51 protein-coding genes (1 of these 51 only partly in view) are annotated in these 50,899 nt (G+C 34.9%); 44 read left to right on the top strand and 7 right to left on the bottom strand.

Annotated elements, in window-relative coordinates:
* From OCL94_RS02830 to OCL94_RS02755, 16 genes are all read left to right on the top strand, one after another.
* The coding region (locus tag OCL94_RS02830) for a hypothetical protein (RefSeq protein WP_262994351.1) at positions 1 to 181 on the top strand (181 nt) is incomplete at its 5' end.
* Between the two features lie 204 nt (positions 182 to 385).
* Complete coding sequence (locus OCL94_RS02825) at positions 386 to 586, top strand: hypothetical protein (protein WP_262994348.1); 201 nt, start codon at positions 386 to 388, stop codon at positions 584 to 586.
* A gap of 203 nt (positions 587 to 789) precedes the next feature.
* The gene (locus OCL94_RS02820; RefSeq protein WP_262994346.1) at positions 790 to 1,413 is read left to right on the top strand and encodes a hypothetical protein; all 624 of its coding nucleotides are present in this window, start codon (positions 790 to 792) and stop codon (positions 1,411 to 1,413) included.
* 158 nt (positions 1,414 to 1,571) lie between these two features.
* The gene (locus OCL94_RS02815; protein ID WP_262994343.1) at positions 1,572 to 2,645 is read left to right on the top strand and encodes a hypothetical protein; all 1,074 of its coding nucleotides are present in this window, start codon (positions 1,572 to 1,574) and stop codon (positions 2,643 to 2,645) included.
* A 15-nt stretch (positions 2,646 to 2,660) separates the two neighbouring features.
* Positions 2,661 to 3,449, top strand: a complete 789-nt coding sequence (locus tag OCL94_RS02810) for a hypothetical protein (protein WP_262994340.1) — start codon at positions 2,661 to 2,663, stop codon at positions 3,447 to 3,449.
* A 282-nt stretch (positions 3,450 to 3,731) separates the two neighbouring features.
* Positions 3,732 to 4,082, top strand: a complete 351-nt coding sequence (locus OCL94_RS02805; protein ID WP_262994338.1) for a hypothetical protein — start codon at positions 3,732 to 3,734, stop codon at positions 4,080 to 4,082.
* A gap of 20 nt (positions 4,083 to 4,102) precedes the next feature.
* Positions 4,103 to 5,071: a type II TA system antitoxin MqsA family protein gene (locus tag OCL94_RS02800; protein WP_262994335.1), complete on the top strand. Its 969-nt coding sequence runs from the start codon at positions 4,103 to 4,105 to the stop codon at positions 5,069 to 5,071.
* Between the two features lie 67 nt (positions 5,072 to 5,138).
* Positions 5,139 to 5,279 carry a hypothetical protein gene (locus OCL94_RS02795; RefSeq protein WP_262994332.1) on the top strand — a complete coding sequence of 47 codons (141 nt, stop codon included), beginning with the start codon at positions 5,139 to 5,141 and terminating at the stop codon, positions 5,277 to 5,279.
* Positions 5,280 to 5,506: 227 nt separating this feature from the next.
* Complete coding sequence (gene def / locus OCL94_RS02790; protein WP_262994330.1) at positions 5,507 to 5,995, top strand: peptide deformylase; 489 nt, start codon at positions 5,507 to 5,509, stop codon at positions 5,993 to 5,995.
* Entirely contained in the window at positions 5,982 to 6,920 is a 939-nt protein-coding gene (gene fmt, locus OCL94_RS02785; protein ID WP_262994374.1) for a methionyl-tRNA formyltransferase, read from the top strand. Before def ends, fmt begins: the two co-directional genes overlap by 14 nt.
* Positions 6,910 to 8,220 carry a 16S rRNA (cytosine(967)-C(5))-methyltransferase RsmB gene (rsmB, locus tag OCL94_RS02780; RefSeq protein WP_262994328.1) on the top strand — a complete coding sequence of 437 codons (1,311 nt, stop codon included), beginning with the start codon at positions 6,910 to 6,912 and terminating at the stop codon, positions 8,218 to 8,220. The genes fmt and rsmB overlap by 11 nt, the downstream gene beginning before the upstream one ends.
* 2 nt (positions 8,221 to 8,222) lie before the next feature.
* Positions 8,223 to 9,314, top strand: a complete 1,092-nt coding sequence (rlmN, locus tag OCL94_RS02775) for a dual-specificity RNA methyltransferase RlmN (protein WP_262994325.1) — start codon at positions 8,223 to 8,225, stop codon at positions 9,312 to 9,314.
* A gap of 4 nt (positions 9,315 to 9,318) precedes the next feature.
* Positions 9,319 to 10,056, top strand: a complete 738-nt coding sequence (locus tag OCL94_RS02770) for a Stp1/IreP family PP2C-type Ser/Thr phosphatase (protein WP_262994322.1) — start codon at positions 9,319 to 9,321, stop codon at positions 10,054 to 10,056.
* Entirely contained in the window at positions 10,057 to 12,090 is a 2,034-nt protein-coding gene (pknB, locus tag OCL94_RS02765; RefSeq protein ID WP_262994320.1) for a Stk1 family PASTA domain-containing Ser/Thr kinase, read from the top strand.
* A 112-nt stretch (positions 12,091 to 12,202) separates the two neighbouring features.
* Complete coding sequence (locus OCL94_RS02760; protein ID WP_262994318.1) at positions 12,203 to 13,069, top strand: hypothetical protein; 867 nt, start codon at positions 12,203 to 12,205, stop codon at positions 13,067 to 13,069.
* A 51-nt stretch (positions 13,070 to 13,120) separates the two neighbouring features.
* Positions 13,121 to 14,395 (top strand): cytochrome P450, encoded by a 1,275-nt coding sequence (locus OCL94_RS02755; protein ID WP_262994316.1) that lies wholly within the window; start codon positions 13,121 to 13,123, stop codon positions 14,393 to 14,395.
* 123 nt (positions 14,396 to 14,518) lie between these two features.
* Here the strand turns inward: OCL94_RS02755 and OCL94_RS02750 are convergent, their stop codons facing one another.
* Complete coding sequence (locus OCL94_RS02750) at positions 14,519 to 14,827, bottom strand: rhodanese-like domain-containing protein (protein ID WP_262994314.1); 309 nt, start codon at positions 14,825 to 14,827, stop codon at positions 14,519 to 14,521.
* A gap of 78 nt (positions 14,828 to 14,905) precedes the next feature.
* On the opposite strand from OCL94_RS02750, the gene OCL94_RS02745 reads away from it, so the two are divergent.
* From OCL94_RS02745 to OCL94_RS02720, 6 genes are all read left to right on the top strand, one after another.
* The gene (locus tag OCL94_RS02745) at positions 14,906 to 15,202 is read left to right on the top strand and encodes a hypothetical protein (RefSeq protein ID WP_262994312.1); all 297 of its coding nucleotides are present in this window, start codon (positions 14,906 to 14,908) and stop codon (positions 15,200 to 15,202) included.
* 109 nt (positions 15,203 to 15,311) lie between these two features.
* The gene (locus OCL94_RS02740; RefSeq protein WP_262994309.1) at positions 15,312 to 17,294 is read left to right on the top strand and encodes a KUP/HAK/KT family potassium transporter; all 1,983 of its coding nucleotides are present in this window, start codon (positions 15,312 to 15,314) and stop codon (positions 17,292 to 17,294) included.
* A gap of 333 nt (positions 17,295 to 17,627) precedes the next feature.
* Positions 17,628 to 18,461 (top strand): formate/nitrite transporter family protein, encoded by an 834-nt coding sequence (locus OCL94_RS02735; RefSeq protein WP_262994307.1) that lies wholly within the window; start codon positions 17,628 to 17,630, stop codon positions 18,459 to 18,461.
* Between the two features lie 8 nt (positions 18,462 to 18,469).
* Positions 18,470 to 19,351 (top strand): ribosome small subunit-dependent GTPase A, encoded by an 882-nt coding sequence (rsgA, locus tag OCL94_RS02730; protein WP_262994305.1) that lies wholly within the window; start codon positions 18,470 to 18,472, stop codon positions 19,349 to 19,351.
* Positions 19,351 to 19,995 carry a ribulose-phosphate 3-epimerase gene (rpe, locus tag OCL94_RS02725; RefSeq protein WP_262994302.1) on the top strand — a complete coding sequence of 215 codons (645 nt, stop codon included), beginning with the start codon at positions 19,351 to 19,353 and terminating at the stop codon, positions 19,993 to 19,995. Before rsgA ends, rpe begins: the two co-directional genes overlap by 1 nt.
* 1 nt (position 19,996) lies before the next feature.
* Positions 19,997 to 20,638, top strand: a complete 642-nt coding sequence (locus tag OCL94_RS02720) for a thiamine diphosphokinase (protein WP_262994300.1) — start codon at positions 19,997 to 19,999, stop codon at positions 20,636 to 20,638.
* Positions 20,639 to 20,700: 62 nt separating this feature from the next.
* Here OCL94_RS02720 and rpmB read toward each other — a convergent pair whose 3' ends face one another.
* Positions 20,701 to 20,889: a 50S ribosomal protein L28 gene (rpmB, locus tag OCL94_RS02715; protein ID WP_096076757.1), complete on the bottom strand. Its 189-nt coding sequence runs from the start codon at positions 20,887 to 20,889 to the stop codon at positions 20,701 to 20,703.
* Between the two features lie 310 nt (positions 20,890 to 21,199).
* On the opposite strand from rpmB, the gene OCL94_RS02710 reads away from it, so the two are divergent.
* The 19 genes from OCL94_RS02710 (at position 21,200) to rplS (ending at position 39,561) form a co-directional block, all read left to right on the top strand.
* Positions 21,200 to 21,574 carry an Asp23/Gls24 family envelope stress response protein gene (locus OCL94_RS02710; RefSeq protein WP_262994298.1) on the top strand — a complete coding sequence of 125 codons (375 nt, stop codon included), beginning with the start codon at positions 21,200 to 21,202 and terminating at the stop codon, positions 21,572 to 21,574.
* A 14-nt stretch (positions 21,575 to 21,588) separates the two neighbouring features.
* Positions 21,589 to 23,229 (top strand): DAK2 domain-containing protein, encoded by a 1,641-nt coding sequence (locus tag OCL94_RS02705; protein WP_262994296.1) that lies wholly within the window; start codon positions 21,589 to 21,591, stop codon positions 23,227 to 23,229.
* 141 nt (positions 23,230 to 23,370) lie between these two features.
* Complete coding sequence (gene recG, locus OCL94_RS02700) at positions 23,371 to 25,389, top strand: ATP-dependent DNA helicase RecG (RefSeq protein WP_262994372.1); 2,019 nt, start codon at positions 23,371 to 23,373, stop codon at positions 25,387 to 25,389.
* Positions 25,390 to 25,399: 10 nt separating this feature from the next.
* A complete protein-coding gene (locus tag OCL94_RS02695) occupies positions 25,400 to 26,071 on the top strand; it encodes a class A sortase (protein ID WP_262994294.1) in 672 nt (223 codons plus the stop codon).
* Between the two features lie 155 nt (positions 26,072 to 26,226).
* Positions 26,227 to 26,799, top strand: coding sequence for a transcription factor FapR (gene fapR, locus OCL94_RS02690; RefSeq protein ID WP_262994291.1), 573 nt, complete (start codon positions 26,227 to 26,229; stop codon positions 26,797 to 26,799).
* A complete protein-coding gene (gene plsX, locus OCL94_RS02685) occupies positions 26,792 to 27,775 on the top strand; it encodes a phosphate acyltransferase PlsX (RefSeq protein WP_262994289.1) in 984 nt (327 codons plus the stop codon). Before fapR ends, plsX begins: the two co-directional genes overlap by 8 nt.
* A 7-nt stretch (positions 27,776 to 27,782) precedes the next feature.
* Positions 27,783 to 28,679 (top strand): ACP S-malonyltransferase, encoded by an 897-nt coding sequence (gene fabD, locus OCL94_RS02680; RefSeq protein ID WP_411268466.1) that lies wholly within the window; start codon positions 27,783 to 27,785, stop codon positions 28,677 to 28,679.
* On the top strand, positions 28,670 to 29,404 hold the full coding sequence (fabG, locus tag OCL94_RS02675) for a 3-oxoacyl-[acyl-carrier-protein] reductase (protein ID WP_262994285.1): 735 nt from the start codon (positions 28,670 to 28,672) through the stop codon (positions 29,402 to 29,404). The genes fabD and fabG overlap by 10 nt, the downstream gene beginning before the upstream one ends.
* Before the next feature lie 40 nt (positions 29,405 to 29,444).
* Entirely contained in the window at positions 29,445 to 29,678 is a 234-nt protein-coding gene (locus OCL94_RS02670; RefSeq protein WP_262994283.1) for an acyl carrier protein, read from the top strand.
* 137 nt (positions 29,679 to 29,815) lie between these two features.
* Positions 29,816 to 30,541, top strand: a complete 726-nt coding sequence (rnc, locus tag OCL94_RS02665) for a ribonuclease III (protein ID WP_262994281.1) — start codon at positions 29,816 to 29,818, stop codon at positions 30,539 to 30,541.
* A 1-nt stretch (position 30,542) separates the two neighbouring features.
* On the top strand, positions 30,543 to 34,130 hold the full coding sequence (gene smc / locus OCL94_RS02660) for a chromosome segregation protein SMC (protein WP_262994278.1): 3,588 nt from the start codon (positions 30,543 to 30,545) through the stop codon (positions 34,128 to 34,130).
* The gene (gene ftsY, locus OCL94_RS02655) at positions 34,130 to 35,395 is read left to right on the top strand and encodes a signal recognition particle-docking protein FtsY (protein WP_262994276.1); all 1,266 of its coding nucleotides are present in this window, start codon (positions 34,130 to 34,132) and stop codon (positions 35,393 to 35,395) included. Before smc ends, ftsY begins: the two co-directional genes overlap by 1 nt.
* Positions 35,388 to 35,729, top strand: coding sequence for a putative DNA-binding protein (locus OCL94_RS02650; RefSeq protein ID WP_262994275.1), 342 nt, complete (start codon positions 35,388 to 35,390; stop codon positions 35,727 to 35,729). Before ftsY ends, OCL94_RS02650 begins: the two co-directional genes overlap by 8 nt.
* Before the next feature lie 22 nt (positions 35,730 to 35,751).
* Positions 35,752 to 37,104 (top strand): signal recognition particle protein, encoded by a 1,353-nt coding sequence (ffh, locus tag OCL94_RS02645; RefSeq protein ID WP_262994272.1) that lies wholly within the window; start codon positions 35,752 to 35,754, stop codon positions 37,102 to 37,104.
* 210 nt (positions 37,105 to 37,314) lie between these two features.
* A complete protein-coding gene (gene rpsP / locus OCL94_RS02640; protein WP_233680993.1) occupies positions 37,315 to 37,590 on the top strand; it encodes a 30S ribosomal protein S16 in 276 nt (91 codons plus the stop codon).
* 5 nt (positions 37,591 to 37,595) lie between these two features.
* Positions 37,596 to 37,823 carry a KH domain-containing protein gene (locus OCL94_RS02635; RefSeq protein ID WP_262994268.1) on the top strand — a complete coding sequence of 76 codons (228 nt, stop codon included), beginning with the start codon at positions 37,596 to 37,598 and terminating at the stop codon, positions 37,821 to 37,823.
* 47 nt (positions 37,824 to 37,870) lie between these two features.
* A complete protein-coding gene (gene rimM, locus OCL94_RS02630) occupies positions 37,871 to 38,371 on the top strand; it encodes a ribosome maturation factor RimM (protein WP_262994266.1) in 501 nt (166 codons plus the stop codon).
* Positions 38,368 to 39,093: a tRNA (guanosine(37)-N1)-methyltransferase TrmD gene (gene trmD / locus OCL94_RS02625; protein WP_262994264.1), complete on the top strand. Its 726-nt coding sequence runs from the start codon at positions 38,368 to 38,370 to the stop codon at positions 39,091 to 39,093. Before rimM ends, trmD begins: the two co-directional genes overlap by 4 nt.
* 117 nt (positions 39,094 to 39,210) lie before the next feature.
* Positions 39,211 to 39,561, top strand: a complete 351-nt coding sequence (gene rplS / locus OCL94_RS02620) for a 50S ribosomal protein L19 (RefSeq protein ID WP_096076732.1) — start codon at positions 39,211 to 39,213, stop codon at positions 39,559 to 39,561.
* 115 nt (positions 39,562 to 39,676) lie between these two features.
* Here rplS and OCL94_RS02615 read toward each other — a convergent pair whose 3' ends face one another.
* The 5 genes from OCL94_RS02615 to OCL94_RS02595 are packed head-to-tail and all read right to left on the bottom strand — an operon-like array spanning position 39,677 to position 48,305.
* Entirely contained in the window at positions 39,677 to 41,689 is a 2,013-nt protein-coding gene (locus OCL94_RS02615; RefSeq protein WP_262994261.1) for a DUF2079 domain-containing protein, read from the bottom strand.
* A gap of 22 nt (positions 41,690 to 41,711) precedes the next feature.
* Positions 41,712 to 44,375, bottom strand: coding sequence for a YfhO family protein (locus OCL94_RS02610; RefSeq protein WP_262994259.1), 2,664 nt, complete (start codon positions 44,373 to 44,375; stop codon positions 41,712 to 41,714).
* Positions 44,368 to 46,980: a YfhO family protein gene (locus OCL94_RS02605; protein ID WP_262994257.1), complete on the bottom strand. Its 2,613-nt coding sequence runs from the start codon at positions 46,978 to 46,980 to the stop codon at positions 44,368 to 44,370. Before OCL94_RS02605 ends, OCL94_RS02610 begins: the two co-directional genes overlap by 8 nt.
* Position 46,981: 1 nt before the next feature.
* The gene (locus OCL94_RS02600) at positions 46,982 to 47,368 is read right to left on the bottom strand and encodes a GtrA family protein (protein ID WP_262994255.1); all 387 of its coding nucleotides are present in this window, start codon (positions 47,366 to 47,368) and stop codon (positions 46,982 to 46,984) included.
* Positions 47,361 to 48,305: a glycosyltransferase family 2 protein gene (locus OCL94_RS02595; RefSeq protein ID WP_262994253.1), complete on the bottom strand. Its 945-nt coding sequence runs from the start codon at positions 48,303 to 48,305 to the stop codon at positions 47,361 to 47,363. Before OCL94_RS02595 ends, OCL94_RS02600 begins: the two co-directional genes overlap by 8 nt.
* Before the next feature lie 114 nt (positions 48,306 to 48,419).
* Here OCL94_RS02595 and ylqF point away from each other — a divergent pair, with 114 nt between their 5' ends.
* From ylqF to sucC, 3 genes are all read left to right on the top strand, one after another.
* Positions 48,420 to 49,292, top strand: coding sequence for a ribosome biogenesis GTPase YlqF (ylqF, locus tag OCL94_RS02590; RefSeq protein ID WP_262994251.1), 873 nt, complete (start codon positions 48,420 to 48,422; stop codon positions 49,290 to 49,292).
* Positions 49,282 to 50,046 carry a ribonuclease HII gene (locus OCL94_RS02585; RefSeq protein ID WP_262994249.1) on the top strand — a complete coding sequence of 255 codons (765 nt, stop codon included), beginning with the start codon at positions 49,282 to 49,284 and terminating at the stop codon, positions 50,044 to 50,046. The genes ylqF and OCL94_RS02585 overlap by 11 nt, the downstream gene beginning before the upstream one ends.
* Before the next feature lie 154 nt (positions 50,047 to 50,200).
* Positions 50,201 to 50,899: the 5' portion of an ADP-forming succinate--CoA ligase subunit beta gene (sucC, locus tag OCL94_RS02580; RefSeq protein WP_262994247.1), read on the top strand. Its footprint extends 471 nt past the window's final position; only the first 699 of its 1,170 coding nucleotides appear in the window; it begins with the start codon at positions 50,201 to 50,203; its stop codon lies beyond the right edge, outside the window.

The following is a 50,899-nucleotide window of genomic DNA, read 5'->3' as shown; positions in this document are numbered from 1 at the left end:
GGTAGCTACTGTAAGAGAAGAGGCTATATTCCTTTGTTTCTTGCAGGGTAAGGATATTGAAGAAATTAAGCGAATATTTATGCTAGGTGAGGCAATGCTTAATAAACATCTTGATAGAGTGATTGATAAAGTATTAGCACAAATCATAGAAGAGAATAAAGGAACAGTTAAAAAGAAATAAATTATAAAGGATAGCCATTAAGTTGGTTATCCTCTTTTTAATGGTGATAAATGTTGATTTGGGTAATAATCAGATAGCCAAAGATCCCAGTAAAATAGTGGTTTACAGTGTGATAAGTCATTTCATATTCACTATTATGATTTGCCAATCATTTTCCATTCCGTTAAGATTATAGTAATAAATGGATTCATTGGAGGGCTTATAGTGAATAATGTATTTTTCAAATCTAAACTACTTATATCATTAGCAATAATCGGGACATTATTTGGTATTCTCGGTGTCATTCTAGCAATTAATAAAAGTGAGTATGCTATGATTCCAACTTTAATATGTGCATTAATACCTATACTTTTTGTACATTACTATGATAGTGAAGAAAAAAAGTATTATGAAAGTCATAAATAACCACATTGTATAAATAGCAATGTGGTTTTCTTATGCCATTTTAAGCGACTTTACGCACATTGACCCAGCGAAAACATTTTCGAGTGCTTAAAATCGGAATGTCAGAGTAGTGAAACCTTAAATTTACCTTAAACATCAGTTAAAATTAATAAATAACTCTTATATTAAGATATAATCAACAAAAGATTAAGGAGAGATATAGTATGAATAACAACAAACATATGAATCATAACAAAACAGTAGTCCCTAATAAAATTGAAGAAAAGAAAAATATTAAAAAACTAATACCTTATTCATTACAAGCAACATTAGTGTTTCTACTAAGTTTATTTTTAGCAAAGCCGATTAGTAATATTTTAGATGGAATAAATTCAATGGTAAATGACACTTTAAATGCAAGTGATCTAAAAATGTTCTTGTTATATGGGATTTGTTTGATATTGTCATCAATTTGTTGTATGAATTATCTTTCAAAGTTAGATGCAAAAGATAAATCTGTTAATTTTGCATTAGGAGTTTTGTTATTTGCATTAACCTTTTTCTATATAAATAATAAAGATGAATTATTTGATATTGTTTCATATATATTTATAGTAGTTTTATTCTCATATTTTACAGTTAATTTTTTTCTAGCTTTATTTTTATTAATTAAAGATTCAAGTGAAAAATTATATACCTGGATAAAACACGAAGGTGAGTTAACTAAGGCGGACTTAATTAAAACAAAATTTGCAATTATTTCAGCTGTTTTTATATCAATATTAGCTATCCCGTATTCTTTAGCAAAAACATTAGAAGTAATAAGTAATATCAGCTGGTTTAAATAATATTAAATATACATATTTATGATATAATTATATATGTGTAGTAGCCCTGTACGTCATTCCCCGATGTGCAGGGCGTTTTTTTTGCAGTAAATACGAGTATTCAATTTTACACTTATTAGGTATAATAAATTAACTACACAGAGAAAAGGGGAAAATGTATGGAATTCAGTTCTATGTTAGTTTCTAATGATTTAATGAAATTCAGTAAAGAAGATCTACAGAAAATAGCTACTCAATTAAATATTACTGTTGCTTCAACGAAGATTGAAATGGCATCAGAAATTTATACAGAAATAAATAAATCTCCAATTACAGATGAAACAATTAAAAGTATAGTAGATCAAAATTTATTGGCTGGTAAAGTATCAGTTAAGTGGTACAAAGTTATTGAAGATTGGTCTGCTGAAGACGTAAAACAAAAATTGATTTCTACTAAAGATATCTTTAGGCACAAAAGAATACCATCCCGAGAGAACTTAGATATAAAACCAATAATATTTACTGGTTTTATATCAGATAATAAAGAAAAAATATATTTACGATTTATATACAAAGCAAGTGTGAAAAACGAGATGTACGGCGATGAAATAAATACTGTACCAACTCCAGGCTATTCAACAGTATTAATTGATTTTAAAAATAAAGTGTTAGAGTATAGAGGAGACAGTAAAAAAGCTAAAGATGTCATACTTCAACTTTTAAAAATATTTAATGGTGAACCATCAAATGAAATGTTGAAAGAAATTTTTCCTGAAAGCTTAGATGATGTTTTAAAGAAATTAGATGGGGAATTATTAGATACCTTGGCATCAACAGATAAAAAAATGGATTTGTCAAAGGAACAATTAGAAGGAATTTCAAAAGTACTCAACGGCTTAGATGAATATTTCAGAAATCAAGAACTCAAGGAATTAGAAGCAATATTAATTGAAACTAATGATTTATTCGAAAATAACTTGAGTAACGAATTAATGCCGTTTTCATCTACTATATTATCAGGATTAGAAACTATATCATTAGGTAGTGGTAAGGATATACGAAAAAATCCGATGTTTAAGTATCTAGACCCAAATTTGAATCATAATGCTGGTTATATTAAAATTAAACATGTAGAAGATGGAATTGAAAACAGTTATACTTTAAGAGCAAGTATCTCATCTAAAAGTTTGTATTTTAACTCACCTGTTAATGAGTCTATACTATCTTATGTTAGGAGAAAAATTGTAATATAAAATGAGGTGATTTTAATGGTTATTGATTTTCAGATACGTGAGAAACTTAATATTTTTTTAGTTGAAATGTCCAAATTGCCTATTAGTAAATTTTCTCCAAGCGTATTTTCAAAATATGCAAACGTATCGATAGATGATTCTTTTAATTTACTTTTAGAATATGTTAAAACTAAAGAATTAATACTAACTTGGGAATTGAGATGTCCAAATTGCAATAGAGTTTTAGATATCAGTAAAAGTATTAACGACGAACAGTGTTTATACTGTGAAGAAGAATTAGATATAACACAAAATGATTTATTTCCTGTATTCAATATTAGTGAGGATTATAAGGAGTTTTTAAAAAGAAAAAAGTTTGAAAGAGTAATAACACTACCAACAAATAATAACGAAATAATACCTTTGTCTGCTTTAACAATATATGAAGAAAACATTGAGTTGGTAAAAGGTTCGATTCCTAGTGTTATTACTCCATTTATTAATATCGATGAGGTGAAAGTTGTGAATAATAATTTTAATGCTACTAACCAGCAAAATAATATAGGTGATAATAACACTAATATTATGAACAATAGTAATGATGTAAATATTAATGAAATTAAAGACTTGTTAGGTGATTTAAAAAAGGATTTAATAGAATCTAATCAGGAAACAATTATTCCTTTAATTGAACAAGTTGAAGCAGAAGTAAATAAAGAAAACTTCTCAGGTGCAAAATCATTGCTTACTGGTGTTGAGAAAATAATTGGAACAAGTGAAGCGTTGGCTAGTTTATTAAGTATTTTTGGTATCATTCCAAGTTAATTTAAATAAAACTACAAAAAAACGACAACAAAACTACAATAGATAACATCTAATGAAATATAAAACTACAGATAGGGGAGTCTAAACCCTTGATAATACTGTATTTTGTATTTTATCGGATGTTATTTTTTCGCTATACGTGATACTTATATGATGATGTAAGTACATGAAGTATGCGATAAATATCGCATGCTTCTTTTTTGTATAACATTATATTTGCATATAAATATTGGATGTGATAAATTGGTATCAAATGATACCGTATTTTGAGGTGAAATAAGTTTGTCAGATGTAATTAATACTTCTATTGCTGAGATAAATGCATTTTTAATTCGTTTTAAATTTCAGTTAGTCAATGGAATTGAATTTGTACCAAGAACTTACGACGGAATAACGATGTTAGGTTTAGATATTACATTAGCAAAAGCAGAATTATTTGATTTGACATATTTAGATTATGATAGAGGACCTACTTTAGATCACAATGGTGATGGTACAGATATTTGGGAATTTGGAAAAGAAATAGACGGTCAAATGGCATATATTAAAATAAAATTAACGAATGATAATAAGTGTAAAGTTCTTTCATTTAAACCTTCAACTGGTCCATTCATGTTACCTTATCAAAAATAATTATGTAAAGAGGTGGAATCATGAATACTTATATTAAACGTGATAAAGAAACTTTTAAAGTAAGAGACGAAGATATTCAAATTGAATCAGAATTTAGATTTTCATTAGATACGAATGAAAAAGTATTTGACGAACAATTAGATAATATCGCGATTAATAAGGCTTTTAATGTTTATAGAGCTAAAAATGATTTGTTAGGCAATATAGAAATAAGAGAAATACGCGAAAAATATCAATTGTCTCAAAGAGATTTTGCGCAAATAACTGGACTAGGTAAGGCTACAATTTCGCGTTATGAAAAAGGTGCGTTACCTTCTAAAGTAAATAACAATTTATATAAAAATATTGATAGCAACGTTGAAGAAATGAAGTTGCTGTTTGAACGTAATAAAAATAAAGTTGACGAAAAAGTGCAAATTAAACTTCAACAAAGATTATATGAATTGGAATCCGGAAATTCAGTTAATGAATTGTCTAGTATTGAAAATTACTTTATTGATAATGATTTAAATCTTAATAATGGATATCATAAATTTGATATAAGAAAATTTGAGGATGTCATATCATTTTTTTATAAGCACATCCCTATGATCTCGAAAACGAAATTAAATAAATTATTATTTTACTCGGATTTTATTTATTTTAATCAATATGTAAGATCAATAACTGGTACAACATATATAAAAAATCATTATGGTCCAGTTCCATATCGTTCAGAATTGTTATATGGATTGTTAGCTGAGGAGGAAATAATTCAGTGGAAACCATTTATTAATGGAACAGGAGAGTACTTAGTGAGTAATAAAGCATTGTCGATTGAAAATTTTACCGAAGAAGAAATAAATGTGTTAAACCATGTTGTTGCGTTGTTTAAACATGATACTGCCACAGAAATAAGTGAAAAGTCACATGAAGAATTGGGTTGGCAAGAAACGAATATTAAAGATGTTATTCCATATCATTATGCGATTCAATTAAAGTATAAGTGATATAGGATGTAATCAGACAGAATCAAAAAGCGATAAAAAAATAATACTTGATGGAGAACTGGAATCCATGGAGGAATTTTTTGTTGAATTAGAAGAAATTAGTCGTAAAATTAAAGAAGATAAAAAGAAAATATTGATGATGAGACTTGTATTATATTTATTCCTTTATCTTATTGGCTTTGCAATTTTTGCAATTTCTAAGAACTGATATTAACGGTAGTATTCCAAAAATACAATCGCATCTGCAAACTCGCCAATGCAACCACCCGAGTACACTCCTAACCCTTTGAATCTCATCTCAAAATATAGTAAAATAACACTAATCCACTCTCTTTAGCAAAAGTTAAAGAGAGTTTTATCGTTTAAACGAATATATCGCATTTTAGCCCAAAATAAAGTAAAATAGAATGATTGAATAAAAAAGGAGAAATTCCATTGATTAAACCATTAATTGATAAAAACGATGCATTAATGCATAGAGAAGTAAAAGATGTCACAGCTTTTGACGATAGTTTAAAAGCATTAATTCAAGATTTAGAAGATAGTTTGTTCCATTATAATGGTGTTGGTATCGCAGCACCTCAAATTGGTGTCGATTTAAAAGTCGCACTTGTGGATATGGAACAAGACGGTATTCTGCAATTGGTTAACCCGGTCATCACACATTACTCAGAAGAAAAAGAGAGCGATGTAGAAGGGTGTTTATCAGTACCTGATGTCTTCGGGCTTGTTGATCGCTCAACTGAAATTACGATTAAAGCAAATGATCTAGACGGTAATGTAATCGAAATGACAGCATATGATGATATTGCACGTATTATTCAACATGAGGTAGATCATTTATACGGCGTAATGTTTACTGAGAAAGTAACACGATACGTTACTGAAGAAGAACTGGAGGCGATGTATGATGAAGAAGCCTAATATCATTTTTATGGGAACACCTGATTTCTCAGCGCCAATTTTAAAAGCGGTACACGAAGCCTATGGTGTGACACATGTCATCACGCAACCTGATAAACCGGTTGGTCGTAAACGTGTTCTTACTGCACCACCTGTAAAAGCACAAGCGGTTGAACTTGGCATTGAAGTATATCAACCTGAAAAAATGACAAGTGATGAAGCGTTTGAATATGTTCAAAACTTAAATCCAGATCTTATTATTACGGCGGCTTATGGCCAATTGTTACCTGAACGTATACTGAATATTCCACGATTAGGCTGTATAAACGTTCATGCATCCCTATTACCTAAATATCGTGGCGGCGCTCCGATTCATAAAGCGATTATTAACGGTGAAAAAGAATCCGGCGTAACCATTATGTATATGGCGAAAAAGTTAGACGCAGGTGACATGATTTCGCAAATCGTTGTCCCAATCGAACAAAATGATACAGTCGGTACATTACACGATAAATTAAGTGGTGCGGGTATAGACTTATTACTTGAAACATTACCAAGTATATTAGATGAAACAAACGAACGTACACCACAAAATCATGATGCTGCAACATTTGCATCTAACGTGAGTCGTGAAGAAGAATATGTAACGTTTGATCGTACGAGTCAGGCCGTCCATGATCACATTCGTGGTTTAAGTCCTTGGCCGGTTGGTTTTGCTAAGCTTGATGGTCAGAACGTTAAACTTTGGATGTCTGAGATTATAGAAGGTCATGGTCAACCTGGTGAAATTTTAACAGCTGATAAACACGGTATTAAAGTTGCGACAAACGACGGTGCAGTACTATTAACTGAAATTCAACCTGCAGGGAAGAAACGTATGAAAGCAAGTGACTACGTCGCAGGATTAAAACAAACGATTGTGGGGCAAACATTTAATGGAGCATAAGCGTAGTGTAAGATATATTGCCTTAGAAATTTTAGACCAGGTATTAACAGATGGGGGCTACAGTAACTTACTGATTAATGAAGCCATTAAAGAAGGTTACGTTGAACCTGTTGATCGCGCATTGCTTACTGAGCTTGTATATGGTACGTTACAACATAAACTAACCCTAGAGTTTTACATCGAACCGTTTATTAAAGCGAATATAAAAGGCTGGATGCGTCGCTTACTATTGATGAGTGTGTATCAAGCGATATATTTAGATAAAGTACCAGATCACGCCATAATTAATGAAGCAGTTGAAATCACGAAGCAACGTGGATCTATTAGTGGTGCAAACACAATGAATGCCATTTTACGTAACTTCCAACGTAGTGCATTACGTGACTTTGCTGAAATTAAGGATGACCTAAAGCGTTTAAGCGTTGAAACGAGTACGCCTTTATGGTTAATCAAACATTGGAATACGCATTTTGGATTTGATAAGACGCGTGATATGGCTGAAGAATTCTTAACATATCCAGAAACGACTGTACGTGTGAACACAACAAAGATTACGATAGAAGAAGCAATCAAACGTCTACAGGACGAAGGGTACGACGTCGAGCAATCAGAAATTATCCCTGAATGTTTAGCGATAGACGGTCCACCGATTGTACAAAATCCACTATTCAAACATGGATTCTTAAGCGTGCAGGATGCTTCAAGTATGTTAGTCGCTAACGTATTAGACCCACAAGAGGGCGAAAAGATTCTTGATACATGTAGTGCACCAGGTGGTAAAGCGTGTCATATCGCCGAGAAGATGAACCGTACAGGTCGTGTTGTCAGCCATGATGTTTACCCGCACAAAATTGATTTAATCAAGTACAATATCAATCGTTTAAGTTTACGTAATATTGAACCTTCAGTCCACGATGCACTTGAACCGTTTGAAGGGGAGTACGACCGCGTACTCGTTGATGCACCTTGTTCAGGATTTGGCGTCATTAAACGTAAACCGGAAATTAAATATGAAAAGACGCCAAAAGATATCGAAACACTTTGGCCGATGCAGTTAGAAATACTTACAAATGCCAGCAAAGTTGTAAAACCAGGTGGTCTGTTAGTATACTCTACATGTACAATAGAACAAATGGAAAATGACAATGTCGTGTATTCGTTTATTAAACAAAATCCAGATTTCGAAATCGAACCGATTACTTTACCCGTACTAGGAGAACATAAACTATTGCAAATTTTACCTCAGGACTTAAAGTCTGACGGATTCTTTATTGCAAAGTTAAGAAGGAAGAGTGAATAATAATGGCTTTATTAGAAAAGAAAAATAAAAAGTTCATGCCGAACTTTGAGAAACCGTCAATCTACTCGTTACAATTAGATGAATTAAAAGAGTGGTTAGCTGATCACAAACAACAAAGTTTCCGTGCGAAACAAATCTTTGACTGGTTATACGTTAAACGTGTCACTAGTTTCGAAGAGATGACAAACCTTTCAAAAGAACTTCGCGAAGTATTAGAAGCAAACTTTACAATGACCACTTTAAAAACAGTTGTCAAGCAGGAGAGTAAAGATGGTACGATTAAATTCTTATTTGAATTACAAGATGGTTATACGATTGAAACTGTATTAATGCGTCATGACTACGGGAATTCAGTATGTGTAACAACACAAGTAGGGTGCCGTATCGGTTGTACATTCTGTGCGTCAACATTAGGTGGATTAAAGCGAAACTTAGAAGCGGGTGAAATCGTAGCACAAGTACTAGCGGTTCAACAAACACTAGATTTAACTGAAGAACGTGTGAGTCACGTTGTCATTATGGGTATCGGTGAACCATTTGAGAACTACGAAGAAATGATGGACTTCTTAAAGATTATTAACCATAATGATGGATTAAATATCGGTGCGCGACATATTACAGTATCGACATCTGGTATTATTCCAAGAATTTATGACTTTGCAGATGAGGAACTTCAAATCAACTTCGCATTAAGTTTACACGGTCCAAACAATGAAATCCGTAGTCGTTTAATGCCGATTAACCGTGCATATGATTTAGATAAATTAATGGAATCAATTGAATACTATGTCAATAAAACGGGGCGTCGTATTACGTTTGAATACGGTTTATTTGGTGGCATGAATGACCAGGTACATCATGCGAAAGCACTGGCTAAACTCATCAAACATTTAAACTGTCACGTGAACTTAATACCAGTAAACCACGTTCCTGAACGTGATTATGTCCGTACACCAAAAGAAGATATCTTTAAGTTCGAAAAAGAATTAAAAAGAAATGGAATCAATGCTACAATAAGACGTGAACATGGTGCGGATATTGATGCGGCATGCGGTCAATTACGCGCGAAAGAAAGAGAAGAAGAAACGAGGTAGTCATATGCACGCACGTTTTTTTACTGATATGGGGCCGGTCAGAGCACGTAATGAAGATGCCGGTGGTGTATATTATAATCATACGGGCCAGATGCTTGTCGTTATTTGTGATGGCATGGGTGGTCATAATGCAGGTGATGTCGCAAGTAAATTTGTTAATGAATTAATCGGCGTACGCTTTGCAGATGAAAATTATATCGAACGAGAAAATGCTGAAAGTTGGCTCAAAAGTAATATTTCAGATATAAATCGTCAACTTTATCAGCAAAGTCATCTGGAAAATGAAAATCAAGGAATGGGTACGACGCTTGTTTGTGCATTATTATTTGACCATCAAGTGATTGTTGCAAATGTTGGTGATTCACGTGCTTATTTGATAAACGAACGTGAAATGCGACAAATCACACATGATCATACATTTGTGAATCATTTACTGATGGCTGGTGGTTTAACGAAAGAAGAAGCGCGTAATCATCCGCAACGCAATGTGATTACGAAAGTGATGGGTTCAGATAAGCGCGTCCATCCAGATTTATTTGAATATGATTTCGATCGCTACCAATACTTATTACTTTCTTCGGACGGTTTAACCGATTATCTTGAAGAGTCAGTCATTCATGAAATTATTTTTGCACATGATACAGTTAAATCAGCGGGTGATGCGTTGATTCAAGCGAGTGTTAATGCTGGTGCACGAGATAATATTTCATTGGTGCTAGTCCCATTAAAAGGGGGCGAGTAAATGATTGGTACAGTCATTAGTGACCGTTATAAGTTAATAAAATATATCGGTGGCGGTGGGATGAGTAGTGTATATCTTGCCCACGATATTATTTTAGATGCCCAGGTGGCTGTGAAGATCATTAATGTACCACCTGTAGATATCGACAGAGCGGTTAAACGATTTGAACGAGAAGTACAAAATGCTACGACGTTATCGCATCCAAACATTGTAAAAGTATTAGATGTTGATGAAGATGAGCGCCATTACTATATGATTATGGAATTTATTGATGGACCTACACTTCACGAATATATAAGGGAACGTGGTCCGCTTGATGTGAAAGAAGCGGTATTTTTTACGAAACAAATATTACGTGGGATTGAACATGCGCATCAAAATCGCATTATTCATCGTGATATTAAACCGCAAAATATATTAATGACACAAAATAAAGAACTTAAAATATCAGATTTTGGTATTGCACGCGCATTAAGTGAAACGGCGATGACGCATACGAATCATATTATGGGTAGCGTGCATTATTTGTCTCCTGAACAAGCAAAAGGGAAACAAACCGATGAAGCGAGTGATATTTATTCAATCGGTATCGTCTTGTTTGAAATGTTAACGGGACATCCGCCGCATGAAGGTGAATCTGCTGTAGGCGTTGCAATTAAACATATACAAGAGCAACTCCCATCAGTTATTGAAGAGAATCCAAATGTGCCTCAAGCGTTAGAAAATATTATTCTAAAAGCAACAATGAAGGAAAAGTATCAGCGCTATCGTACGACGCAGGAAATGTATGATGATTTAAGCACATGTTTAGATGAAGAACGTGCGGAAGAACCGAAAATGAAGATAGCAGATGAAGCGACGATGATGATACCTGTTGTCAATACGGATGATACGATTGAAATGCAGCCAGTCAATACAACACCGGTGCATCAAAATACTCCTCCATCTCAATATGATGAAGAACATAAGCCGACACCTCAAAAGAAAAAGCGCAAATGGTGGCTGTGGCTCATTCCGTTATTCTTAATTTTAGGATTAGGTAGTGCTATAGCTTATATGACGTTTGCACCGAAATATAGTACTGTTCCAGACCTGAATGGTAAGTCGCTTGCTGAAGCAACGCGTTTACTTGAACAACATAATTTAAGAAAAGGGATTGTCAACACTGTTTATTCTGATGAATATGATGAAGGGATCGTTATTGCATCGGACCCTGAATACAGTAAAAAGGTGAAGGAATTGACATCGATTAATTTGACTGTATCGAAAGGGACGAAAAAGTTTAAGTTTGAAGATTATGTTGGTATGGATATTAATAAAGTAAAAAAACAGTTAGAGGCTGAAGGGTTTGAAAAAATTAATATCAAACAGGAGTACCATTATGAGAAGTCTGGTACAATCATTAAGCAAAACATAAAAGAAAATAAAGAAGTTAACCCTAAAGATACAACGGTTGAATTTACTGTATCGAAAGGTGTTGAACAAATATTTGTTCAAGACTATACCGGCCTGTCATTTGAAAAAGCGAAAGCAGAATTAGAACAATTAGGATTTGTCGTTAATGTTATGCAGGTTATCTATTCTGATGATGTGCCGAAAGGTAATGTAATTTCACAAAATGTACGTAATATTAAATATCCTTACGGCTCAACAATTAATTTTGAAGTTTCGAAAGGGAAAGAAAAGAAAGTTACGAAAAAAGAAGAGACGACTACCGAAGCACCGCAATTAGAAGATAAAAAATATATCGGTGTCGTACGCATTCCATATAAAGCAAAACAAGATATTCCGACATCTGAAAAATCATCAAACGAAAATAGTACAAAAGAAAAAGTGCCACAATTAGTTGAGATATTTATTAAAGATAAAAATAATGATATTTCAACAGTGTATGAATCTTATGAAACGACAAAAGACAGTGAAAAGAGATTAGTGTTAACGATAGAGCCGGATACACAAGGTGCTTACATCATTAAAATTGATGGTAAAGTATACTTGCAGGAACAAGTCGATTATGATGAAATCGAGGCTTAACGAAAGCGATCAATCTCTTATTAAAGCCACCTCAAGACTGAGGTGGTCTTTTTATTTGTAAAATTTCGAATTAAACCCTATATTTTATATATATACATAAGGGGGAACACGGATGGGATATCATTATCATGAAATATTTAAACATGTCGCAACAAAAGTCCATGCATTAATTGGGTTTCAAGATGATGAGACCGATGCATTATATTTAAATATGATCAAAAATCTTTCGCCAGGTAACGACTATACTTTCCAGCAAATGATGATGGAATATTTAACTGAATTTCAAGTGAAGCGTTTCTTTTTTTATCATCGTTATTTATGGTGTCATAACGGTTTTCACGCGAAGAAGTCAGGTGATTCATTAATTGTCACTGAAGTCAATGCAGACACTAGATTAGTAGTAGGTGATAGCATTATGAAGATGAGTCAGGATGACATTAAAGTATTAAATACGAGATACGCAAAGTTATTATATTATGATGATGATTTGTCTCAAGACTGGTCTCATATTATCGAGAAACAATCACAAATGACTGTGTTACGTGGTGACCAAACTTATGAATTTGACGTACAACAATTTATGCAGTTACCGGACAATTCAGTAAAACAATATAATGGATATATAGTAGTCACGATTTATAATTTCGATGAACATGTAGCATATGATCACAACTGTCCCGTTATATTAGACTTAAGATATGCGCGTGGCATTACTCCACAAACGTATCATGCAGATGTGATCTTAATATCAGCTCAAACGAAGGGGAGTGCTGAATTTTTTATTCAGCATAGTGGTATAAAGACGGTTGGTGAACGTAGTTTCGGTGCAGCCAATCGATTCGAAACTTTAACATTTGATAATTTTGTATTTGTTTATGGTCTGGATAAAGAAGGTGAAGTTATACCTGATGAATGGATAAATGATGAGGCAGAACACGACTTCATATTAGACCGTGCAAAATCAATTGTTTTAAGTTAATTTAAACGCAAGTTGGGTATAGAATATTAAAATGAATTAGGGGGAATTGTCATGGCAAAACGTATGCCAAAAGATAGAGGGCTCGATAACACACTTTCAATTATGAAAGAAGGTTATGAATATATTCAAAATCGCACGAATAAATTTAATTCAAACATATTTGAAACGCGTGTATTAGGTGGTAAACAAGCGGTTGTTATCAGTGGTAAAGCTGCAGCTGAATTGTTTTACGATAATGATAAGATTGAACGTTCAGGGACTTTACCACCACGTGTCGTAAAAACGTTATTTGGTAAAGGTGCGATTCATACGACGACAGGGAAAAAGCACATTGATCGTAAAGCTTTATTTATGTCATTAATGACGGATGAGAATTTAACGTATTTACGTAAATTAACGCGCAATTACTGGTTCCAGAATACTGAACGTATGCAGCTTATGGATGAAGTTAATGTATATAAGGAGTCGATTATATTATTAACGAAGATTGGTTTTAGATGGGCTGGTATAATTGAAACGCCTGAGAATATTGATCAGTATGCAATGGATATGGATAAAATGATTGATTCATTCGGTTCAATTGGTTCACCTTATAAAGGGTATCGCGAGGCACGAAAAGCACGAAAACGTGTAGAAGATTTCCTAGAAGATCAAATTATTAAAACGCGTAAAGGTAAACTGAATCCAGCACCGGGGAGTGCATTATATGAATTTAGTCATTGGGAAGATATGAATAGCAAACCGATGGATTCACGTCTATGTGCGATTGATTTAATGAACGTGATTCGACCATTAGTTGCGATTAACCGATTTGTAGCATATGGTGTATTAGCAATGCATGAATTCCCGGGAGAAAGAACGCGTGTTGCACGTGATGATAATGATTACGCCTACAAATTTGTACAGGAAGTGCGTCGTTATTATCCATTCGTACCATTTTTACCAGGGAAAGCTGCGAAAAATATAGAATTTGAAGGCTATAAAATTAAAAAAGAGACGATGATTGTGTTAGATGTTTACGGAACACTTCACAATGAAGCAGTATTCACAGAACCAGAACGATTCAATCCATATCGCTTTGACCAATGGGATGGAAGCCCATTTGATTTAATTCCTCAAGGTGGTGGTGATTATTACACGAATCACCGTTGTGCAGGTGAATGGATGACAATTATTATTATGGAAGAAACGATGCGTTATTTCGCGCAGGAAATTGAATATGACGTACCACCTCAAGATTTTAAAGTGGACCGCACAAAATTACCAGGGCGCATTCAATCGGGTATGATTATTAATAATGTGCGATTAAATCTTGAAAGAAGATAATAAAGTTGATTAAGACCATGCCTGTTTGAGGTATGGTCTTTACAATGAATTATGAAAATATAAAAATATGCCATAAAATATAAACTGAAACATACAAAAAAGACAGCACATGCTGTCTTATAATTATGATTCTATTTTTACTTCACCCGTCCAGTCATCCATGCCTTGTTCAGCAACGGTTACATTAAAACCAAGTTGATCAAGATACTCACCTGCACGTTGTGCACGACCACCTTTTTTACAAATGATAATGTATTCGTTGTCTTTGTTTAATTGTGTTGCTTGTGTTTCAATTTGAGATAACGGTAAAAGTTGTGCTTGTGGAATATGACCTGCATCAAATTCATCTTGTTCACGCACATCTAAAAGGATTGCATCTGTACCAGTGTTTAATGTATCCATCAATGCATCCAGTGTGATTATTTTCATCATTAATTTCACTCCTATCGTCGTTTATAGTATTATCATACATATATTCAGTAGGATTGAAAAATAATATGGAGGGCTTCAATGATATTTTTCACACAACCCATAAAAGATATAGAAGATTTTATCGTCACTAAACAAAACCAATTTCAAACAATGTTTGATCATTTACAACTTCTTATTATGATTGGTTTTGGAGGATTACTCCTTATCATGCTGTCGATACTGTATTTTAATTATAAGATTTATCGACAAATGAGTCAGCAACACATAGACAGAATAAAATTAGAAGTAGAAAAAGAACTGTTAAAAAAGTATGAACTTGACCTAAAACAGGAATACAAGGAAAATTTGCCGAAGCATCAATCTATCGATAGGTAAGTCATAATGTATTAATCATACTATTTCTGATAAACATATTGTAATCTTGTGCTAAAGGGAGTACAATGCAATCTGTCGGTCAAAATAATATTAAATAGAGGTGCGTAATATGCATATCAATCAAAATAAAAAAGTATCGGTAGGAATGCTTCTCATTGCTTTAGGAATCGTATATGGTGATATCGGAACTTCACCTTTATACGTAATGAAAGCGATCGTATCGGTTGGCGGAGGACTATCAGAAATGTCCCGTGATTATATAATAGGATGTTTATCACTCGTCATCTGGACTTTAACAATGTTGACGACGATAAAGTATGTCATGATTTGTATGCGTGCTGATAACCATGGTGAAGGGGGGATATTTAGTTTATATACCCTTGTGCGTAAGCAAAAGAAATGGCTACTTGTACCTGCGATGATTGGTGGTGCAGCATTGCTTGCAGATGGGATATTGACACCTGCTGTTACAGTAACATCAGCAATTGAAGGGTTACAGGAAATTCCGTACTTCTATAATAGCTTTGCTTCAAATCAGAATAATATTATCATTATTGTTATCGCGATCATAACTTGTATTTTCTTTGCTCAACGTTTTGGTACAGGAAGTATCGGTAAAATATTTGGACCTGTTATGTTTTTATGGTTTACAATGATGGGTGTATTCGGAACGTTGCAACTTGTTCAGGATTTGTCGGTATTACAAGCATTTAATCCGGTTTACGGGATAAAAATCTTATTTAGTCCGGATAATAAAATGGGACTTTTAATATTAGGTACTGTCTTCTTATGTGCGACAGGGGCAGAAGCATTGTATTCAGATATGGGGCATGTTGGGAAGAAATCAATTTACTTCACATGGCCGTTTGTGAAAATTATGTTAATATTAAGCTATTTGGGACAAGGTGCATGGACGATTGCACATTTAGGGGATAAGACGCAATTAGATGAAATTAATCCGTTCTTCCAGATCATGCCGGATTCATTCATTATTTATGGCGTATTTATGGCAACATTCGCAGCTATCATTGCATCTCAAGCGTTAATTACAGGTGCTTATACGTTAGTTTCTGAAGCAATTCACTTAAAGTTCATGCCGAAACTGGATATTAAATATCCATCTACTGTGAAAGGTCAAATGTATATCCCTACGGTTACTGGTGTGATCTGGTTCTTATGTGTACTTGTCGTTTTATACTTTAAAACTTCAGTCAATATGGAAGCGGCATATGGCTTAAGTATTACAGTGACGATGATGATGACTACGATTTTACTTTCAAACTATTTAAAGCAAAAGCAAGTCAATCAAATATTAGTGATGTTGATGATTGGATTTTTCTTATTGCTTGAATTTGCGTTCTTTATTTCAAGTCTAGCGAAGTTCACGCATGGTGGTTACGTTGCAGTGTTAATTTCATGTTTAATTATCTTTGTAATGATTATTTGGTATGATGGTTATTTAATTAAAGATAAACAATCGCATGATATTGCAATTGACGATTATTTAGGGCAACTGAAATCATTGAAATTAGATAGAAGTGTACCGAAATTTGCGACGAACTTAGTGTATTTAACGACGAATGAAGAAGACCGTATGATAGAAAAACAAGTGATTAAATCAATACTGGATGGTCGACCGAAACGTGCAGACGTGTACTGGTTTGTAAATGTTAAAGTGAGTGATGAACCATTCCAGGTTAATTACCGTATTGAGAACTTTAATACGGATCATATCTTTAAAGTGCAGTTAATTTTAGGATTCCGTATGCACCAGAATGTGAACTATTATGTTAAGAATATTGCACGATCATTAGTGAAAAGTAAACAAATGAAAGAGCAGTTTAGACCATATGGTACTAATAATTTACGTGTTATAAGTGACTTTAAATTTGTGGTGTTACAAGATGAAGTGTTATTAGACGGGGATTTATTATGGTATGAACGTTTGATTCTGCAATGGAAAATTGCGATTAAGCGATTTACAGCATCACCAGTGAAATGGTTTGAATTACCATCTAACGAAGTGATGTATGAAACAATACCATTAACGACACCATTAATTAAGGCTATCCCGATGAAAAGAATAGATTAACGAGAAGGCTGTCGACAAAGCGTTAAGGCGCTGAAAAACTGGAGAAAACTAATCAGAAATCGCTCTTTGATTTCAGATATGTTTTCGAAGTTTTCGAAGCGACTGCTTTGGAGACGCCGTTTAAGAGAGGCTGTCGACAAAGCGTTAAGGCGCTGAAAAACTGGAGAAAACGCATCAGACTGGAAAAGAAGTACATAAACTTCAATTCCAGTCTTTTTTATTATTTATATATTTCGTATTAATGAATCCATTCAAAAATAAATCTTGTATAAATCTAAAATATGTTTTACAATACATTGTGTGAAAAAAATCACAAATCGGAGGCGTCATTAAATGAATAAAGCACAAGAATCGTCTACTACATACAATTTTCCTGAAACAGAAAAATTCTTCTACGGTCGAAAATTAATGGATGGTATTCAAGACACAGTATTAACAAAAGAAAGTTTAGTTAAAGATTTTTTTATCAGGTATATATTTAGAGCTGTTATGGCAGGGTTTATCATCGCCTTACTCACAGTCTTCACCTGGAAAGCACGTGTTGATTTTGCACCACTTGTCGGAGACAATCTAGCAAGTTTAGTTGGTGGTATCACGTTTAGTTTTGCCCTCATCTTCATCATCTTTACGTATTCAGAATTACTTACGAGCAATTTCATGTATTTTACAGTTGGTATTTTTTATAAATCGGTAACGATTCGACGTGCATTACTTGTCTTCTTATTATGCTTCATCGGCAATATGTTAGGTGGCATATTGTTGTTTAGTTTGCTAAAATTTAGTACATTAATATCAAATGATATGTTAAATTTAATGCATGCGACAGTAGAAAAGAAAACGCATCTTTCATCGGTAGATATTTTTATTCGAGGTATATTTGCAAATTTCTTTATTAATATTTCAATTATCGTTACGATGCATTTCAAAGAAGCTTTACCGAAAATGGTAGCGATGATTATTGGGGTTACGATATTTGCTTATATGGGTTATGAACACGTTATTGCCAATGGTGTTGTGTTTGTTAGTGCATTAATTTATCAATTTGATGCAGCGAATATTTTACCAATGTTACGCAATTTATTATTTAGTGGACTCGGAAACTATGTTGGCGGAGGATTATTTATTGGTTTATTTTATGCTTATTTAAATGATCCGAAAAGACATTAACAATAGAGGTGACTGTTATTAAAGGACAAATTATTAAAGCGTTGAGTGGCTTTTATTATGTAAAATCAGAAGGCGACGGGTTGATATATCAATGCCGTGCGCGTGGGAACTTTCGTAAAAAAGGTATTACTCCGTATGTGGGTGATTTCGTAGCGTTTCAAATTGAAAATGATACGGATGGTTATATATTAGAAATATTAGAACGTCGTAATGTGATGGTGCGTCCACCCGTTGCGAACGTAGACCGTGTAATCGTTGTTATGAGTGCGAAAGAACCAGAGTTCAGTTTAAATTTAGTTGATAAATTTATTACGATTATTGAGTCATATGACATTGAACCTGTCCTATTAGTAACGAAAAAGGATTTACTCAATGATGAACAAATTGAATATATTACATCGTGTTTAGACTACTATCAAAAAATTGGTTACGATGTTATGTTCGTATCTAATTTAGAACAACACAACTTTACAAACTTGATTAAAGGAATCACTGTGCTTGCCGGTCAATCCGGAGTAGGTAAGTCATCATTTATAAATGCGTTAATTCCAAATGCAAATTTAAACACTGGTGTTATTAGTAATGCGTTAAACCGTGGGAAACATACGACGCGTCATGTTGAATTAATTCCACTTGAAAATGGCTATATTGCAGATACACCAGGCTTTAGTTCACTTGATTTAGATAATTTAGATCGTAATACGTTAAAGCATTGTTTCGTAGAGTTTGTTGCATTGCATGACGGCTGTAAATTCAGAGAATGTATGCATACGAATGAACCGAAATGTGCCATTAAATCGGCAGTTGAATCGGGCGAGATATTAGCATCACGTTATAAACATTATCAACAAATGTTAACGGAAATTGAAACGAGAAAGGTGAGATACTAATGAAAGTTGCACCGAGTTTATTATCATGTGATTTTTTAAATTTACAACAAGAGATTCAACGTTTAGAGGCAGCAGGAATTGATTATATTCATTTCGATGTAATGGACGGAACATTCGTACCGAATATTTCGTTTGCTTTCCCATTGTTAAATCAAATACGTGCAATAACGGATTTAACGATTGATACCCATTTAATGGTCCAGGATCCTGAACGTTATATTGAAGCGTTTGCGAATGCGGGCAGTGATATTATTACAGTTCATGTTGAAGCAACAAATCATATTCATCGTGCCATTCAACAAATTAAAGCGTTGGGTAAGAAAGCGGGTATCACGCTTAACCCTGGTACTCCTATTGAATCATTAGTGCCTGTATTAAAAGATGTCGATTTAGTCCTTGTTATGACAGTAAATCCTGGTTTCGGCGGACAGCAATTTATTGAGAGTTGTGTCGACAAGATTCAATTTCTAAATGATTTTCGTCAAAATAATGATTTGTCGTATGAAATTGAGGTCGATGGTGGTGTCAACGAAACTACTGCTACATTGTGTAGCAATGCGGGTGCAGATGTATTAGTAGCTGGATCATATTTCTTTAATCATGATGATTTATCAATACCGACGGCAATATTAAGGGGAGAATAACATGAATTTACATATATTATGTACGAAACTTGGTGTTTCTACAGCATATTTAAAGGCACACCAAGCAGAAGATTGGATCGGTATAGATTATGGCACAATCATGCTGGTTGATGCAGGTATTCGTCCGATTGCGGCATTCGGTGATTTTGATTCTGTTACTGATGAAGATCGAGCACGAATTGAAGCAGTAATTGATATAGAATATTTACCTGCAGAAAAGAATGAAACGGACCTTGAAGTAGGCATACAATACGCTAAAAACTTAGGCTATGATAAAGTGTATATTCACGGTGCCACTGGAGGTAGATTAGATCACTTCTTAGGTAACTTACAAACGTTAATTCATCCTGATGTGTTATTATCTGAGTCAGAATTTATTATGGTCGATGACTATAATGAAATTCAAGTGTTACCGACAGGCACGCACATTATCGAAAAAAGCCGTGACAAAAAATATGTTTCTTTTATTCCGGTGAATGATGGCGTAATTATCTCTATTGATGGGTTAAAATATGAAACGGACCGTTTAGAAGTGAAGATGGGATATACACGCACAGTTTCTAATGAATTTGTAACGGATCGTGCAGAGATTGTTATCGAACAAGGTATGGTTTATATGATCCAAAGTAATGAAGTGAAATAAATATTAAAGACAACAAAAAAAGACCTTTCACACAAAGGTCTTTTTTGTATCTGTATATTCAATTAAACGCGCGTCACTTTACCTGATTTTAATGCACGAGCTGAAACCCATACACGTTTAGGCTTACCATCAACTAAGATTCTAACTTTTTGTAAGTTAGCACCGAAGCGACGTTTGCTGTAGTTCATAGCGTGAGAACGATTGTTACCTGAAACTGCTTTACGGCCTGTAACATGACATACTTTAGCCATATTATTCCCTCCTTTAATAGAATATAGAGATACACTTATCTTTTACATACCATAATAATTTAACACAATCCGATAGTGAATGCAAGAAATATTTGATGTTGTACTGTGTGAATGGTGTGGCGTGTTTCTAACCAAAGATTGCTGGAATTAATGAAAATGACGGTAAAAAATGAGTGAATTCATGTAATTTTAATATAATTTAGTATGGAAATGATAATAAATTACGCAGATTTCTATAGATTTCTTGTAATTATCATAAATTATTGATTATAATAATGTGACGAATGTAAATCGATAAGGAGGATACATCATGACTTTAGAAATTACAAATGAATTAGGTTCAATTGATATTTCAAGTGACGTCATTGCAACGATTGCTGGCGGTACTGCAGTAGAATGTTATGGCATTATAGGTATGGCAAGTAAACATCAAGTAAGAGACGGTATTGCAGATATTGTTGGTCGTGAAAATTATTCAAAAGGTGTTATCGTAACGAATAATGATGGCGTGTTAGATGTAGATATGTACATTATTGTTGCATATGGTACGAAGATTTCAGAAATTGCAAACAATGTACAATCTGCAGTTAAATATACATTAGAAAAAACTTTAAATTTAAAAGTAAATTCAGTAAACATATACATCCAAGGTGTACGTGTCATTAAACTGGACGATGAAGAATAGGGAGGATTATGAACATGAAAACAATTGACGGCAAGCTATTTGCTGAAATGATTATTACAGGAGCAAATAACTTATCTCAAAATGCAGATTATGTGGATTCATTAAATGTCTTCCCGGTACCAGATGGTGATACAGGAACAAACATGAATTTATCAATTACTTCAGGTGCGAAAGAGACTGAAGAACATATTGAAAAACATATTGGTAATGTTGGGATCGCATTCTCAAAAGGCTTATTAATGGGGGCACGTGGAAATTCAGGTGTCATTCTTTCACAATTATTCCGTGGATTCTCAAAATATATTGAGCAGGAAGAAGAAATTGATGCTAAAAAGTTTGCAAAAGCATTTAAAGCAGGTGTAAAAACGGCTTATAAAGCGGTAATGAAGCCTGTTGAAGGTACAATTTTAACTGTTGCACGTGAAGCGAGTGAAGGTGCAATGAAAATTGCAGAAGAAACAGATGATTGTATCGCAATTATGGAAGAAGTAGTGCGTGCAGGAAATGCATCATTACAACGTACACCAGACTTATTGCCAGTCCTTAAAGAAGTTGGCGTTGTCGATAGTGGTGGCCAAGGTTTAATGTATGTTTATGAAGGTTTCTTAAGCGTAATGAAAGGTGAAGCGATTGCTGCACCTGTTGCGCGTAAAGTCGATGATGATTTCATCAATGACGATCATGACTTCGGCGATGTCGTGAAAACAGAAGATATTGTGCCAGGATTCTGTACAGAATTTATGGTTCGATTTAAACCAGGTATGAAAGCATTTAATGAAGATGATTTTAGAAATGATATGGCTGAATTCGGTGATTCTTTACTCGTTATTTCTGATGATGAAATTGTAAAGACACACGTCCATTCTGAAACACCGGGTGAAGCATTAACATATGGTAGTCAATATGGTGAAATTATTAAGATTAAAGTAGAGAACATGCGTGAACAACATCGTGAAGTATTACGTAAACGTGGTCTACGTCAAGAGCAAACTGCGAAAGTGGAGAAAGCGATTATTACGATTTCAATGGGTGACGGAATTACAGACTTATTTAAATCCATCGGTGCTACGCATGTGATCAGTGGTGGTCAAACGATGAATCCATCAACTGAAGATATTGTGAAGATAATTGAACAAAGTGGATGTAAAGAAGCAATCGTATTACCAAATAATAAGAACATTATTATGGCCGCTGAACAAGCAGCGCAAGTAACAGAAATTCCTGTTAAAGTGGTACCTTCTAAGACGATTCCACAAGGGTTATCAGCGATGCTTTCGTATAATCCAGAAGCGGACGTTGAAGAGAATGCGCAAAATATGACGGCTGCATTAGCAAATGTTAAATCTGGTTCTGTGACGTATGCAGTACGTGATACTTCGATTGACGGCATCGACATTAAAAAAGGCGCTTTTATGGGCATTAACGAAGGTAAAATTACAGTTTCAGATAATGATCAGCAAAAAGTTTGTATTGAATTATTAAAATCATTAATTGATGAAGATTCTGAAATTGTAACAATTATTAAAGGTGCTGATGCGAAAGATGAAGACGTTTCAGCAATCGAATCTTTCTTAGCTGAGCATTACGAAGAGGTTGAAGTTGAGGTACAAGATGGTAAACAACCAATTTACAGCTTTATGTTCTCAGTAGAATAAAATTGTAATAAATGATTGTAATATCCGGACATTGAAGGATTCATCCAGATGGATGCTTCAATTGTCCGGATATTTATTTTTGCGTATAATAGCAAGTGACAGATTGTTGAAAAGAGGTGAGAGGAATTGGAACAACAGGTGATGCAATCACAACCAATTAACCATTTAAAAGGTGTCGGTCCGAAAACGCTGGAACATTTACACACATTAAATATAACAGATATTGAAAGTCTGCTTTTATATTTACCTTATCGCTATAATGATGAAACGATTGTAAATATTCACGATGCGACAGACGGTGAAAAAATTACAGTAGCAGGAGAAATATATTCACAGGCAACTGTTGCTCACTTCGGTCGCAACAAGTCTAAAGTATCATTTCATATCATGGTTGATAATGTTGCCGTGCGCGTTGAATATTTTAATCAACTGTATATCAAGCCTCAAATTATCGTCGGTGAACAAGTGAAAATAACTGGCAAATGGATAAGAGGTAAACAAATTATTCAAGGTACTGGCTTTAAGAAAATGAATGAAACGGCGCAAAATGGAGATTTAGTACCACAGTATAGTTTAAAAGGGCTGATTAAACGCGCAACATTTCAGAAAATCATACATAATGCATTACTTGAAGCTGATTTACCGCCATTTTTACCTGTAGACTTGCAACGAAAATATAAGTTGTGGGACTTTAAAGAAGCGATTGCTGAACTTCACTTTCCATCATCTCATGAGCGACTGGCACAGGCGAAACGTACATTTGCCTTTTGTGAATTATTGCTTTTTCAACTCAAAATGCGCATGTTACATTTAAAGGAACATCAATCGCAAATGAGTGGTATTCCGTATCAAATTCAGGATGTTAAAGCATTCATTGCTACATTACCCTTTGAATTGACAAATGCACAAAAGAACGTTGTCAATGAAATATTTCGCGATTTAAAAGCGCCAGTTCGCATGAATCGGTTACTCCAAGGTGACGTTGGTTCTGGCAAGACAGTCGTTGCCGCAATTGCTATGTATGCATTAAAGACGTGTCACATGCAAAGTGCATTAATGGTGCCGACAGAAATATTAGCAGAACAGCACGCTGAAAGTTTAAGCGCTCTTTATGGTGATGATGTGAATGTCGCATTACTGACTTCCTCTGTTACGGGTAAACGTCGCGCAATCATTCTTGAACAACTCGCAATTGGTGAAATCGACGTAATCGTCGGTACACATGCTTTAATCAGTGACCTTGTCACATTTAAACAGTTAGGTCTGGTTATAACGGATGAACAACATCGCTTCGGTGTAAATCAACGTAAACTATTACGTGAAAAAGGTGAAAATGCGAATGTCTTATTTATGACTGCAACGCCAATTCCAAGAACACTTGCCATATCAGTATTCGGTCAGCTTGATGTTTCAACGATTAAACAAATGCCGAAAGGTCGAAAGCCGATCATAACTGAGTGGGCGAAACATGAAGCAATTGATGCAGTTTACGAAAAGACAAAACAAGAGATTACAAAGGGAAGACAAGTTTATGTTATTTGTCCTCTAATAGAAGCTTCAGAACATTTAGATGTGAAGAATGCAACGGAAATATTTGAATCGTATCAATCGAAGTTTGGTCGTGACCGTGTTGGTTTATTACATGGTAAAATGAAAGCTGATGAAAAAGATGAAATCATGCAGCAATTTGCCAGTCATACGATAGATATTCTTGTTTCAACAACAGTTGTAGAGGTCGGTGTCAATGTTCCGAATGCGACGATGATGATTATATATGATGCCGATCGATTCGGTTTATCAACATTACATCAATTACGAGGACGTGTTGGTAGAAGTCATTACCAAAGTTATTGTATACTAGTAGGTAATCCTGAAACTGAAACAGGCATCGAACGTTTACAAATTATGACACAAACGACCGATGGATTTCTGCTCAGTGAGAAAGATTTAGAAATGCGAGGTCCAGGTGATTTTTTTGGCGTAAAGCAAAGTGGGTTACCGGATTTTAAAGTTGCAAATATTGTCGAAGATTATAGGATGTTAGAAGTGGCACGTGATGAAGCGAGTGCATTGATATTAAATGGGTCGATTAATCGTCCTGAGTTGTCATTTTTGAAAGATCGTCTGACTTATGAAATCAATGCACAAGAAATTGATTAAGGAGAATAATATGAGAATTATATTAAGAGTACTGGGTGTGTTATGTATCATTGCTGCACTCGTTATGTTTTTCTGGCAAAATATCCGTGAATATTATACTGATATCGTGAACGAAAAAATTATCGCGGCGTATGAGAAAAATGAAGATCAGCCGAAAGTGAATCAGTTAGAGAAATGGATTACAAAAACTGAGCCGGAAAAACTAAAGCTTAAAGATAATATGTTAGGCTATTTAAAAGTCCCGGCTGCAAAAATTAATGAACCTTTACTTAAAGGACCGGCGACACAGCTCAATTTAAAAAATGGTGTATCATTAGTTGAAGAAGGCGAAAAACTTTCTGAGCAAAACGTTGCAATCGCAGGCCACCGCGTCGAAGGTGCAGGGATTCGATTTAACTATTTGGACCGTGCTAAAGTAGGAGATACTGTTATACTGCAGTCGAAAGATGGCGAGAAGAAATATCGTATATATAAAATATTTAATGTGAAACCGACACAAGTCGGCGTATTAGATGAAAAGAAAAACGCCATTCAGGAATTGACTTTAATTACTTGTGATAATTACGATCCACAACGTATGTTGTTTAGTGAGCGCATGATCTTTAAAGCAAAGTTATATGAAGAGAATGGTAAGCCTGTGAAAGATAATAATAATGAGCAGGTGAAAGACAAAGCTGCATAATCATAATGTTGCTTAATGTTATTTGAATTAAAGGATATGTATAACCGATGCACAGCAAATGTGTGTCGGTTTTTTCATTTATCAGTTGCAGTTGAATGATATTATATGTTATATTTACTAGTACTAAGACCAACTACTAAAAAGGATTTGAGTAGATGAAGAAATTAAATAAAAAAGAACGTCAGGCGCTATTAAATCAACGTTTAAACGATGACCCCTTTTTAACAGATGAGGATTTAAGTCGTGATTTAAATGTGAGCATTCAGACTATTCGTCTTGACCGATTAGAACAAAATATCCCTGAATTAAGAGAACGTATTAAAGATGTTGCGGTCAAGCAACGCGATGAGGTGCGCGCATTACCACTCGATGAGATTATTGGTGAAGTCATTGATTTACAGTTAGACCACTCTGCGATTTCACTTTTAGATATTAAAGATGAGCATGTATTTTATCGTAATAAGATTGCGCGTGGTCATTATCTATTTGCGCAGGCAAATTCATTATGTGTTGCTGTGATCAATGATGAACTTGCTTTAACGACGAAAAGTGAAGTGCAGTTTAAGAAACCTGTTAAGTTAGGTGACCGTGTCGTTACAAAAGCAACAGTATTATCAAAGAAACATAAGCGCGCCAAGATAGAAGTCGTAAGTACGGTGAAACAAACAGTTGTGTTTACAGGACTATTTGAAATGTACTATACAAGTGAGGGAGATACGAATGATTAAAATTGCTGTAGATTTAATGGGTGGCGACAATGCACCGCAAATTGTGTTAGATGCGATTGAAATGTTTTTGAAAGAATTTGATGATGTCGAAGTGCATGGCTATGGCTTACCTGAGTATAACACCATTCAGCATGACCGTTTTAAATTCTTTGCTTGCACTGAGCAAATTACGATGGAGGATGAACCAGTGCGTTCAGTACGCCGTAAAAAAGATGCTTCAATGGTACGTGCAGCAGAAGCGGTCAAATTAAAAACAGCAGATGCGTGTGTTTCAGCTGGGAATACGGGTGCTCTTATGTCAGCTGGATTGTTTATCGTCGGTCGCATTAAAGGGATTGAACGTCCTGCCCTTGCTATGACTTTGCCAACGATAGATAATAAAGGCTTTATGTTACTTGATATGGGTGCTAATGCTGATGCGAAACCGGAACATTTAGTTCAATATGCAAAGATGGCCAATGTATACGCAAAAGCTAATCGTAAAATTAGCAACCCAACGATAGGATTAGCGAATATCGGTACGGAGGATAAAAAAGGAAATGCGTTAACGAAAGAAACGTTTGCCTTATTACAAGCAGAAACTTCACTTAACTTTATCGGTAATGTTGAACCGAAAACGTTATTAAATAGTACAGCAGATATTGTGGTGACCGACGGCTTTACAGGGAACATCATTTTGAAGACGTTAGAAGGTACAGCAGCGAATATTTTTAAAATGTTAAAAGCAACATTAACGAGCAGCACTAAAAATAAATTGGCAACGGCACTTATTAAGAACGATCTTGCAAAACTAAAAGGCAAAATGGATTACTCAGAATATGGTGGTGCCGTATTATTTGGGGTGAATGGACTTGTGATTAAAGCGCACGGTTCAAGTGATAAAGTTGCGTTCTATAATGCGCTGCGCCAGGCACGCATTGCGATTGAAGAAGATGTCGTAAATACTTTAACGAAAGAGGTAGGAACAGTTGACTAAAGCACTCATGTTTCCGGGGCAAGGGTCGCAAATGCAAGGCATGGCCATGGATATTTATCAGGATGCAGCGGGTCAAAGCCTATTGAATGATTTAAATGCAGCACTTGATACGGATATTATTGCCGTAATGAATAGTGGTGACAAATTAGCTGAAACTGAAAATACACAACCCGCAATATTAATGCACAGTATTGCAGCGTTAAAGCTTGCTGGATTACAAGCGGAGTATGTCGTAGGTCATAGCTTAGGAGAATATGCAGCGCTCGTTGCAGCTGAAGTGCTCTCACCAATCGATGCTGTCCGTATCGTCCGTAAACGTGGTCAATTAATGCAATCTGCATTTCCGCCTGGCGTCGGCTCAATGGCAGCAGTGATGGGTACTGATCGTCAAGTTGTAGAACAAGCATGTAAAGTATTATCGAATGACACTGAAATACTGGACATTGCGAACATCAACTGTCCGGGTCAGATTGTCGTTGCGGGACACAAAACATTAATCGATCAATTAATTACTTCGAAATCTGAATTTGAAATTAAAAAAATCATTCCGTTAAATGTTACGGGTCCATTTCATTCAAGTTTAATGAAGATTATCGAAACGGAATTCAAAGCATATCTTGATACGATTGCATTTAACGATGCAACGATTCCGGTCATTCAAAACGTTAATGCTTTACCAGTGACAAATAAAGATGAAATAAGAGCGAATTTAATCAAGCAACTCTATGCTCCAGTAGAATTTACAGCATCGATTGACTATTTAATCGCACAAGGGGTTGACCACTTTATAGAAGTAGGTCCCGGCAAAGTGTTATCGGGATTAGTGAAAAAGATAAATCGGAATGTAAAGATTGAACAAGTCGGTAGTATGGAACAAATAAATGAGGTGAAAGCATGTCAGTAGCAATTGTTACAGGAAGTTCTAGAGGGATAGGTGAAGCAACTGCATTGAAACTTGCACAGGACGGTTTTGATATCGTTGTCAATTATTCCGGATCAGTCGATAAAGCGAATGAAGTGGTTGCTAAAGTTGAATCAATCGGAAGGCGTGCTATTGCTGTTCAAGCGAATGTGAGTGATTTAGAAGCAGTAAAGGCAATGGTACAAACGACGATTGACACATTTGGATCAGTTGATGTTGTCGTAAATAATGCAGGTATTACACGTGATAATTTAACGATGCGTATGAAACCAGAGGAATTTGATGACGTCATAGCAACGAACTTAAAAGGCGTATTTAATGTAGTCCAAACCGTATCGCGTCATATGTTAAAGCAGCGTGCGGGTGTCATTATAAATATGAGTAGTGTCGTAGGATCTCTTGGAAATGCAGGTCAGGCGAATTACGTTGCAAGCAAAGCGGGCGTAGAAGGATTAACAAAGACATTTGCACGTGAGTTTGCAAGTAGAGGAATACGCGTAAATGCTGTTGCACCAGGATTTATTGTGAGTGATATGACCGATAAGTTATCAGAAGATATTGTCCAAGCGATGAAAGGTCAAATCCCGTTAGGCACACTTGGAGACGTCAATGATATTGCTGAAGCTGTTAGTTTCTTGGCTAGCAATAAAGCAAAATATATTACTGGTCAAACATTACACGTTAATGGTGGCATGTTCATGAACTAAACTGTAAAATTAAATGGAACATTGTAAGGAGGTGAAACACATGGAAAACTTCGACAAAGTAAAAGAAATTATCGTTGACCGTTTAGGCGTTGATGCTGATAAAGTTACTGCTGATGCTTCATTTAAAGATGATTTAGGTGCTGATTCTTTAGATATCGCTGAATTAGTAATGGAATTAGAAGATCAATTCGGTATGGAAATCCCTGATGAAGAAGCAGAAAAAATCAACACTGTTGGTGATGCAGTGAAATATATCGAATCATTAGAAAAATAATGTATAATCCCTTATGTTGATGACCTTATTGGTGTTCAATATAAGGGTTTTATTTTGATTTGTTGATTTATTGCTTTTTTTTAACTGTTACATAACGTAAAATAAAAGAGTATTTATTTTTTTCGAGGAGGTAAGATATGAACCGAAGATTAGCGATGATAGAACAGTTCCAAACGAAGATGCAACAAACATTTGAACAACTTAATATTACACCGCGCGATATCACAATTTATACACAAGCATTTTCGCATTCAAGCTTTATCAATGATTTCAAGCTGAGTAAAGTAAATGATAATGAACGGCTGGAATTTTTAGGTGATGCGGTGTTAGAATTGATGGTCTCACAATATTTGTACAAACAATATACAGATTTGCCTGAAGGTAAATTGACGAAATTACGTGCAGCGATTGTATGTGAACCTTCACTTGTGACATTTGCGAAGCAGTTAGGGTTTGATGGTTTAATATTACTGGGTAAAGGCGAAGAGAAAACAGGCGGCAGAACGCGTCCGTCATTAATTGCCGATGTATTTGAAGCGTTTGTTGGTGCGTTATATTTAGATTTAGGATATGATGCGACATTGCAATTTTTTAATACGTTTATCTTTCCGAATATTACAGAAGATTTAATGGAAGGGATATTAGATCATAAAACGTATTTACAGGAATATATTCATAAACATAAAAATGTACAGGTAACGTATGACCTTGTAAGCGAAGAAGGGCCAGCACATTTCAAAACGTTTACGTCTGAAGTGTGTATCGGACAAGAGAAATTAGGTCGAGGAACAGGCAGAACGAAGAAAGAATCAGAGCAACGCGCAGCACAGGCCGCGTTAGCATTGTTAATGGCAGGGGAATAATATGGTTTATTTAAAGCAAGTTTCAGCTTACGGATTTAAATCATTTGCTGACAAGACAATAGTGCATTTTGATGCAGGTGTGACAGCAATTGTAGGTCCAAATGGTTCAGGAAAGAGTAATATTACAGATGCGATAAAATGGGTGCTCGGTGAGCAATCAGCTAAAAGTTTACGCGGTGCAAAAATGGAAGATGTCATTTTTTCAGGTGCTCAAGATCGTAAACCACAAAACTATGCAGAAGTTACGTTGACAATGGATAACCGTGAACGACTATTAAACATAGACGCAGATACCGTTGAAGTAACACGCAAACTTTATCGTAATGGTGATAGTGAATATTTATTAAATAAACAAAAAAGCAGATTGAAAGATGTAACGGAATTATTTTTAGACAGTGGATTAGGTCGCGATGCCTTTAGTATGATATCGCAAGGAAAAGTCGATCAAGTATTGAATGCAAAGCCGGAAGAACGCCGTCAATTAATCGAAGAAGCGGCAGGCGTATTAAAATATAAAAAGCGTAAAAAAGAAACTGAATCCAAACTTGAAGATACGAATCATAATTTAACGCGTGTGCATGATATTATTTATGATTTAAAGGATCGCGTTGAACCTTTAAAAATGGAAGCAAGTATTGCTGAAGAATATTTAGCGCTTTCTGAAGAAATGAAAGATGCGGATATTCAAGTGACGATTGCTGATATTGAAACGACACAATCAGATTATCAGCGCTGTCAAAAGGAAATAGAAGAATTTACAGGATTGATCCAGTTCAAACAAGAAAAAAGCGAGCGTATTAATGAAAAATTAGCACAAAACAAAAATGCGCGAAAAACGGTACAAGACGATGTACAACAATTACAACAGACATTATTAACGACAACAGAACAAATTGAACGTAATATCGGGCAAGTGAATGTCCTGAAAGAGCGCTTGTTAAATCATAGCGAAACGTCAGTTAAACGCTCTGAACGTGTAGAAAAGTATCAGGCGCAATTCAACAAAGAATTTGAACGAAAAACGGAGATAGAACATCATATACAATTATTAATCTCTGAAAAAAAATCGCTGGATCAGCAACTGAAATCACAACAAAGAGAATTAGTTGATCTCGATACAGATATAGAAACTTTAATCGATGAGACAAGAAGTGCGTATTATGATAAATTAAGCGAACAGACTGCACTTTCAAATGATATTAAATTATTTGAAAAAGAAGTAATGCAATTTAAGCAGAAGCAAGTGAAGCATGAAGGAATGAACGAACACGTTACGCGAGATTTTGAAGCGATTCAGCAAACAATACGTACTTTAATTAAGGCAATCGACGAAAAATCTATCACACTGGATCAATTGCGCGATCAATACAAAGCACATATAGCTTCTGTTGAAACGAGTAAATCCCAATATAATGCAGTATTTGATCAATATACGCAAGCACGCCATTATATTGAAGATTTAGAACGTAAAAAAGAGCGTTTGACGTTAATGCAGGAAGAATACCAAGGTTATTATCAAGGTGTTCGCATGCTATTAAAGAATAAACATCTATTAAATGGTATCCATTCAACTGTGTTAGATGTGATTACGATTAACATGCAATATAACGATGCACTTGATAGTGCGTTAAGTGCAAGTTTGCAACATATTATCGTAGATGACGAGCAGGCAGGTCGTCAGGCGATTCAATTTTTACGAGATAAGAAATTAGGTCGAGCAACATTTTTACCATTATCCGTAATGCAACCGAGAAGTTTATCACGTGATATATACCAAACGGCACAATCGATGCCTGGATTTATTAATACATTAAATCAACTTATTCAAACAGATGTTCAATATCAAGCGATTATCGACAATCTTTCAGGGACGATTATCGTTTGTGAAACGTTAAAACAAGCCAATGCAATCGCGAAAGCAATCGGCTATAAAGCACGCATCGTTACATTAGAAGGGGATATTGTGAATCCTGGTGGCTCAATGTCAGGGGGTAGTAAGAATAAACCGACACAAGCGTTAACGGCGAGAAATGAACTACAACAAGTAACGACGAAACTTGAAACGTTTATGGCATCCACAGCACAATTGAAAGAACAAGTTGATATATGCTCAATGCAGATAACGACTGAAGAAATGCAGGCAAGTGAAGCGAGAAGTGCCGGAGAAGCATTGCGTGATGAATTACATCAGTTAAAGTTATCTTTAGAAGAAGCGACAGCGAAGGAACGTCGATTAAAAGTCATGCATGAAGAAGTTGAATCATTCATAGAGGAATCGCAATATATCGAGAAGCGTGAGCAAATGATACAAGATTATCAACAAAAGATTCAATCCATTGAAGTAGAGCTTGATCAATTAAATCAACGAATCGAGAGCTTTAATGCCAGTGCCAATGATAAAAAAGCATTAGAGAAAAGTTTAACCGAAGCAATCAGTCAGACACAACATCAGCTGGCCGTCTTATCGACGAATATTACGCACCAAAAAGATCGTCTGAAAGAGCGTAACGAACAATTAGAAAGCATTCAAATAGAAATTGATTTATTAAACAACGACGCAGCTCAAATAGATGTTGCTGCAGTTGAACAGGAAATACGACAGAAAGAACAATTATTCAAGACATTGTCAGAAGACAAAGCGCAACTGGAATTACGTATCCAACAAGGTGAGCATGATTTAACAGACTTGAACAAGACAATCGATGCCATGGATCAGGAGTATAATGAGTTATTACGTCAAATCAATGGGATTGAAAATGGTATTGGTGAACTGAAAGGTAAACATTCAAGATTAAATGTGCTATTAGAAAACTTAATGAACCATTTAAGTGAACAATATCAAATGACATTTGAGGCAGCAAAAGATTATGTTTGGGAAACACTTGCTGTGTCTGATGTATTCAAAACGGATTTAGAATATTTAAGAAAGCGTGTGCGATTAACCAAAATTTCAATTGATGAATTAGGACCTGTCAATTTAAATGCAATTGAACAATATAAAGTTGTTGGTGATCGTTATGAATTCCTAACGAATCAAGAAGCGGATTTATTAGAAGCGAAAGCAAATCTGGAATCAATAATAAAAGATATGGACGCGATGGTCAGCGAACGTTTTATGGAGACATTTGAAACGGTATCACATGCCTTTCAAAATATCTTTAAACAGTTATTTGGTGGTGGTACTGGATTATTACAATTGACGTCTGATGACGTATTAACAGCAGGTATTGATATTTATGTCGAACCTCCAGGTAAACGCCGACAAAATTTAAGTTTACTTTCAGGCGGAGAACGTGCTTTAACGGCAATCGTATTATTGTTTGCGATACTACAGGCAAGAAGTGCACCATTCGTTATTCTGGATGAAGTTGAAGCGGCGCTTGATGAAGCCAATGTAAATCGCTTTGCTGATTTCTTAAATACATTGACGAAAGACACACAATTTATCGTTATTACGCATCGCAAAGGTACGATGGAACGTAGTGATCGCTTATATGGTGTAACGATGCAAAATGCGGGTATTACACAACTGGTGAGTGTCAATTTAAAAGATTTAGATGATAAAAAACTGAAGGAGCTGACGAAGTAATGAGTTTTTTCAAGAAACTTAAAGATAGATTTGTCTCAAAAGAAGAACCGAAAACTGTACATGAGGAATTACAACCGTTAGATGACGTCGGTACACAGGATATTGATCCGCAAAGCGACAGTCAGACAAAGACGTATGAACATAAACCTGTTGATGTGTTCGAACAACCGAAATCAAAGCCTCAACAAGAACAAAAGAAACAATCAAACGGCTGGGAATTTGATTTTGAAGATGATGATTTAATTTCTATTGAAGAATTTGAAGCGTGGGAATCACAACAACTTGGGGCGAAATTCCGTGAAGGATTAGAAAAATCACGTGAGAACTTCCAGAATAAACTGAATGATTTACTGGCGATGTATCGCACAGTGGATGAAGATTTCTTTGAAGCATTAGAGGAAATGTTAATTCAAGCCGATGTCGGTTTCAATACGGTAATGGATTTAGTAGAATCGTTACGTATGGAAGCGAAACGCCGCAATATTACTGAAACGTCGGACTTACGTGAAGTCATCGTAGAGAAGATTGTTGAAATTTATGAACAGGAAGACGAAGAACTTCAAAAAATGAATATTCAGGAAGGTGAATTAACAGTCATCTTAATGGTAGGCGTAAACGGTGTTGGTAAGACGACAACAATTGGAAAACTTGCCCATCGTTATAAAGCGCAAGGTAAACAAGTGATGCTTGCAGCAGGTGATACATTCCGTGCTGGTGCCATCGAACAGTTACAAGTTTGGGGTGACCGTGTAGGTGTGGAAGTGATTAAACAAAAAGAAGGTTCTGATCCTGCAGCAGTTATGTATGATGCGGTCAATGCCGCGAAAAATCGTGGTGCAGATATATTAATTTGTGATACGGCAGGTCGCCTGCAAAATAAAGCAAACTTAATGACAGAGTTAGAAAAAGTAAAGAAAGTATTAGCGAAAGCAGTATCTGGTGCACCACATGAAGTATTACTTGCATTAGATGCGACGACAGGACAAAATGCTTTAGTACAAGCGAAAGCATTTAAAGAAGTAACAGATGTTTCAGGCATCGTATTAACGAAATTAGATGGTACAGCTAAAGGTGGTATAGTGTTAGCCATTCGTAATGAGCTACACATTCCTGTTAAATTTGTAGGACTTGGTGAGAAGTTAGATGACCTGCAACCATTTGATGCTGAAAGTTATGTGTACGGATTATTTGCAGATATGATTGAGCAATCTACAGATGAAGAAAATAAAGCAGCTGAAGTGTTGAAGGAAGCAGCAGATGAGTAGTGACTTAATGAAAACGATGCGTATGAATTATCTGTTTGATTTTTATCAGTCATTGCTTACAGATAAACAAAGAAATTACTTAGAGCGCTATTATTTACTGGACGAATCATTGTCAGAAATTGCAGAGACATTTCAAGTGTCACGTCAGGCAGTTTATGATAATATTAGACGTACTGACGAATTATTAGAAGAATATGAGTCAAAACTTGGCTTATTTAAAAAGTTTGAAAGTCGTCAACAGTTATTAGATGAATTAAGTGACGCGTTGCATAAAGACGTCAATAATATGGAACAAATAGAACATTTAATAGAACAACTTAAGAAAATAGAATAAAAAAGATTAAGGGGGTCATTGTATGGCTTTTGAAGGATTATCAGATCGACTCCAGGCAACCATGCAGAAGATTAAAGGTAAAGGGAAAGTAACTGAAGCGGATATTAAAGTAATGATGCGTGAAGTTCGTTTAGCATTACTGGAAGCCGACGTTAACTTTAAAGTAGTGAAACAATTTGTTGCGACAGTTTCAGAACGTGCATTAGGTTCAGATGTTATGAGTTCATTAACACCAGGACAGCAAGTTATTAAGATCGTTCAAGATGAATTAACAACATTAATGGGCGGAGAGAACACGCAAATTAATATGAGTAAGAAACCACCAACTGTCGTGATGATGGTCGGATTGCAAGGGGCAGGTAAAACGACAACTGCAGGTAAGTTAGCGTTATTAATGAGAAAGAAATTTAATAAGAAGCCATTACTTGTAGCATGTGATATCTACAGACCTGCTGCGATTCAGCAATTGCAAACAGTCGGTAAACAAATCGGAATTCCAGTGTTTACTTTAGGTGATCAAGTGTCGCCTGCAGAAATTACAGAAAAAGCATTAGCGTATGCGAAAGAAGAACACTTAGACTTTGTGATTATCGATACAGCAGGTCGACTGCATATCGATGAGAAATTAATGCAAGAGTTAGTGGACGTGAAAGAAGTAGCGAAACCTGACGAAATTATGTTAGTCGTTGACTCTATGACAGGGCAAGATGCAGTAAATGTTGCAGAGAGCTTTGACGTACAATTAGATGTGACAGGGGTAACGCTTACAAAGTTAGACGGAGACACACGTGGTGGTGCGGCACTATCAATTAGAAGTGTAACGCAAAAACCAATAAAATTCGTCGGTATGAGTGAGAAGATGGACGGATTAGAACCATTCCATCCAGAACGTATGGCATCTCGTATTTTAGGTATGGGTGATGTATTAAGTTTAATTGAAAAAGCACAGGCGCAAGTAGATGAATCGAAAGCAAAAGAATTAGAACAGAAAATGAGAACATCATCGTTTACATTTGATGATTTCTTAGATCAATTAGAACAAGTGAAGGCACTTGGACCGCTTGATGACTTGCTTAAGATGATTCCTGGAGCAAGTAAGATGAAGCAAGTGAATCAATTGAATATGAATCCGAAGCAAATTGATCATATTCAAGCAATTATTCGCAGTATGACGAAAGAAGAGCGTGAGAATCCGGCAATTATTAACGTGAGCCGTAAAAAACGTATTGCCAAAGGATCTGGCCGTAGTTTGTCAGAAGTGAATAAACTGATTAAACAGTTTGAGGAAATGAAGAAAATGATGAAACAGTTTAGTGGTATGAAAAAAGGTAAAAAAGGTAAAAATCCATTTGCCGGTATGAATTTACCGTTTTAATTAAGGATATTTTCTATAAGGTACACGGCAGTATTTAAACAATACAGCCGTGTACTTATTTTATAGTAGTACAATATGAACAACTTCAAATCAAATCAAATCATATCATTAAAAAAAATATAACTTGTAAAGAAAAAAAGCTTTACAAAGAATTTAACCTCTGTTATTATTAATTCTTGTAGAAAAGAAATGAAATGGAGAGATTTAATTATGGCAGTAAAAATTCGTTTAACTCGTATGGGTTCAAAAAGAAACCCATTCTATCGTATCGTAGTAGCAGACGCTCGTGCACCTCGTGACGGACGTATCATCGAAGCTATCGGAACTTACAATCCAGTTGCTAAACCAGCAGCTGAAATCAAAGTAAATGAAGAATTAGCTTTAAAATGGTTAGCAGATGGTGCAAAACCAACTGACACAGTACGTAACATTTTATCACAACAAGGTATCATGGAAAAATTCCATAACCAAAAAATCGCGAAGTAATCACGATGGAAGAATTATTGCAAACGATTATTGAACCACTCGTTGATCATCCAGAGGATATCAAGATCAAGAGAGAAGAGCATGCTTCCAGCATTACGTATCATTTAGCGTTACATGCTGAAGATATCGGTAAAGTCATTGGTAAGCATGGTCGTATTGCCAAAGCAATTCGTACTGTTGTTTCAGGATCTAATAACGAGAAAATCAAGAAAGTGTTTGTAGAAATTGATTAAGAGTGCCATTTTTGGTACTCTTTTTTTATGAGTGGAGGGAATAAATAATGAATGTTAACGTTGGTAAAATTGTAAATATGCATGGTGTTAAAGGAGAAGTTAAAATATTGTCAGCTTCAGATTTTGCTGAAGAACGCTTCCATCCGGGGAAAACATTATTAATACCGTTTAAAGATGAAACTGTATCGCTTGTCATCAAATCTTATCGTGTACATAAAAACTTTCATATGGTTGCTTTTGAAGGCATTCATAATATTAATGAAGTAGAACAATACAAAGGTTTAGATGTATACCAGGATGTCGATACAGCATCGTTACCTCTAGAAGAAAATGAATATTATTATAGTGATATTATTGGGTGTGAAGTCTTTAATGAAGGCGAATCTATCGGTAAAGTAACTGAAATCTTTGAAACAGGTGCCAACGATGTATGGGTAGTCAAAGGTGAGAAAGAAAATTTAATTCCTTATATTGAAGATGTCGTAAAAGAAATTGATATTGACAATAAAAAAATTACGATTGAAGCGATGGAAGGTTTATTATCGTGAGAATCGATTACTTAACACTCTTTCCAGAAATGTTTGATGTACTCAATCATTCTATTATTAAACGATCACAAGATAAAGGCATTGTCGAGATTAATACTGTGAACTTCAGAGAATATGCTAACAATAAGCATCATCAAGTTGATGACTATCCTTATGGCGGTGGTCAAGGCATGGTATTAAAGCCAGAGCCAGTATTTAACGCAATGGATAGTCTTGAAATGACGAAAGACACACGTGTTATACTGATGTGCCCGCAAGGTAAGCGATTTGATCAGGCGAAAGCTGAGGAATTAGCACACGCTGAGCATCTTGTGTTTATTTGTGGTCATTATGAAGGTTATGATGAAAGAATTCGCACAGAATTAGTTACGGATGAAATTTCACTCGGTGACTTCGTACTTACGGGTGGGGAATATGCTGCGATTACGATGACAGATGCCATTGTTCGCCTGATTCCAGATGTATTAGGGAATGAAGTATCTCACGAAGATGATTCATTCTCAAGTGGTTTGCTGGAACATCCTCAGTATACGCGACCTGCTGAGTACAGAGGTTTGAAAGTACCTGATGTGCTCATGAGTGGGAATCATAAATTAATTGATGAGTGGAGACATACTGAATCATTGAAAAGAACGTTTGAACGTCGTCCGGATTTACTTGAAACGTATCCGCTGACAGAGCAGGATTTAAAAATATTATCACAGTTTCAATCAAAACAATAATTTAATATTGACTTGTATAATGTAACCCTGTATAATAAATCAAGTGTGAAAAACACATAAATCACTATGATCCGCTGAGCAAAGACTTAAGAACATAGGCAGAAGGAGAAGAATATTATGTCAAATAACGTATTAATCGATGCAATTACTAAAGACCAATTGCGCACAGATTTACCATCATTCCGTCCTGGTGATACTTTAAAAGTTCACGTACGTATCGTTGAGGGTTCTCGCGAACGTATCCAGGTATTCGAAGGTGTTGTTATCAAGCGTCGTGGTGGCGGAATTTCTGAAACTTTCACGGTTCGTAAGATCTCTTACGGTGTTGGTGTTGAACGTACATTCCCTGTACACACTCCAAAAATCGAGAAAATTGAAGTATTACGTCGTGGTAAAGTACGTCGTGCGAAACTTTATTACTTACGTAGCCTTCGTGGTAAAGCTGCTCGTATTAAAGAAATTCGTTAATAGAAGCTTTAAGGTGCATCGTTCAGATGCACAAATGAAAAGGGTAGGACAATTTGTCCTACCCTTTTTATATTTGACTAGAATATGTTGAGCGTTAGCTTGTGTGTCTAATCACTTATTTTTTCAATATCAATATATCATTGGATGAAAGATTGTTTTCCTTATAACCTGCTTGTATATATTGCTTTATCAGTTGCGTTTGCTCCGTTTGTTGATTTAGCATTTCTCGTGGTACAACGACATAATCGATGGATGTATCCACTTTCTTCTCATGGTGATAATCAAGATCATATAGAGCTTGTGCAGAAGCAAGTTGCGTTGTATAAAACCCGTAAGCAAGAATACGTTTATCTTTCGGAATTTGATTGAGTGTATCTTTCTTAGCCTGGAAGTAGTCCGTATGTGTTAAATACGATTGTATACCATAGGTTGCCGGTATATAAAACGTCATCATGATTGCAGTTGACATGATACATGCACTAAAGATCAGACGTTGCATCAATACATTAGCACTTTTACGACCATGCTGTAGAAATGACTGAATCGAAAGGACAGTCATAAATAATAACAGCGCACTACTACCATAATGATACTGAAATCCGAAATCAACTTGATATTGAAAGTCGCTTAATAAATTGATAACAAGCATCGGTAACAATAATACATAATTGATGAGATGTTTCTGTAATATCGGTAAAAATGCAAATGCCGCAAGAAGTGTTACAATGTATTTTACTTTACTAAATGTAAATATTGCACTAAAGAAGTATGTGGGGTTCGTCACAATATTGATCACCACATCTTTTAAACCTGTTTGTCCAGGCATCATGAAATTGGTAAAACGTGTTGTCATTGAACCATCACCAAATGTATTTAAATAATATAAGCATACGCTAAAATGAATGATTGGTACGATGACTTGTGAGAACAAAATAAACAATTTGCGCTTCGGCGTATTTCGTTCAATCGTTTGAAATATAAAGTAAAGTCCTATCGCAACGATATAAATCATAATATCTTCTTTAATCATCAAAATAATACATAAAATCAATAGCAGACGTAATCGCCATTGCTTTAAATTTGCTACGATAAGCCATAACAGCATTGGCGTCAGAAAGCAATTTTCATGTAATCCGTACAAATGTGAACTTGTAAATGTAGGTGCTACGATAAACAGTATTAATAATAATCGTCGTAACAAGTTAGGTGTTTCATAGTGTTTAAGGATCAAGTAGAACGGAATGAATCCACTCATTGTAACGAGCACCTGTACAACTTCTAACGTCTCTGGTCTTGGTACGAGCATGTAAAATGGCAACATGAAATAAAAAATAGGAGAGATATGCACATGAAAATGCGACATCCAGTGATCACGTTCTAATGAACTCATTGGTCCTAAACCATGACGCATACTCTCAAACATTTGTGTGAATAAACCTTTATCATAAGTTGCAAATCCCATCATTAATTCTTTACCGACCATAACAATTATCGTAAAGACTGTCATACAAACGAATATGACAGGTACGATAATCTTTAAGCTGTTTGTCATAGTGTTATTCAGTTGATATTGTGATTGATTAAGTGCAATAGATAGTGCGATATATGCGATAACACAATAGATGCCAATCAATAAGCCTTTTTGTAATGCGAAATCTTTATCCGTTAATACATAATGAAACTTTTGAAGTGCTTCCGAATTCATCGATTGTATGGACAATGTTTTAATAAGGAGTATACCAAAACAAACGATATACAAATACGCGACTTGGCGATGTTGACGATATAAATGTGTACCGACCATAATCGTTATAAGCATAAATCCAAGTACGATGGTTGGACTTGGTGCACGTAAAGCCGCACTGATAATATAGAGACCGATGCACCATCCCATGACATCTAACGGTACAATAGCATACATTTTAGAAAGGTATAATATTGATGCTGCTAATAACAATACACTACCAATAACAATTATGAGATGGAAAGGTCTTGAAAGCTTAAAGAATAAATAATCGTTACTGATAAAAAACTGATAAAAGAATGCGTAAATTGCATACCCTCCAAGTAAAGCATAGTTGCAATTCAATAATAAATCTGACCTAAATGTTTCTTTATGTCGTTCCACAGTTTCACCTCCATGTACACGCTTAAATTAACTTATCTTTTAACTGCAAATCTTCCTGATCGAATTGTATATGAGACTTGTTTATCGGCATAATCTTTCGGCGATACACAACACGTGTAAATAATACAGCAAGGATGATGCTGATGATGGCAATACATTGCATTAGATGAAAATACGGTGGTGTATATCGAAGTATGATTGTTTTTGCATGTTCACTAACCGGTATAGCCGTCATTAAATAATTACCTTCTTGTACTTCACTTTTTTGACCATCTACTGTTGCGGTCATGCCTTTTAAATAAGGAATTGGTAATACTGCGTAGCCTTTTTTATGTGGTCCGAGCTGTATCGTCATTGTGTCATTATTTTTCATAAACTGATGTTTATTTTTTTCTTGTGCTGCAGCTTTTAGAGTGTGATAATCTTCTCCATATATACTATTTAATTTGTAAGTGTATTCACCTGGTTTAAGCTTTAATTCAAGGAGTTCATTCGCTTTAACTTTCAACGTAATGGTAGGGTTAAATCGACGATAGTCATCATCTAATGGCTTTCTGGATTGATAAATTTCATTCAACCATACATAGTGATAATCTTTATATGTTTTAGATTCAATACTGATGGAAACATATAAATCTTCATATTGTTTTATGATAGATTTTGGAAGATGGATGCGTGATCCGCCATTTTCTTTCGTTACAACTAATTTATCTTGTGTTAACGCTGCATCCTGATACGTTATCGTAGCCTTACTTAATAAATTCTCAGCGGGTTGAATGGATTGCGTTCCTTTTCCATCCAGTACAACACCATTTAGCATGGCGTGTTCTCTATCAATCGGTGTTGTGAGTTCAGACGCATTATAGACTTGATCTGTTACGCGAACAAAAGGTAATGTGTACTGGTTTTTAAATATGTCATATTGCTTTTTACTATTAGGTTCGTGATAACTTTTCTCAAGTTGCATGCCAAAAGGTAAGGTTGTTACTGGCGGAATACGTATCGTCGTATTGACGTTGAATAAACTATATAAATTTGTACGCTCGCCTAAACTATAATAAATTGAATTACTGTCTGTCGGCATTGTGATATTTAATTCTTGATCGTAAAACTTTAAAATGTCCTGATCAAATATCGAAGCATACAATTTTGTGCCGTTAAATTGTTGATACATTGGTGTATTATGTGTGCTTGATGTTTGCCATTCAATGCGGTCTGATGTCGGAATATTTTGTTTAATATCATGAATCATTGTGCGCTGCGTTTCGGAATTATAGCGATCGGAATTTAAAAAGTTTATATCATGTTCTTTTGCCGGATGTAACGTATCCATTTGTTCAGTAACATAATCATGGACGAAAAATAAATTCATCATGATGATCATCAGATGCATCGTAATGAAGAACTTTTGTTGATGTGTACGAATATAAATTAAGATTAAAATACAAATGATAGGGATAAAGATAAGCCAGATTAACAATTTTTCATGTCCATACATAGACACCGGATAAATAATGCAAATAGGAATCAATGAAATAAGTAAAGATTTCACATCGATTTGTTTTAAATGATTTAAGTAATGTGCAATTAAAACTGCTGATGAAAAGACTAATAAATACGTCCATCGACGTTGGTCAATTGAAAAGCCATTGAAGAAACTATCGAATAGTGGACTTAATGAACCGACCATAAATAATATCGTGATCGTTGCAAATAAGCGATACATATAGTGGTGATAAAGTTTAAAGGTCATTAAAGCTATGACGGTAATGAAACAAATGACAACATAATAACCATCGTAAAATATATTATAAAAGCCAACCATATCAATGAATGGTTTAATATGAAGTGGCGGTATCGTTCGATCATTCATCAAATAACTTGAAATACCTGTAAAGATACCGACTGCAGCGATACCGAGTGCTATTATCGCACCGATTGCTGCTAAAGTTATTTTTTGAATTCGATTCACACAATCCGTTTGTTTCGGATATGCGACACGATAAATAAAATAACATAAGACAAAAATGAATTCATAATAACTAAAATAAAAGTTTGAATGTAATGTAAGTGCCAGCGCGATTATGAATAATCCGATTTTTCTTTCATGAAAAAATCGTTCTAATCCGAGAATTGTAAGGGGTAGCCATAGCATGACATCACTAAAGAAACTCCATGTAAAGGTAAAGAAAAAATAAACAGTAGACCAGCCGTATAAGAATGCGCTGGTCATACTTGAAAAACGATTGATATTGATATAACGAAGTAATTTGTATGTTGCAATGATGATGAGTGTAAGCTTTATGATTGAAATAACAAATTGATTGTTTGCCCAGAATACAGGGTCAGTTGTATTCAATGGTAAAAATAAATCACCAATCCAAACGATAAAGAAATTTAAATAAGCGAGGGGGGCAGTTGAATAATAGTAAGATAAACTTCTAAAAAAGTCGCCACCCAGTCCAAAATCCATATCATAAAAAAAGTGGAAATGTGTAAACTTATTGTACAAGTACATTTGAAACGGTATCATTTGTGCAATACCATCACCTTTACCCGTAAATAATGTACCGTTCTTGATTAAACGATAAATAACGAAGCTATGCGCTAAAAGTGATAATAAACTTGCAACACTAATTAATTTCAATGTTGATTTCATCTTCATGGACTGGAATACTTTAAACATGCGTTTCAATCCTTTCTTTTCGAGTCGCACGTATATAAATAAAGGAAATAATGATTCCAAGTAGCGATATGCATACCATTAAATAGAAATACGGAGGTATATATTTAAATTCAACTGTTTTAGTATCTTTTGCTACTTTTACAGCACTCATTAAATAATTGGCACGTTCTACTTTGACATCTTTACCATCAACTTTTGCATACATACCATCACGATACGTAATCGGCACAACTAAATATCCGTTTTGTGAATGATCGAGTTTTACCGTCATTTTATTACCTTTATCGATAAATTGATAATCATGATTTTTTTGAACGTTATTCAAAGACGTATAATCTTCTCCGTAAATTCCTTTTACTGTTAATTTATACGTTCCGGCAGTTAAGCCAATTAGAATTTTACCGTTATCTGGTGATTTGACACGATACATTAAATCATCTTGATGCGTTCGATATTTACTTGTCTGGAACAGTCGATTATTCGCATAATTATTAATATTAATTTGATGATTTGTCACAGGGGATTGCAACTGTACATACATTTCCACATAAAAGTCTTTATATTTTTGTTGCAGATGTTTCGGTATTTCAATAATCAGTCCGCCGCTCGGGGGATTGACTTTTAAACTTATATTTTGATTTAGCCACTGTGCACCTGATGGAATGACTTTCATTTCAGACAATAAGTTCGTTGATGGCTGCAACGAGAAAGTCGATGGCATAGTGTCGGAAACAAAACCTTCAAGCATGGCGTGTTCACGGTCAATCGGTGTTGTTAAATCGTTACTATTTGTAATGCGATTCGTAATACGCGCAAACGGCACCATTTTAGTATTTTCATAAATTTTATATTTACCGTTATTCCCGATAAGTTTAAAGTTTTCGGGGATATCAGTCTGGTAATCTTTACGCACTAAATATTTTACATTCATAAGCGATTCTAAATTACTACGCGAATTAAATGTTGAATAGCGAGATAATGATTCTTCCTTAATATTAATTTTTAATTGTTTGTAGTAGAAATCAGTAAGAGAACCATCAAAAATACTTGAATAAAGCGATACACCATTGAAGTTCTGGTACATCGGTGTATTATCCTGTTCCAGCACGCGCCAGTCAATTCGCTCACCTGGCTTTAATTTTTTCTTTAATTCCGAAACAATTTGTCGTTGAAGTGGGGAATCATAAACACTCGATTCGATATAACTTAATTTTGCACGTTTATCAATACCAGGATTATAATTGTCTAGTTTGTTGTGCACGCGAACGGTATCCCAATTGAATGCAATAATCAATACGATTAGTCCGTAATAAAAGTATTGTTTTGTTTTGTTGTTGTGTACGATAAGCACGCATAATCCAACGATGGCAATCATCGGGATGAACCAAACCCATGTAACTGCTTTATGAATATAATAATGACTCATAAAGACAATCACAAAACCTGGAATAAGTGAATATAAATAGTTCTGGATTGAAATTTCTTTAAATTTCATGATATAAAAACCAATCAATCCGCTCGTAAAGAATGTAATTAAATAATGCCATCGCTTTTGTGGTGCACTAAAGCCATTAAAAATGGAGTCGATAAATGGTGTAAAGCTCAGCAACATCAAAGCAATCGACATCAATGCGAAAAAGCGATAAAAATAATGATGATAGAACTTAAACGTTAATAATGCTTGTAACGTGATAAATAAAACAATCAATAAATAATTATCATAAAAGATATTTGCATTTTGATCGAATGGATCAAATAAAGGTATTTTTTGCGTGTATGGTACGCGGTCATTTTGAATGAAACTTTTTGCACCATAGAAGAAAGCGAATGCACTAATCATTACACCAAGTACGGCCATTATTAAAAAGTGAAACCATTGTTTTAATCGTGGGACTGTATCATACTCACTTCTGAATCCATTTCTTAATAGGAAATAAACAACACCGAATAATACTTGGTAATAGGCGAAATAAAAATTATTAATAAAAATACACGCCGTAGCAATAATAAAAATACCTTTCTTTTCATTTTGAATATAGCGTTCAATACCGAGTAATAATAATGGTAAGAAAATAAAAACATCACTGAAAAATGACCAGTATAATGTAAATCTAAAATAAATCGCTGAAGTTAAAAATAAATAGCTTGAAAGCATCGCACTTATGGGATTCATTTTAATTTTTCTGAAATAATAATAACTCGCAACAATGCCTGCTGTAGACTTAGCAACGGAAATAAAAAATGCATTTTTTGCCCAGAATGTAACCGTATCTACATGGAAATTGAAAAAGAAATCTAAAAAACGGATCGCAATCATATTAATAAAAAATATAATAGAAGTTGAGTAATAGTAGGCGAGATCTGTATAGAAATCGCCGCCTAATCCAAAATCTAAATTATAGAAAAACTTTCCCGAAATGAATTTATGATATAGGTATAGTTGCATTGGCAACATTTGTTCTAAACCATCATTTGGACCTGTAAAAATAGTACCGTCTTTAAAAAATCGATAAATATAAAAACTATGCCCTATTACTGCTAATAAAAATGCGATACTCGTTATTATAAGTGGTTGTTTAAGTTGTTGGAAGTTGAGACGTTTCACTTTATACGAACTCCTTTGTTAATATGTAAGTCGTCATTATGTATGTTACTGGAATAGTCAGGATTAGGGCAGGGAATGGCGCCCATATTGCATTCATGGCAAATATATCAACAAATAAATATAACAACAGCGTTTGAACGCCCATATTGACCACTTGTGTAAGCGGAAATGCTAAAAATTTCTTCCATGTCGGCTGTACATGGTAAACGAAATAACAGTTTAAAAAATATGAAATTACAAAGGCGCATAAAAACCCGGTAATATGACTAAAAAGATAATTGCAATGCAAAATCTTTAATAATAATAAATAAACAAGATAATAGTTAGCAGTATTCATTACGCCAACGCATACAAATTTAATAAATCGCATATATTGAGGCTTAATCATTAAAATCACCTTTTGCTTTCTGAATATTTGTTTCCTGAATGATAAAATGCGGACGTTTCTTCGTTTCATAATAAATTCTGCCGATATATTCTCCGACAATACCTAAACTAAATAATTGCAGGCCTCCTAAAAACAAAACAGATGAAATAATAGTGAAATAGCCGGGTTCTTCTATACCATGTGTCATAATCTGGATTAACGTGATGATAATGTACAGTAAACATAAAGACATAGTAACCGCGCCTAAATAAAAACAAATACGTAACGGTTTATTGTTATAACTAATGATGCCATCGATTGCATAATCGATTAATTTAAAACTAGAGAAAGAAGATTGACCTGATTCACGTTGAATATTTTTAAAGGGGATTGTTTTTTTATTAAATCCTACCCATTCAAAAATTCCTTTTGAGAAACGGTTATATTCCTCTAAAGCAATAATACTATCGATAACTGGACGTGAAATTAAACGGAAATCACCTTCACCATCCGTAAGCTGCACATCAGTTGCTGCATTAATCACTTTATAAAAGATCTGAGTAGGAATCTTTCGAATCACGTTTTCGCCCGTTCTGTCACGTCGCATGACGACCTGATCATATCCTTCTTCATATGCTTCAATCATTTGTGGAATAAATGCTGGAGGGTGTTGTAAATCAGCATCCAGAATTATGGCACAGTCACCTTTGCAATGTTTTAATCCAGCAATCATTGCTGCTTCTTTACCGAAATTACGTGAAAATGAAATGTATTTAAAGTGGTTATTTTGTTCAGTAACTGTGCGTAATAGTGCTAGTGAATTGTCTTTCGAACCATCGTTAATGAGGATTACTTCATATGTATGATTGATTGTAGCCATTGTATTTGTAATGGCATTTTGTAAATTTACGATATTTTTTTCTTCATTATAAATAGGGATGATAAGTGAAATTAACATATTGACTCCTTAAATTTTAGTAATCGGTATATTATAGTATATAATAATATAATATCATTATAGTGGAGTTAACTCGTTAAATCATCCAATATACAGTTAGGAGATATAAAATAGATGACAATTCAATGGTTTCCAGGTCATATGGCCAAAGCAAGACGTGAAGTAACAGAACAATTAAAGTTAGTTGATGTTGTATTTGAGTTAGTGGATGCACGCATACCGTATTCATCGCGTAATCCAATGATAGATGAAGTGATTAAAGATAAACCGCGTGTAGTCTTACTCAATAAGATGGATATGGCGGATTTGAACAAGACGAAGCAGTGGATGAACTATTTTGAAGACAGAGGATTTTATCCTGTATTAATCGACAGTAAAAATGGTAAGAATTTATCTCAAGTCACGAAAGCTGCTGAAATTGTGACGAAAGAAAAGTTTGACCGTATGAAAGCGAAAGGATTACGTCCTAGAGCGATTCGAGCAATGATTGTAGGGATTCCGAATGTCGGCAAATCTACACTAATTAACCGACTTGCTAAAAAAACAATCGCTAAAACAGGTAATATGCCAGGTGTAACGAAGAAACAACAATGGATTAAAGTTGGAACAAGTTTAGAATTATTAGATACCCCAGGAATATTATGGCCAAAGTTTGAAGATCAAGTCGTCGGCAAAAAGTTGAGCTTAACAGGTGCTATAAAAGATAGTATTGTTCATTTAGATGAAGTTGCGATTTATGGTATCGAATTTTTACAGCATAATGATTTAGCAAAGTTAAATAAACATTATAATATCCAAGTTGAGACAGACACGCCTTATATCGATGTATTTGATGCGATTGGAAAAAGCCGTGGGATGAAACTGAAAGGTAACGAAATAGATTATGAAAGTGTCGTTGAACTCATCATCCGTGACATTCGTAACGAAAAAATCGGTAAATATACATTTGATACACTAGATTTATTAGAGGTTAAAGATGAAGAGTAAAGATTATCGTATTACACTATTAAAGGCTGTTGCAAGTGAACTTGCTGTAAATGAACTTGAATCATTTTTTGAAGGTGAATCGAGAGCAGGCGCACTTAAAATAAAAATGCAATGCATTAAATTATTTGAAAAACAACAAAAACGCATCGATAAATATAATGAAATGCTTACTTATGAAAAGAAATATACTGGAAAGATCGTTGCAGGCATAGATGAAGTGGGACGGGGGCCACTTGCAGGACCTGTAGTGGCATGCGCTGTTATATTAGATAATGCGCATGCATATTATGGCCTCAATGATTCGAAACAAATGTCGAAACAGCAGCGTGCTAGAATAGAAGCGGATTTATTAGAACGTGTTACGTATGCTATTGGCGTGGCAACAGTAGAAGAAATCGACACATTTAATATATATGAAGCGACGAAAATGGCGATGCAGCGTGCGATTAATGATTTGCCTGTTTCACCGGACGTGTTGTTGATTGATGCCATGCAATTAGGTACTGGTTTGATAGAAGAATCGATTATTAAAGGTGATGCGACGAGTATTTCAATTGCAGCTGCAAGTGTCATCGCAAAAGAATATCGTGATCGTATAATGGCCACATACGCTGAAACATATCCGGGTTATGATTTTGAAAACAATGCTGGATACGGGACGCCGAAACATCTGGAAGGTTTGAAGCGAAAAGGGGTAACTCCGATTCATCGAAAAACTTTCGAACCGATCAAATCGATGTGCGAAATGAAATAATATATTTGAATGCATTAAAAGACGTGTAAATCAGAAATTTGAAAAAATTGATGAGGTGACACGTCTTTTTCGGTTTATTCAGTTTACAATAGCGCTTACATTTTCTATAATTGATACGTAAGTTAAATAATTGTGCAATCTAGGAGGATGGAAAATGAATATCCATGAGTATCAAGGAAAAGAAATTTTTCGCTCAATGGGTGTAGCAGTACCTAACGGTTCAGTTGCATACACACCAGAAGAAGCAGTTGAAGTGGCTAAAGGATTAAAAGAAGGCGTATATGTCGTTAAAGCTCAAATTCACGCTGGTGGACGCGGTAAAGCGGGCGGCGTTAAAATTGCGAAATCTTTAGAAGAAGTTGAAAGCTTTGCGAAAGAATTGCTTGGTAAAACTTTAGTGACACATCAAACAGGCCCAGAAGGTAAAGAAGTGAAGCGTCTGTTAATCGAAGAAGGCTGCGATATTCAAAAAGAATACTACTTAGGTTTCGTATTAGACCGTGCAACAGATTCAGTTGTCTTAATGGGATCTGAAGAAGGTGGTACTGAAATTGAAGAAGTGGCAGAAGCAACGCCTGAAAAGATCTTCAAAGAAGTGATTGATCCGGTAGTAGGATTAATGCCTTATCAAGCACGTCGTCTTGCGTTTAATATTAATATTCCGAAAGAATCTGTTAATAAAGCAGTTAAAATTATGTTAGGTTTATACGATGTATTCATCAAAAAAGATGCGTCAATTATTGAAATCAATCCATTAGTGACGACAGGAGCGGGTGATGTATTAGCGTTAGATGCTAAAATTAACTTCGATGCGAACGCATTATTCCGTCAAAAAGATGTAATGGAATTACGT

The organism is Macrococcus capreoli (assembly GCF_025628935.1).
GTDB classification, from domain to species: domain Bacteria; phylum Bacillota; class Bacilli; order Staphylococcales; family Staphylococcaceae; genus Macrococcoides; species Macrococcoides capreoli.
Note: the sequence above shows the minus strand (reverse complement) of the source record. Positions and strands in the feature narration are given on the sequence as shown.

What these genes read in the sequence shown, in the direction of transcription:
- OCL94_RS02820 (WP_262994346.1), top strand. Translation starts at nt 790, where the DNA reads ATGAATAACAACAAACATATGAATCATAACAAAACAGTAGTCCCTAAT.
- OCL94_RS02815 (WP_262994343.1), top strand. Translation starts at nt 1,572, where the DNA reads ATGGAATTCAGTTCTATGTTAGTTTCTAATGATTTAATGAAATTCAGT.
- OCL94_RS02810 (WP_262994340.1), top strand. Translation starts at nt 2,661, where the DNA reads ATGGTTATTGATTTTCAGATACGTGAGAAACTTAATATTTTTTTAGTT.
- OCL94_RS02800 (WP_262994335.1), top strand. Translation starts at nt 4,103, where the DNA reads ATGAATACTTATATTAAACGTGATAAAGAAACTTTTAAAGTAAGAGAC.
- OCL94_RS02795 (WP_262994332.1), top strand. Translation starts at nt 5,139, where the DNA reads ATGGAGGAATTTTTTGTTGAATTAGAAGAAATTAGTCGTAAAATTAAA.
- fmt (WP_262994374.1), top strand. Translation starts at nt 5,982, where the DNA reads ATGAAGAAGCCTAATATCATTTTTATGGGAACACCTGATTTCTCAGCG.
- rsmB (WP_262994328.1), top strand. Translation starts at nt 6,910, where the DNA reads ATGGAGCATAAGCGTAGTGTAAGATATATTGCCTTAGAAATTTTAGAC.
- rlmN (WP_262994325.1), top strand. Translation starts at nt 8,223, where the DNA reads ATGGCTTTATTAGAAAAGAAAAATAAAAAGTTCATGCCGAACTTTGAG.
- OCL94_RS02770 (WP_262994322.1), top strand. Translation starts at nt 9,319, where the DNA reads ATGCACGCACGTTTTTTTACTGATATGGGGCCGGTCAGAGCACGTAAT.
- pknB (WP_262994320.1), top strand. Translation starts at nt 10,057, where the DNA reads ATGATTGGTACAGTCATTAGTGACCGTTATAAGTTAATAAAATATATC.
- OCL94_RS02760 (WP_262994318.1), top strand. Translation starts at nt 12,203, where the DNA reads ATGGGATATCATTATCATGAAATATTTAAACATGTCGCAACAAAAGTC.
- OCL94_RS02755 (WP_262994316.1), top strand. Translation starts at nt 13,121, where the DNA reads ATGGCAAAACGTATGCCAAAAGATAGAGGGCTCGATAACACACTTTCA.
- OCL94_RS02750 (WP_262994314.1), bottom strand. Translation starts at nt 14,827, where the DNA reads ATGATGAAAATAATCACACTGGATGCATTGATGGATACATTAAACACT.
- OCL94_RS02745 (WP_262994312.1), top strand. Translation starts at nt 14,906, where the DNA reads ATGATATTTTTCACACAACCCATAAAAGATATAGAAGATTTTATCGTC.
- OCL94_RS02740 (WP_262994309.1), top strand. Translation starts at nt 15,312, where the DNA reads ATGCATATCAATCAAAATAAAAAAGTATCGGTAGGAATGCTTCTCATT.
- OCL94_RS02735 (WP_262994307.1), top strand. Translation starts at nt 17,628, where the DNA reads ATGAATAAAGCACAAGAATCGTCTACTACATACAATTTTCCTGAAACA.
- rpe (WP_262994302.1), top strand. Translation starts at nt 19,351, where the DNA reads ATGAAAGTTGCACCGAGTTTATTATCATGTGATTTTTTAAATTTACAA.
- OCL94_RS02720 (WP_262994300.1), top strand. Translation starts at nt 19,997, where the DNA reads ATGAATTTACATATATTATGTACGAAACTTGGTGTTTCTACAGCATAT.
- rpmB (WP_096076757.1), bottom strand. Translation starts at nt 20,889, where the DNA reads ATGGCTAAAGTATGTCATGTTACAGGCCGTAAAGCAGTTTCAGGTAAC.
- OCL94_RS02710 (WP_262994298.1), top strand. Translation starts at nt 21,200, where the DNA reads ATGACTTTAGAAATTACAAATGAATTAGGTTCAATTGATATTTCAAGT.
- OCL94_RS02705 (WP_262994296.1), top strand. Translation starts at nt 21,589, where the DNA reads ATGAAAACAATTGACGGCAAGCTATTTGCTGAAATGATTATTACAGGA.
- recG (WP_262994372.1), top strand. Translation starts at nt 23,371, where the DNA reads ATGCAATCACAACCAATTAACCATTTAAAAGGTGTCGGTCCGAAAACG.
- OCL94_RS02695 (WP_262994294.1), top strand. Translation starts at nt 25,400, where the DNA reads ATGAGAATTATATTAAGAGTACTGGGTGTGTTATGTATCATTGCTGCA.
- fapR (WP_262994291.1), top strand. Translation starts at nt 26,227, where the DNA reads ATGAAGAAATTAAATAAAAAAGAACGTCAGGCGCTATTAAATCAACGT.
- plsX (WP_262994289.1), top strand. Translation starts at nt 26,792, where the DNA reads ATGATTAAAATTGCTGTAGATTTAATGGGTGGCGACAATGCACCGCAA.
- fabD (WP_411268466.1), top strand. Translation starts at nt 27,783, where the DNA reads ATGTTTCCGGGGCAAGGGTCGCAAATGCAAGGCATGGCCATGGATATT.
- fabG (WP_262994285.1), top strand. Translation starts at nt 28,670, where the DNA reads ATGTCAGTAGCAATTGTTACAGGAAGTTCTAGAGGGATAGGTGAAGCA.
- OCL94_RS02670 (WP_262994283.1), top strand. Translation starts at nt 29,445, where the DNA reads ATGGAAAACTTCGACAAAGTAAAAGAAATTATCGTTGACCGTTTAGGC.
- rnc (WP_262994281.1), top strand. Translation starts at nt 29,816, where the DNA reads ATGAACCGAAGATTAGCGATGATAGAACAGTTCCAAACGAAGATGCAA.
- smc (WP_262994278.1), top strand. Translation starts at nt 30,543, where the DNA reads ATGGTTTATTTAAAGCAAGTTTCAGCTTACGGATTTAAATCATTTGCT.
- ftsY (WP_262994276.1), top strand. Translation starts at nt 34,130, where the DNA reads ATGAGTTTTTTCAAGAAACTTAAAGATAGATTTGTCTCAAAAGAAGAA.
- OCL94_RS02650 (WP_262994275.1), top strand. Translation starts at nt 35,388, where the DNA reads ATGAGTAGTGACTTAATGAAAACGATGCGTATGAATTATCTGTTTGAT.
- ffh (WP_262994272.1), top strand. Translation starts at nt 35,752, where the DNA reads ATGGCTTTTGAAGGATTATCAGATCGACTCCAGGCAACCATGCAGAAG.
- rpsP (WP_233680993.1), top strand. Translation starts at nt 37,315, where the DNA reads ATGGCAGTAAAAATTCGTTTAACTCGTATGGGTTCAAAAAGAAACCCA.
- OCL94_RS02635 (WP_262994268.1), top strand. Translation starts at nt 37,596, where the DNA reads ATGGAAGAATTATTGCAAACGATTATTGAACCACTCGTTGATCATCCA.
- rimM (WP_262994266.1), top strand. Translation starts at nt 37,871, where the DNA reads ATGAATGTTAACGTTGGTAAAATTGTAAATATGCATGGTGTTAAAGGA.
- rplS (WP_096076732.1), top strand. Translation starts at nt 39,211, where the DNA reads ATGTCAAATAACGTATTAATCGATGCAATTACTAAAGACCAATTGCGC.
- OCL94_RS02610 (WP_262994259.1), bottom strand. Translation starts at nt 44,375, where the DNA reads ATGTTTAAAGTATTCCAGTCCATGAAGATGAAATCAACATTGAAATTA.
- OCL94_RS02600 (WP_262994255.1), bottom strand. Translation starts at nt 47,368, where the DNA reads ATGATTAAGCCTCAATATATGCGATTTATTAAATTTGTATGCGTTGGC.
- OCL94_RS02595 (WP_262994253.1), bottom strand. Translation starts at nt 48,305, where the DNA reads ATGTTAATTTCACTTATCATCCCTATTTATAATGAAGAAAAAAATATC.
- ylqF (WP_262994251.1), top strand. Translation starts at nt 48,420, where the DNA reads ATGACAATTCAATGGTTTCCAGGTCATATGGCCAAAGCAAGACGTGAA.
- OCL94_RS02585 (WP_262994249.1), top strand. Translation starts at nt 49,282, where the DNA reads ATGAAGAGTAAAGATTATCGTATTACACTATTAAAGGCTGTTGCAAGT.